Source organism: Burkholderia sp. GW821-FHT14F03 (assembly GCF_058803765.1).
Genome location: NZ_JBXAPG010000007.1, coordinates 1 through 56,244, shown reverse-complemented (window position 1 = coordinate 56,244; position 56,244 = coordinate 1). Strand labels below are relative to the sequence as shown.

Below are 56,244 nucleotides of genomic sequence, written 5' to 3'. Positions count from 1 at the left end.
GAGCTTGAAGGTGCGCAGGCGCAGATCGTTGCCGCCGCTCGTGAGCAGCGACTCGAGATATTCGAGCAGCGGCGGCATCACCATCTCGTAGCCATAGGCCCGGAAGCGGTCGAGCAGCCTGCGGCGCAGCTCCTCGATCTTGCGCGCTTCCGACGGCAGTACGTCGGCGATATTCTCGGGAAGTAACCAGGTCGACATCGTTGCGATCCTACGATGGAAAAGACGGCGCGGCAGCGCGCCTCGGATTGAATCAGGTCTGGACGACAGGCCGCAGCGGCCCGCGAATGCGCAGACGAATGCTCAGGTCGCGAGCAGCAGCAGCACGAGCCCGAGCATGATGGCGATCAGGCCGCCGATCCGGATGTGATGCGGGGGCCGCTCCGCTATTCTACGAAACGTATCGCGCCACGCGACCGGGAAAACGAACGGAAAGATCCCTTCGATAATCAGCATCAGCGCGAGCGCGAGCAATAGTGTGCCGGCGAGATCCATGCGATCGACAGCGCCGCACGATGCGGCGCCCCTTGTACGTCAATGTTTGCGGGGAGCGGGCGCCGGCGTGGGCGCGCCGCCCGTCGGGCTGCGCATGAAGCGGAAGAACTCGCTGTCGGGGTCGACGACGATGATGTCGTTCGGCTTGAAGCTGTTCCGGTACGCCTGCAGGCTCGCGTAGAACTGGTAGAAGTTCGGGTCGCGGCCGAACGCATCGGCGGCGATGGCGGCCGCTTTCGCATCGCCCTCGCCCTTGATCGTCTGCGCCGAGCGGTATGCATTCGCCAGGACCGCCTGTTGCTCGCGTCCCGCGTCCGCCTTGATCTGCTCGGCCTGCGCAGCGCCTTCCGCGCGCACGCGGTCGGCAAGCTGCTGCTGGGCCGCCGCCATCCGCTGATAAGCGGCGTCGGCCTGCGCGGCGGGCAGGTCGACGCGGGTCAGCCGCACGTCGACGACCTCGACGCCATAGCGCGACGCCTCCGTGCGCAATGCCGCCTTCACCTCGTCGGCGATCGCGCGCTGGCCCGCAATCGCATCGTCGAGCCCGCGCTGGGCGAGCGCGCCGCCCAGCGCGCCCTTCAGCGCGGCGGCAAGCCGGTCCGCGGCGTCGCGCGGCGCGCCGCCCGTTTCGCCGTAGTACTTGAGCGCATCGGCGATCCGGTACTTGACGACCGGGCTCACGAGCACTTCCTGCTGGCTTGAGGTCGGGTAGCTCTGCGGATCGCCCGCGTCAAGCGTCTGGATCCGGATGTCGATGGCCGTCGCCATTTGCAGCGGAGGCGGCAGCTTCACGTGCAGGCCGGGGCCGACGAGCGACGGCGCGGCGCCGTCACGCGCCGACAACACGACCGCATGACGCGGATCGACGACGAACACCGTCGACGATGCAATGAACGCCACGACCACGATGGCGACGACGAGCGCAATGATTCGATTCATGAGTAGCGCTCCTGGTTACTGCAGATCGTCTTCGCGCATGCGGCTGCGAAACGCCTCGCGCGAACGCAGCGCATCCGCGCCGCCGGCCTGGCTCGCGGCCGATGTCGCTGCGGCCGGCGCCGCGGCGGCCGAGGCCGGCGCCACGGCCACCGCGCCGCTCGCCGGTGCGACTGCCCCGCCCGTTACCGCGCCCGCGGGCGCCACCGTGTCGCCGGCGCGCTGCCGGCCCTGCTCGACGATCTTGTCGAGCGGCAGGTACAGCATGCTGTTGCCCGACTTGTTGCCGACATAGACCTTGGTCGTGTTCGCGTAGATTTCTTGCATCGTCTCGAGATACATGCGCTCGCGAATCACCGCGGGCGCCTTCGAATATTGCGCGTAGACCTGCTTGAAGCGTTCCGCGTCGCCTTCCGCCTGCGCGACCACGCGATCCGCGTAAGCCTTCGCCTCGTCCGTCATCTTCGCGGCGTCGCCCTGCGCGCGCGGCAGCAGCTCGCCCGCGTAGGCCTGCGCGGCCTGTTTGGCCGCCAGGGCCTCGTCGCGCGCCTTCCCCACCGAGTCGACGGCCGTCTGCACCTGTTCGGGCGGCTGGATGCTCTGCACCGTCACGCCGGTCACGACAAGCCCGGTCTGGTCGCGATCGAGATCGCGCTGGATCGCCTGGCTGAGCTGCTCGCGCAACGCATCGCGGTCCTGGTTCAGCACGTCGTCGGCGCTGCGCGCGCCGACGAACTCGCGGATCGCCGCCTGCGCGGCCTGCGCCACGCTGCGCTCGGGGTCGACGGTACGGAACAGATAGTCGGTCGCCGAACGGATCCGATACTGGACCGCGAAGCGCACGTCGAGAATATCGGCCTCGCGGGTCAGCATCGACGCGTCCTTGACGTTCGCGAGCCGCACCACGTTGTTGCGGCCGACCTCGATCGAACGCGCCTGCGCGGTGTCGACGATCTCGTGCGACTCGAACGGATACGGCATCCGCCAATGCACGCCCTGGTCCACCGTGCCCTTGAGGCGGCCGAACTGCAGCACGACGCCCGTCTGCCCGTCGGGCACGATGAAGGTGCCGCTGCCCGCATAGATCGCGATCAGCACGCCGGCGAGGATGCCGACGCCGCGTCGCGCGGCCTGGCCGTTGTCCGGACGCAGGCCGCCGCCGCCCTTGCCGCCGAACAGGCCGCTCAGGCGGCGGTTGAAGTTCCGCCACATTTCGTCGAGGTCGGGTGGGCCGTCGCCGTCGCGGCCTTCCGGGCGCTTCGGTTGATTGGCGCGAGGCTTGTCGCCGTTGCCGTCGCCACGCCCCCAACGGGGATCGTTGATCGACAACAGGGCGCGCATCCGCAGCCAGGTACTCCGCTCGTTGTAATCGTTCACCTGTGTTTTGTTCACCAGATTGGGCGCCGGTTTACCGGACTGGCCGGTTAGCGCCCGTGTTCGGAAACCGTGTGGTCTTCGTGTGGTTCTGCCGGCAGGCCGTCGAACGGCTCGGCGCCGGAAAGATGTTCCGCGGCAGCGATTTCGGCGATGGCGGCGCGCAGCGCGTCCAGGCCCTGGCCCGTGCGCGCGCTCAAAAAGACGCGCGAAATATTACCATACTCATCCCGCTCGACCGCCTCGCTGCGGGCCGCCAGCTCGGGAACGGCGTCGATCTTGTTGAACACCAGCACCTGCCGGATCGAATCCGCCCCGATTTCACGCAGCACGTCGTTGACCTGCTCGATCTGCTCGAGCCGCACCGCGCTCGACGCATCGACCACATGCAGCAGCAGATCCGCATGAATCGTCTCCTCGAGGGTCGCGCGGAACGCCGCGACCAACTGGTGCGGCAATTCGCGGATGAAGCCGACCGTGTCGGACACGACGATCTGACCGACGTCGTCGCCGAGGTAGACGCGCCGCGAGGTGGTGTCGAGCGTCGCGAACAACTGATCCGCCGCATACGCCTGCGCCTTCGTCAGCGCATTGAACAGCGTCGACTTGCCCGCGTTCGTATAGCCGACGAGCGACACCGACATGATGCGGTTGCGCGCGCGCTGACGACGCTGCGTGCCGTGCTGGCGACGCAGCTTCTCGAGCCGCGACTTGAGCATCTTGATGCGATCGCCGATCAACCGGCGGTCGGTTTCGAGCTGGGTTTCGCCGGGGCCGCGCAAGCCGATCCCGCCTTTTTGACGCTCGAGGTGGGTCCAGGCGCGGATCAGGCGGGTGGACAGATACTGCAGCTGCGCGAGTTCGACCTGCAGCTTGCCTTCATGGCTGCGCGCGCGCTGCGCGAAGATATCGAGGATGAGGCTCGTGCGATCGATCACGCGCCGGTCCAGCAGGCGCTCGAGATTGCGCTGCTGCGCGGGGGCGAGCGCATGATTGAAGATCACGACCTCGACGTCCTGCGCCTCGCAGGCGAGCCGCAATTCGTCGGCCTTGCCGCTGCCGAGGAACAGCGCGGCATCGGGACTCGCTCGGCGACCGGTCAGGGTAACGGTGGGATGGGCGCCCGCGCTGGTGGCGAGCAGGCTGAGTTCTTCGAGACTGGCTTCGAAATCGGTCTTGCCGAAATCGATGCCGACTAACGCTGCGTTGATCAAATTGTCGGATGTCAAGATTGGGCGGCTGGCATGTAACGCCGACGGCGACCGGACGCCAGCCGCGGCATGGGGTTAGGACGAGGCTTCCGCGTCCGGGTGGAAATTCACCGGGCGGGCCGGCACGACCGTCGAGATGGCGTGCTTGTAGACCATTTGGGTCACGGTGTTACGGAGCAACACGACGTACTGGTCGAACGATTCGATGTTCCCTTGAAGCTTGATGCCGTTGACCAGGTAGATCGAAACCGGCACGTGCTCTTTGCGCAGTGCGTTCAGAAACGGGTCTTGTAACAATTGCCCTTTGTTGCTCATGGCGTACTCCATCTTTTTTTGCAGGTTGATCTAGATTGACGACGAAGAAAAAGAGATCCACCGTCAATCGCTACACTATAGCCGATTTTGCCCTTCGCACCCGGCTCCGGCCGTTCGGCCGAGCCCTTGCCGGACGGGCCGTTCAGTCCTTGTCCGCGTACGGGTTGTGCGACGAGCGAAACTCTATTCGCAATGGAGTCCCTGTCAGCGAGAAAGTTTCTCGGAACCGGTTTTCGAGGTAGCGCTTGTAAGTTTCGGTAACGGCATCGAGCGCGTTGCCGTGGATCACGATGAGCGGCGGGTTCTGTCCGCCCTGGTGCGCGTAGCGCAGCTTCGGCCGCACCGGGCCGCGACGGCGCGGCTGCTGGAACTCCACCGCCTCGATCAGCGCGCGCGTGAGCTTCGGCGTCGGCAGCTTGGCCATCGCCGCCGCGTACGCGTCGTCCACCGAACGCAGCAGCGCGCCGATGCCGGTCTTCTCCGCCGCCGAGATGAAATGGAACTTCGCGAACTCGAGGAACTTGAGCTTGCGCGTGAGATCGGCCTTGGTGCGTTCGCGCGTGTGCGCGTCGAGCCCGTCCCACTTGTTCACGCCGACCACCAGCGCACGGCCCTGCTCGACCACGAAGCCCGCGATGTGCGCGTCCTGGTCCGAGATGTCCTGGCGCGCATCGAGCAGCAGAATCACCACGTTCGCGTCGGAGATCGACTGCAGCGTCTTCACCACCGAGAATTTCTCGATCGCCTCGAACACCTTGCCGCGCCGGCGCAGGCCCGCCGTGTCGATCAGCGTGTACGGCTTGCCGTTGCGCTCGAAGTCGACGTAGATCGAATCGCGCGTCGTGCCGGGCATGTCGAACGCGATCACGCGGTCCTCGCCGATCAGCGTATTGACGAGCGTCGACTTGCCGACGTTCGGACGGCCGACGATCGCGATCTTGACGCCGCGCGTCGCGGCCTCGTCCTCGCCTTCCTCGGGCTGGCCCGCGTAGGCCACCTCGAGCGCCTCGTTGATCATGTCGTTCACGCCGTCGCCGTGCGCGGCCGAGATCGCGCGCGGATCGCCGAGCCCCAGCTCATAGAAATCCGACGCGACCGCCGTGTACTTCATCCCCTCGGCCTTGTTGACGACGAGGAAGATCGGCCGGCCGGTCTTGCGCAGATAGTCGGCGATCGACTTGTCCTGCGGCGCGAGCCCGTTGCGGCCGTCGACGATGAACACCACCACGTCGGCCTCCTCGACGGCCTGGCGCGTCTGGCGCGCCATCTCGTGCAGGATGCCGTCCTTCGCGACCGGCTCGAAGCCGCCCGTGTCGACGACCAGGTACGGACGCTCGCCGACCCGCCCCTCGCCGTAGTGGCGATCGCGCGTGAGGCCGGGAAGATCGGCGACCAGCGCATCGCGCGAGCGCGTGAGCCGGTTGAACAGCGTGGATTTCCCCACATTGGGGCGCCCAACGAGGGCAATGACCGGTTTCATCTGATGTCGTCTTCGGTGAAACGCAGCGGAGGGAGGCCTGCTCCGGCAGGCGACTGCGTTTAATGAAAATTAGCACGAAATTCGCGCCGCTCCCGAAGGACGGCGCCGCGGCGCGCAATCCGGCGCCGCCTGTTCTGGCACTACTCTATGGCGATGGGCGGCGGACCGGACGCGTAGCCGGGCGGCCGGCCGCCGTCGTTCGCCTGCGAAAAAACAACGCGCGGCCCGCACCAGGCGGAGCCGCGCGGATACCGCGAGCCGGACTTAACGCGGGCGGAAGCCGTAGATCCCGCCGTCCTGCGTTTGCACGACGAGCGTATTGCCGGCCAACACCGGCGCGGCGGTGATCGCGCTGCCGTCGGTCTTCATCCGGGCGATGAACGACCCGTCGTCGCGCGACAGGAAGTGCACGAAGCCCTGGTAGTCGCCGAGCACCACCGCGCGGCCGAGCAGGTACGGCACGCCGACGTCGCGGCTCTTCAGCTTGTCGTTGCGCCACAGCTGGTTGCCCGTCGCCGCGTCGTACGCGGTCACGACCGACCAGTCGTCGCCGCCCGCCACCACCGTTTCATCCTGCGCGATGCCGCTGCGGCTCGAGAACGCCTTCTCCCACACAGCATGCCCCGAGTTCGCGTCGAAACAGCCCAGCTGGCCCTGGAACGTGACGGCGCAGGTCTCGGCGCCGACCAGCGTCGGCGGGCCGCTGACGTCGTTGATCCGCTCGACCTCGGTCACCCCCTTCGGGAACGACACGGGCGTCTGCCAGAACGGGTCGCCCGTCTTCAGGTCGATCGCCACCAGCCCGCCGCCCGGGAAGCCGGCCAGCACGGCCGCGTCGCCCGCGAAGGTCATGCCGGCCGAGACGCGCAGGTTCAGCGGCACCGCGCGGTTGCGGTAGACCCACTTCTGCTCGCCCGTGTCGGCGGAGAACGCGATCACCTGGCCGTCGATCGTGCGCACGATCACGAGGCCGTTGCCGACGAGCGGCGGCGAGAAGACCTCGCCCTGCACCGTGGTCTTCCACAGCAGCTTGCCGTCGGGCCCGAGCACGAACAGGCCGCCCTTGAGCGCGCCGACCGCGGTCAGCTTGCCGTCGCTGCCGACGCCGGCCGACAGATCCGAGCCGACCTTGGTGCGCCAGACTTCCTGGCCGGTCTTCGCATCGATCTTCTCGACCGCGCCGTTCGCGCCCGCGACGTACACCGCGTCGCCGACAGCCACGGGCGAGAACGCATAGCGGCCGCCCTTGGGCACGCTTGCCTTCCACACCTGCTGAACGTCGAGCACGGGTTTGATCTCGGTGAGCGGCGTCGGCACGCGGCGCGCGTCCTTCGTTGACGAGCAGGCCGCCAGAACCAGGACGGCCGCCGCGCAGGCAGCGGGTGCAGCGTAACGTTTCAGCAAATTCATCGGTGAGCGAAGCAAAGAGTTAGGTTGTGGTACGGAGCGTGGGCATTCAGCCGCCGAGCGCGTCCAGCTTGAATTGCACCAGCTGGCGCGCGGAGCTGTCGTCCTTCGGCAGCGCGTCGAGCGCGAGCTTGTATGCGGCGCGCGCGTCGTCGGTCTTGCCCTGCGCGGCCAGCAGGTCGCCGCGGCGGTCCGCGACGAGCCCCTTGAAACCGTCGGACGACGCCCCGGACAGCAGCGCGAGCCCTGCGTCGTAGGCCTTTTCGTCGAGCAGGAGCGTGGCGAGACGAAGCTTCGCGACCTGCTTGTACTCGTCGTCCTTCGCGTGATCGACCGCCCATTGCAGTTGCGCCTTCGCGCCCGCCAGATCGCCCGCCGCATACAGCGACTTCGCGGCCGCGAGCGCCGTCATCTGCGCGTAAGCCGTGCCGCCGAACTTGTCTTCCATGTCGGACGCGACCCGCGCCACCTTGGTCTTGTCGTTCGCCGCGACGGCTTGCTGCATCTGCTCGTACAGCACCGACGCCTCGGCCGCCTGACGGCGCTGCCAGTAGTTCCAGCCGTTCCAGCCGGCCGCGACGACGAGGGCTGCAATCGCAATCCAGGTCGTCAGGTTGCCCCAGCGGGCCCACCAGGCTTTTACGCTTTCAATCGATTCTTGTTCGTCGTGGTAACTCATCGCTCAGCGATTCCTTCCTGTACACGCTTTTTTATTGACGGACGCGCCGCGATCAATCGTCGCCGTCTTCGGCGGTTGCAACCATCGCATTGATTAGAAATTCGGTCAAGCCTTCGACCGGAACGGTGTGCTGAACGTTCTTCTCGCCCTCGGCTCCCGCGCCGCGCAACGCCTTCACGCCCGCCGTGCCGTTCGCGACCTCATCCTCGCCGAAGATCACGGCGTAGGCCGCGCCGCTCGCGTCCGCGCGCTTCATCTGCGACTTGAAGCTTGCGCCCGCGCCGTCCGCGCTGCAATGGAAGATCACGTCGAGACCCGTGTCGCGCAGCCGCTCGGCGAGAATGAACGCCTGTTCGCGCGCCACCTCGCCCTGGTGCACCACGTACACGTCGACCCCGTCCTGTTCCGGCACGAGCTTGTCTTCCTTCAGCAACTCGAGGATCCGCTCGATGCCCATGGCCCAGCCGCACGCAGCCGTCGGCTTGCCGCCCAGCTGCTCGATCAGCGGATCGTAGCGGCCGCCCGCCGCCACCGTGCCCTGCGCGCCGAGCTTGTCGGTCACCCATTCGAACACGGTCAGGTTGTAGTAGTCGAGGCCGCGCACGAGACGCGGATTGACCGTGAACGGGATGTTGTTCGCCTTGAGCAGGCGCTGCAGCCCGTCGAAATGCGAGCGCGACGCCTCGCCGAGGAAGTCGATCAGCTTCGGCGCGTTCTGCACGACGTCCTGCAGCGCGGGGTTCTTCGTGTCGAGCACGCGCAGCGGGTTCGTATACAGGCGGCGCTTCGCGTCCTCGTCGAGCTGCTCCGCGTGCTGCTCGAGGTACTTGATCAGCTCGACGCGGTGCGCGGCGCGCTCCTCGGCGAGCCCGAGCGAATTGAGTTCGAGGCGGATGCCGGTCAGCCCGAGGTCGTCCCACAGGCGCTGGCACATCATGATGATTTCCGCGTCCGCGTCCGGCCCCGCGAAGCCGAGCGCCTCGACGCCGACCTGGTGGAACTGGCGATAGCGGCCGCGCTGCGGACGCTCGTGACGGAACATCGGACCGACGTACCACAGGCGCTTCGGGCCGTCGTACAGCAGGTTGTGCTCGATCGCCGCGCGCACCACGGCCGCGGTGTTCTCCGGACGCAGCGTGAGATGCTCGCCGTTCAGCGCGTCGGTGAAGCTGTACATCTCCTTCTCGACGATGTCGGTCACCTCGCCGATGCCGCGCGTGAACAACTGCGTATGCTCGACGATCGGCGTGCGGATGTTCTGATAGCCGTACGCGCGCAGCAGCGACTTGACGGTCGATTCGAAGAACTCCCACAGCCCGGCATCCTGCGGCAGGATGTCGTTCATGCCCTTGACGCCGGACAGCTTCTCGATCTTTCGCTTTTGTTCTGTCATCTGTATTCGGTTGACGTTTAATTCGCGGCCGCAGCGCGGCCATAGTTACGCTCGACGTAATCGCTGACGATCTGCTGGAATTCTTCCGCGATGCGTTCGCCGCGCAGCGTCTTCACCTTTTCGCCGTCGATGAACACCGGCGCTGCCGGGTTCTCGCCGGAGCCCGGCAGGCTGATGCCGATGTTCGCGTGCTTCGATTCGCCCGGCCCGTTGACGATGCAGCCCATCACCGCGACGTTCATTTTCTCGACGCCCGGGTAGGTCTTGCGCCAGACCGGCATCTGCTCGCGCAGGTAGGTCTGGATGTCCATCGCCAGTTCCTGGAACAGCGTGCTCGTGGTGCGGCCGCAGCCCGGGCATGCGATCACCATCGGCGCGAACGCGCGCAGGCCCATGGTCTGCAGGATCTCCTGGCCGACCACGACCTCGCCCGTGCGCGGCGCGCCCGGCTCCGGCGTCAGCGAGATGCGGATCGTGTCGCCGATGCCTTCCTGCAGCAGCACGCCCAGCGCCGCCGTCGACGCGACGATGCCCTTCGAGCCCATCCCGGCTTCGGTCAGGCCCAGGTGCAGCGCGAATCCGCAGCGACGCGACAGCTCGCGATACACCGCGATCAGGTCCTGCACGCCGCTGACCTTGCACGACAGCACGATCCGGTCGCGCCCGAGGCCCAGCTCGACCGCCCGCTCGGCGGAGCCGATCGCCGACTGGATCAGCGCCTCGTACATCACGCTCTGGGCTTCCCACGGCACCGCGCGCGCGGCGTTCTCATCCATCATGCGGGCGAGCAGATCCTGGTCGAGGCTGCCCCAGTTCACGCCGATCCGCACCGGCTTGTCGTACTTGGCCGCGAACTCGATCATCTGCGCGAACTGCGTGTCGCGCTTCGCGCCCTGGCCGACGTTGCCCGGATTGATCCGGTACTTCGACAGCGATTCCGCGCAACCGGGGTGGTCGCGCAGCAGCAGATGGCCGTTGTAATGGAAGTCGCCGACGAGCGGCACCATGACGCCCATGCGGTCGAGCTGCTCGCGAATCGCGGGCACGGCGGCGGCGGCGGCCGGCGTGTCCACCGTGATCCGCACCAGTTCGGAGCCGGCGTTCGCGAGTTCCTTGATCTGGATGGCCGTACCGATCGCGTCCGCGGTATCGGTATTCGTCATCGACTGCACGCGCACCGGCGCGGCGCCGCCGATCGTCACGAGCTGCCCGCCCCAACGGACATCCACCGCGTGCGACACGCGCCGCGGCGCGTGGCCGCCGAACACCGGCTCGGTTGAACAAATCTGACTGTTGCGGGGGGATTGAGCTTCGGATTGCATCGATAGATCCATTTACGCCGGATGCGCCGCCTGCCCGGCGACGCGCGAATTGAAAAAGCGCCGTGCCCGGTCAGCCACGGCGCTTACCGTCAGGGCAACGTGAACCGCGCGACGTTGCCCCGAGCCGTCGAATATTTTGCCGGATCGACGGGTTTTCCGTCGACCGTTATCGCGTCGAGCCCGGCCTTGTTGCCGATCGTGACCTTGAGCGGCGCATCGCCCGAGACCTGTTTGCTCTCGCCCGCGCGCACCAGCGCGGAGAAGACTTCCTTGCCGTTCTTGTCGCGCACGCTGAACCAGCAATCCTGCGTGACCTTCAGTTCGACGAGCGACTGGCCCGCGGCGGCGACCACCGCGCTCGCCGCATCGCTCGCGCCCGTCGTGCCGGCGACCACCACCGGCGCCGGCGCGGAAGCGGCGGGCGCGGCGGAAGCCGGCGCCACTGCGACGGGCGGCGCGGCCGGCGCGCTGACCGAAGCGTCGGTCGCGGCGGGCGTCGACCCGGCCGCATCGGAACCGGCAGCCTGCGGCTCGCTCGCGATCGGCCCGCCCGCCACCGGGCTCGCCTCGGGCGCGCTCGCCTCCGGCTGCGCCTGCACCGCGGACGCGCTTTCCGCGCCGCCCGAGGACTTGAAGCGCGCGAGCCAGTTCGACGAATCGCCGCCCGTATGCCACATCGCCGCCGCGACCACCGCGATCACGGCCGCCGCCACGGCCCACAGCCACGAACGATGGCGCGACGAGCCGCCCAGCGGAATCGACACCCGGCCGCGCGGCAGATCCGTGCCCGCCGACGCGGGCATCGACAGATCGACCTCGGGCGCGCCGCGCTCGCGACGCAGCACCTGCGCGAACGGCTCCGGATCGACGCCGAGCATCTTCGCGTAGCTGCGCACCACGCCGACCGCGAACGCCGTGCCCGGCAGATGGCTGATGTCGCCCGACTCGAGTGCGCGGAGCTTCGGAGGCGCGACCTTGAGCCGCGCCGACACGTCGCCGACCGACCAGCCCTTCGCTTCCCGAAGCTGCGCCAGCCGGGCGCCGACCGCCGCCAGCGATTCCATGCCCGCCGGCGCCGGTTGCGGCCCGGCATTCGTCTGTGCGCCCTGTGACGGCTGCGGCTCGCTCATCCTAATCCTCGCGTCGATTCTTCTTCAGTTGCGCGTTCGCGCCGGCGTGGCCGGCCAGAAGGCGCAATATCGTTGTCACACAATGCACGGCGCAATCATGCGCCGCATCCGATCGCTGTTCGCGTATTGACTGCTGAGATCCGGGCATCCCCGTCAAACCGCCCGGACCTCGATGATTTTTCCTGCGCCGGTCCGCTCGGCAAGACGCGTGCGATCCTTGACCGCCCCTGCCAGCTGACCGCATGCGGCGTCGATATCGTCGCCGCGGGTCTTGCGTACCGTCGTCACCACGCCCGCATCGATCAGAATCTGCGCGAAGCGCTTGATCTGTTCGTTCTTCGAGCGCAGGAGGCCCGATTCGGGAAACGGATTGAACGGTATCAGATTGAACTTGCACGGCACGTCGCGCGTGAGCGCGAGCAGCTCGCGGGCATGCGCCTCGGTGTCGTTGACGCCGTCGAGCATGCAGTATTCGAAGGTGATGAAATCGCGCGGCGCGACTTTCAGATAGCGCTGGCACGCGGCCATCAGTTCGCGCAGCGGATGCTTGCGGTTGAGCGGCACGAGTTCGTCGCGCAGCGCATCATTCGGCGCGTGCAGCGACACCGCGAGCGCGACCGGCAGCTCGGCGCCGAGCCGGTCCATCATCGGCACCACGCCCGAGGTCGACAGCGTGACGCGCCGGCGCGACAGGCCGTACGCATTGTCGTCAAGCATCAGCCGCATGGCCGGTACGACCGCCGTGTAATTGAGCAGCGGCTCGCCCATGCCCATCATGACGACATTCGTGATCACCCGTTCGGCCTTGCCGTTCGGGCCCGGCGCGCGCCCGAGCGACGCCCGCAGCGCGAATTCGGCCATCCGCAACTGGCCGATGATCTCGGCCGTCGACAGATTGCGGGAAAAGCCCTGCTTGCCGGTGGAACAGAAACGGCAGTTGACCGCGCACCCCGCCTGCGAGGACACGCACAGCGTGCCGCGCGTTTCCTCGGGGATGTAGACCGTCTCGACCGCATTGCCGTTGCCGACGTCGATCAGCCACTTGCGCGTGCCGTCGGTGGACACGTGGTCGCTGGCGATGTCCGGCATGCGGATCTCGGCGCGGCCCTTGAGCTTTTCGCGCAAGGACTTCGCGAGATCGGTCATGCCGTCGAAATCGGCGGCATTGTATTGATGGATCCAGCGCTGCAGCTGCTTGGCCCGAAACGGCTTCTCGCCGAGGCTGCCGCAGTACGCGACCAGCCCCTCGGCGTCGAAGTCGAGAAGATTGACGGAAGATTCACTCGCCATGATGCCCTGCCTTGCCGCTGCGCCGGATCCAGCCACTCGCTTAACGCGAGTAGACGTTCATTTCCGGGAAGAAGAATGCGATCTCGCCGCGCGCCGTTTCAGCGGCGTCCGAGCCGTGCACTGCGTTCGCGTCGATGCTGTCCGCGAAGTCGGCGCGGATCGTGCCCTTTTCCGCCTTCTTCGGGTCCGTCGCGCCCATCAGGTCGCGGTTCTTCAGAATCGCGCCTTCACCTTCCAGGACCTGGATCATCACCGGGCCGGAGACCATGAAATCGACGAGGTCCTTGAAGAACGGACGCTCTGCGTGCACCGCGTAGAACTTCTCCGCTTCGCCGCGCGACAGATGCGCCATGCGCGCTGCGATGACCTTCAGGCCAGCGCCTTCGAAACGGCTGTAGATCTGACCGATCACGTTCTTTGCCACCGCGTCCGGCTTGATGATCGACAGGGTGCGTTCGATTGCCATAAAAACTCCAAGAAATTAAGAGGTTACGTTTTCAAATGAATCCGCTATTGTAACACGATCCCGTGTATCATTGCGATTGAACCCTTACACAGATGAAAGGTTCCAAAAACATCGGTTTTGACGCCCAAGCCATTGAAACCTAAGGCCTCGAAACCTATCTTAGGAGTAGCAGCATCGCGGATTGCTGCAGCGCACACAGCGCCCGGAAGTCCGCGCTTCAAACGTTTTCACGTTCAATGTTAGGAGAAAGCATGAACGACTATCCGTACAACTTCGGCCGCGGCGGCGCCGTCGGCACGGCCGAAACCCGCAACCGCGTGCTGCGCAACACCTACTGGCTGCTCGCCCTGTCGATGGTGCCGACCGTGCTGGGCGCGTGGGTCGGCGTCGCCACCGGCTTCTCGCTGTTCGCGGCCACGAGCCCGGCCATGAGCCTGCTCGCGTTCTTCGCGATCGCGTTCGGCTTCATGTTCGCGATCGAGCGCACCAAGAACAGCAGCGCCGGCGTATTCGTGCTGCTCGGCTTCACGTTCTTCATGGGCCTGATGCTGTCGCGCCTGCTGAGCTTCATCCTCGGCTTCTCGAACGGCCCGTCGCTGATCATGCTTGCCTTCGGCGGCACCGGCATCATCTTCGCCGCGATGGCGACGATCGCCACCGTCAGCAAGCGCGATTTCTCGGGGCTCGGCAAGTGGCTGTTCATGGGCGTGATCGTGCTGCTGCTCGCCATGGCCGCCAACATGTTCCTGCAACTGCCGGCGTTGATGCTCACGGTCTCGGTGCTCGCGATCGTGATCTTCTCCGCTTACATGCTGTTCGACGTGCAGCGCGTCGTGAACGGCGGCGAGACCAACTACATCACGGCCACGCTCGCGATCTACCTCGATCTGTACAACGTGTTCACGAACCTGCTGGCGCTGCTCGGCATCTTCGGCGGCAACCGCAACTGATTGCGCCGCGCGCGACAGAAAAAACCGGCCCTCGGGCCGGTTTTTTTTCGTCCGCGCGATGCCGCGCGGCGCGTCAGTCCCGCTCGAACACCGCGATCGATTCGACGTGCGAGGTATTCGGGAACATGTTGACCACGCCCGCGCCGCGCATCCGGTAGCCCGCCTCGTGCACGAGCAGGCCCGCGTCGCGCGCGAGCGTCGCCGGATTGCACGACACGTAGACGATCCGCTTCGGCAACGGCCCCACGCCGCTCTGCGCGATTTCCGCGAGCGCCTTGGAGACCGCGAGCGCCCCTTCGCGCGGCGGATCGACCAGGAATTTGTCGAACGCACCGAGCGCGCGCAGATCGTCGGCGCTCACCTCGAACAGGTTGCGACACGCAAACGACGTATGACCGTCGACACCGTTCTCGCGCGCATTCGCGAGCGCGCGCGTGGTGAGCGCCTCGCTGCCCTCGATTCCCACCACCTCGCGCGCGCGCCGCGCGAGCGGCAGCGTGAAGTTGCCGATCCCGCAGAACAGGTCGAGCACGCGATCGTCGCGGCGCGGCGCGAGCAGGCGCAACGCGCGCCCGACCAGCACGCGGTTGATCTGATGATTGACCTGAGTGAAATCGGTCGGCTTGAACGGCATGCGGATATTGAATTCCGGCAACGTGTAGTCGAGCTGCGCGTCGAGCGGATAGAACGGCACGACCGTATCCGGGCCCTTCGGCTGCAGCCAGAACTGAACGCCGTGCGCGTCCGCGAACGCGCGCAGCAGCGCTTCGTCGTCCGCATTGATCGGCTCGAGCACGCGCAGCACCAGCGCCGTGACCGTCGACCCCACCGCCAGCTCGATCTGCGGCATCCGATCGCGGATCGACAGGCCCTCGACGAGCCGGCGCAGCGGCACAAGCAGCGCGGACACGTGCGGCGGCAACACCTCGCAACTCGTCATGTCGGCCACGTAGCTGCTCTTCTTCTCATGAAAGCCGACCAGCACGCCGCCCTTCTTGACCACGTTGCGCACGGTCAACCGCGCGCGGTAGCGATAGCCCCACGACGGCCCGTGGATCGGCGCGAAGATCGTCTCCGCGCGCAGCTTCGCGAGATGCCACAGATTGTCCTCGAGCACCCGCTGCTTGATCGCGACCTGCGCGCGCATTTCGAGGTGCTGCATCGAGCAGCCGCCGCACGTGCCGAAGAACGCGCACTTCGGCGTCGTGCGCATCACGCTCGGGCGCAGAATATCGACGACCTGTGCCTGCTCGTAGCTCGGCTTGCGGCGGTAGCTCGCGTACGTCACGCGCTCGCCGGGCAGCGCGCCCTCGACGAAAATCACCTTGCCCGGCTCGCCGTCCTCGTTGACGACGCGGCCGACGCCGCGGGCATCCATGTCGAGGGAGTCGATCTCGAGAATCGGGGCGCCAACAGGCGAGGCGGACGCGCGCTTCGCGTCGCGCGCAGACGGGGGGACGGCTTCAGTCACCAGCTTTTCCTGACGAACGTTTGTGGGAAGGCGAGATTGTAGACGAATGACCGCACTCGAACGGAGATTCACCGATGCGACGAATCAATTGGAATATCCCATGGAGCCGGCACGCGCACGGCGACGCGGATCGCGCGGCTGCCGATTTCGGCATCCTGTGCGCGCGGAAGCTGACGCGCGGCGTCCAGGCGCTGCCGGGCCGGCCATCGCCGCCTCAGCAGATGGAACGCGCCGCGCTGCTGCCCGGCTATGCGGCGACGACGCGATCGCGGTCGATCGTCCGCCATCTCAGTCAGACGAACAGGACAGCGCCGTTCTTTCGGCAACGCGCTCGTCACCGCGCGTCCGCCACGCCCCGCCCTGGCCCGCCCGCAGCGATACCGCGCAGCGCGCTCGTACCGGCGCCACACGGCGATTGCGCATGCTGTGCGTGGTGGTCATGCATCTGACGTGTACATCACGCCCGACGACTCGCACCGATCAAGACGCTGCGTACACTGCATCGCGAGGCAGCCCCACCCGGCGCTCTCGAAACCGTTTCCAATCCGCTCGCGCCATCCCTGCGCGGCGCGTCAACAGCCCCTGGAACAGCGGCGCCCTCTCCGCAAGCGAGCGCCCGTTCGATGACGCACCCGCAGTCGCTACACGGGCGCACGCCGCCGACGACAGAGAGTTGTCATGACACGGAACAAGGGAGGGATGGCACGATGCGTGCGCGATGACGTGTCCGTCGCCGCGCCGCAGCCGAGCGAATCACGCGCAGCGAGATCGACGACGCGACGCCGTCGCATCCCCCGATCGCACCGGAATCACGCAAGCCCCGAGCCCGTCATGCGCCGAAGGCCGCGAGATATTCCGCCCAATGCGGCGCAGCCTCCAGTTGGAGCGCCCGCTTGACCAGCGCGATCTCGTCGGCATACGCGCCCGCGCTCAGGCCGCCGCGCATCTGCTGGAACCGGCAGTACAGCAGATAGGTATTGACGACGTCGGTTTCGCAATAGTTGCGGATCGCGTCGATCTGGCCTTCCTGGAAGGCATGCCACACCTGCCCGCCGTCCATCCCGAGCTTGCCGGGGAAGCCGCACAGCTTCGCGAGCGCATCGAGCGGCGCGCTCGCGCGCGGCTGGTACAGCGCGAGCACGTCCATCAGGTCGGTATGGCGCGAGTGGTAGCGCGACAGGTAGTTGTTCCACTTGAACTCGCGGTCGTCCTCGCCCATGTCCCAATAGCGCGGCGCGGCGACGCCATGCACGAGCGCGCGGTAATGGAGCACCGGCAGATCGAAGCCGCCGCCGTTCCACGACACGAGTTGCGGCGTGTACTTCTCGATCACGCGATAGAACGACTGGATCAGCGTGATCTCCGGATCGTCGGGCGTGCCGAGCGAACGCACGCGGAACCCGGAATCGTCGCGGAACACGCAGGAGATCGCGGCGATCCGCTGCAGGTGATGCGGCAGGAAATCGCTGCCGGTCTTCTCGCGTCGCGCGGCAAACGCATGCTCGGCGACCTCGGCATCGCTCAAGTCGGCGGGCAAATCCTCGAGACGGCGAATGCCGTCGACATCGGGAATCGTTTCGATGTCAAAAACCAGAATCGGAATCATCAGTGAATTACAGTACGGCGTCCTTGCGTACGCCGTTGGAGGCAAAGAATCGTTTGAGACGCACGAGCGCTTCCTGCTGGATCTGACGGACGCGCTCGCGGGTCAGCCCCATCTCGTCGGCCAGCTCCTCGAGCGTCGCGGGTTCGATGTGGTTGAGACCGAAGCGGCGCTCGATCACGTGGCGGTGCTTGTCGGAGAGACGCGACAACCACGCGCGCGTGAGCGTTTCCAGCTCGCGGTGCTGCACCTCGGCGTCGGGCGACTGACTCTGGTCGTCCGGCAACAGGTCGAGCAGGCTGCTCGCCGGATCGAGATCGAGCGGCGCGTCGAGCGAAGCGGTGTGTTCGTTCAGCGCGAGGATGTCGGTGACTTCCTCGGCCGTCTTGCCGGTGAGATAGGCGATGTCGTCGATGCTGGCTTCGCGGCGCTCGGCCGCCTCGCCCGTCGACATCGAGTTCTTCTCCAGGTGACGCTTCGCGCGCAACACCTGGTTCAGTTCGCGGATCACGTGCACCGGCAGCCGCACCGTGCGCGCCTGATTCATGATCGCGCGCTCGATGCTCTGGCGGATCCACCAGGTCGCATAGGTCGAAAAACGGAAGCCGCGCGTCGGATCGAACTTCTCGATCGCATGCATGAGCCCGAGGTTGCCTTCCTCGATCAGATCGAGGAGCGGCACGCCGCGGTTCAGATAGCCTTTCGCGATGCTGACGACGAGCCGCAGGTTGCGCTCGATCATCACCTGGCGCGCTTCGAACTCGCCCGCCTTCGCGAGCCGCGAATAGCGCTGCTCTTCCTCGACGGTCAAGAGCGGCTTCACGCTGATGCGGTTCAGGTAGTGCTGGATCGTGTCGGCGGTCAGCTCCGCCTGCAGCAGCGCCCGGAAATCGTCGAGCTCGGCCGGCGCCTCGCGCTCCTCTGCGGCGTCTTCCTCGCCGTCGCGGGCCTCACGGGCGTCGTAGTCGCGTTCTGCGTCAGCGGCATCGTCGTCCTCGCCGGTCGAAGCACCCTTCCGTTCCACCGATGCTTGCGTGGCACGACTGAGGTTCTCAGATTCGGCTTGCGGCTCGTGGCGCTTCGATTTCGGCATGGTCGTCTCGTCTATTGAGGCGGCAAATACTTCAGCGGATCGACAGGTTTACCCTGCCGGCGAACCTCGAAATGCAGCATCACACGGTCTGAATCGCTATTGCCCATCTCTGCGATTTTCTGGCCTTTCGTCACCGCGTCCCCCTCTTTTACCATCAAAGCGCGGTTGTGTGCATATGCGGTGAGATAAGTCGCGTCGTGCTTGACGATAATGAGGTTGCCATAGCCCCGCAGGCCATTGCCCGCGTACACCACGCGACCATCCGCGGCCGCCTTCACCGGGTCGCCCGCCGCGCCGCCGATGTTGACGCCTTTGTTCTTCGCATCGTCGAATGTGTTCAGCAACGGACCACGCGCCGGCCACATGAACGACACCGCGCCGCCCGCCGCCGACGCGCCCGCGTCGCCTGCCGGCGCTGCCACGGGCGGCGTCGCCGTCGAACCGGACCCATATACGGGCGCAGCGGCCGGACCGCTCGACAGCGGCGCCGTCTGCACCGCGGCGCCCGCGACCGGTGTCGTCGCGACGCCTGCCGCGCCGGCGCTCGCGCCCGGCGACACGACGCGCAGCAATTGATCGACTTCGATCTGATTCGGATTGGTGAGGTTATTCCACGCCGCGATATCGCGATAATTCTGGCCGTTTTCGAGTGCAATCCGATATAGGGTGTCGCCCGGCTTTACCCGGTAATAACCGGGCGGCGGCGGACCCAGCGGTACGGCCGGCTGGGCCGCGCCCGCGGTGGTGCCGAGCGCGCCGGAGCGGTCGACGACGGGTGCCTGGTCGAGGCGCGTCGCACAAGCGCCAAGCAGCGTGAAAGCAGCCACGCAGATCGCGCGCTGAGCGAGCGAGAGCGGAATCTTCGAACGATTGGTTTGCATCGCGCGCAACATACTCATCGGTGTCAAATCACTCCGGATTTTAAAGGGACAAAGAAAACGCGATCAAGCCGCGACTCGCGCCACTGCGCGGCCGCGACCCGTTCGACGAGCGTCAGCACCTGGGACTGGCCGTCCTGAGCGCCGACCGGAGCCACGAGCCGCCCGCCGATCGCCAATTGTTCAAGCAAGGCCTGCGGCACGTCGAGCCCCGCCGCCGCGATCACGATCGCGTCGAACGGCGCCGCCGATGGCAGACCGACGCGCCCATCGCCGTAATGCAGCCGAATGTTCGGCACGCGCAACGGGCGCAAATTCAGTTTCGCCCGCTCGTAGAGCGGGCGGATGCGTTCGATCGAATACACGTCGACCGCGACCTGGCTCAACACCGCCGCCTGGTAACCGCAGCCGGTGCCGATCTCCAGCACCCGCTCGAGCGGCCGGCCCGCGGATGCCAATTCGATCATGCGCGCCACGACCGACGGCTTCGAGATCGTCTGCTGATGGCCGATCGGCAGCGCCGCGTCCTCATAGGCCTGGGCCGCGAGCCCGGGATCGACGAACATGTGACGCGGCACGACGGCCAGCGCATTCAGCACGCGCGGATCGGTGATGCCATTCGCGCGCAGCCGTTCGACCATCCGTTCGCGCACGCGTTCCGACGTCAGTGCGAGCTTCCCGTTCAAGGCGACATTGGGCGCGGCCGGCCTAGGCGCGGCCGGCTTGGATACGGTCGGCTTGGATACGGCCGGCAGCGAGGCGGCCTGCCTGGGCGAAACCGGCTTGGGCGCGACGTGCCCCGGCTTGGCGGGCTTGGAAGCCGCCGCCCCGGCCGAGGAGGGCTTCGATGCGCGCCCGTCCGACTGCGAGGCGCTGCGCGCCGTGGCCGAACCGAGCCGCTGGCGCGCGGCGTCGCCCGCCGCCTGGCGCTCGCCCGCCAGGCCTTCCGGCTTGCGCGGCTCGCGCTTGAGATCTTCGAGCGCAAGCGGAAACCGCTTTGCGCGCTCGCCGCTCATGAAGCGTCGCTCCTCGCGCTCGCCCAATCGTGCGTCGCGGCCAGCATCTGGGTGTGGGTCAGGTCGAGCCGCAGCGGCGTAATCGACACCTCGCCGCGCGCCGTGGCATGGAAATCGGTGCCTTCGCTCGAATCCAGCGCCTCGCCGGACGCGCCGATCCAGTAGATCGGCTCGCCGCGCGGGTTGGTCTGGCGAATCACCGGCTGCGACGGATGACGCTTGCCGAGGCGGGTGACCGTCCACGCGCCCAGCGCCTCGTACGGCCGGTTGGGAATATTCACGTTCAGCAACGGCTGGCCCGCCAGCGGATGCGCGAGATAGTGCCGCACAACCTCGGCCGCCACGCGCGCGGCGGCGTCGAGATGCGCCCAACCTTTGTCGACGAGCGAGAACGCGATCGCGGGAACGCCGAACATCACCCCTTCGGTGGCCGCCGCGACGGTGCCCGAGTAAAGCGTGTCCTCGCCCATGTTCTGGCCGTTGTTGATGCCGGACACGACGAGATCGGGGCGCGCGTCGAGCAGGCCCGTGAGCCCGAGGTGCACGGAGTCGGTCGGCGTGCCGTTCACGTAGTAGAAGCCGGTGCTCGCCGAACGCTGCAGCGACAACGGCCGCGACAGCGTGAGGGAATTCGACGCGCCGCTGCAATTCTGCTCGGGCGCGATCACCGTGACCTCGCCGAGCGGCAACAGCGCTGCATGGAGCGCCGCGAGGCCCGGCGCAAGGTAGCCGTCGTCGTTACTGAGTAGGATTCGCATCCGGCGATTGTAACCGAGGAAAGATGGCGCGCGAACGACAGTCCGGTCGCGCGCGCGGCGCTCAGATCACCCGTTTGTCGCGCAATGCGCGAATGGCCTCGGGCGTGTAGCCCAGCGAGCCCAGCACCTCGTCGGTATGCGCGCCGAGTTCGGGCCCGAGCCAGCGCGTATCGCCCGGCGTATCGGACAGCTTCGGCGTGACGGCCGGCAGCGGGATCTCCGCGCCGTCCGCCAGCTTGAAGCGCTCGATCATCTGGCGCGCGATGAATTGCGGATCGCTGAACATGTCGGCCACGCTGTAGATGCGCCCGGCCGGCACATCCGCCGCGTTGAGCACGGCGAGCGCCTCGTCGATCGTGCGCGTCGCGAGCCACGCGGCAATCGCGTCGTCGATCTCGCGCGTGCGCGGCACGCGCCCGTCGTTTTGCGCGAGCGCCGGATCGTCGGCGAGATCGGGCCGCTCGATCGCCGCCATCAGGCGCTTGAAGATCGGATCGCTGTTGCCGCCTATCACGATGCTGCCGTCGCGGCACGGATAGGTGTTGGACGGCACGATGCCGGGCAGCGACGCACCCGTGCGCTCGCGCACGAGCCCGTACACGCCGTACTCGGGCACCACGCTCTCCATCATGTTGAACACCGCCTCGTACAGCGCGACGTCGACCATCTGCCCCGCGCCGCCGTTCGTGTTGCGGTGATGCAGCGCCATCAGCGCCCCGATCACGCCGTGCAGCGCCGCGATCGAATCGCCGATCGAGATGCCGATCCGCGGCGGCGGCAGGTCCGGGTAGCCGGTGATGTGCCGCAGGCCGCCCATCGATTCGGCGATCGCGCCGAAGCCGGGACGGTCGCGATACGGTCCGGTCTGCCCGTAGCCGGACAGGCGCACCATGATGAGGCCCGGGTTGTCGGCCGACAGCACGTCATAGCCGAGCCCGAGCTTCTCGAGCAGGCCCGGACGGAAATTCTCGATCACGATGTCGGCCTCGCGCGCGAGCCGCCGCGCGATCTCGCGGCCTTCTTCCGATTTCAGGTTGAGCGTGACCGATTTCTTGTTGCGCGCCTGCACCGACCACCACAGCGAGGTGCCGCCCGCTTCCGGATACAGCTTGCGCCACTTGCGCAGCGGATCGCCGCCGTTCGGATCCTCGATCTTGATGACTTCGGCGCCGAACTCGGCAAACAATCGCGCCGCGAACGGCCCTGCGATGAGCGTGCCGAACTCGAGTACCTTGACGCCCGCGAGCGGGCCCGGGGTTGCGTGCATGTCGCTTCCTCGATGTGATGCGAAGGCTGAACCGCCCTGCGGCGGCGGCTCGCGGAGAGGCCGCGCGGTGGTTCCGCGCGGCGGCTACATCGTGCGGCGATCGAGCATCGCCCGCGCGATCGTGCCCGCGTCGACGTACTCCAGTTCGCCGCCCACCGGCACGCCGCGCGCGAGCCGCGTGACCGCGAGCCCGCGCGCCTTGAGCGTCTGCCCGAGGTAGTGCGCGGTCGCCTCGCCTTCGTTGGTGAAATTGGTCGCCAGGACCACTTCCTTGACGATTCCGTCCGACGCGCGCCGCACCAGCCGGTCGAAATGAATTTCCTTCGGGCCGATGCCGTCGAGCGGGCTCAAGCGGCCCATCAGCACGAAGTACAGGCCGCGGTAGGTCATGGTCTGTTCGAGCATGATCTGGTCGGCTGGGGTTTCCACCACGCAGAGCAGCGTGGGGTCGCGTTCCGCGTCGCTGCAGACCTCGCAGATCTGCGCCTCCGTGAACGTGTTGCACTTCTCGCAGTGCTGCAAATGCTCGGTCGCGAACAGCAGCGAGCGGCCGAGCCGCTCCGCGCCGTCGCGATCGTGCTGCATCAGGTGATACGCGATGCGCTGCGCCGACTTCGGGCCGACGCCGGGCAGCGCGCGCAGCGCCTCGACGAGCGCGGACAGGGCGGAAGGCTGTTTCATACGCGGATGGGCAACGACGCGACGGGGCTCAGAACGGCAGCTTGAAGCCCGGCGGCAGCGGCAGACCTGCCGTCATGCCGCTCATCTTTTCCTGCGAGGTCGCCTCGGCCTTGCGCGCCGCGTCGTTGAACGCCGCCGCGACGAGATCCTCGAGCATGTCCTTGTCGTCCGTGAGCAGGCTCGGGTCGATCGTCACGCGGCGCACTTCGTTCTTGCAGGTCATCGTGACCTTGACGAGACCGGCGCCCGACTGCCCCTCGACTTCGATGAGGGCCAGCTGCTCCTGCATCTTCTTCATGTTTTCCTGCATCTGCTGGGCTTGCTTCATCAGCCCCGCGAGTTGGCCTTTCATCATGGACATGCTCCTTCGTATACGTTTGAAAACCGGCGCGATCTTAGCGCCGGATCCGGGATAAGGGAATGGGGCGCGGCGCGCCCCCTCGCGCGTTCAGTGCAGCGTCGGTGCAGCGCCTTCCGCCGCCGGGCCGCCGTCCGCCGCCAGCGGGCGCACCGAGCCTTCGACGATGCGCGCGCCGAACTCGCGGATCAGCTGCTGGACGAACGGGTCTCCGCCGATCTCCTGCTCCGCCTCGCGCTGACGCTGCGCACGCGCCGCGGCGTCGAGCGCGGCCGCGGTACGACGCGCGGCGCCGACCGTGACCTCGACCTCGACCGGCTTGCCGAGCGTGTCCGCCAGCGCGGCCTTGAGTTTCGCGACCTGCGCGGCGTCCGCGTACTGCGGCACGGGCACCGACAATTTCAGCCCCCCCCCGTCGACGGCGGTCAGTTCGCTGTTGAACGCCAGCTGGTACGCCACCCCCTTGAGCGGCAGCGTCGCAGCCAGCGCCGGCCATTCGCCGTCGTAGCCGATCGCGTCGAGCGCGATCGCGGGCGGCAGCGGCCGGGCGTCGACAGGCGCCGCCGGCGCGGGTTTCGGGGCAAGCCGCACATCGTCCGGACCGCTGTCGAACACCGGCACGAAGCCGTCGTCGAGCGGCGCGCCGAACATCTCGTCCGCCGACAGCGGCACATAGTCGTCCGGCGGAATGTCTTCCCAGGGCGGTGCATCGCTCGATGCGCCGCCGGCCTGCGGCGCCGCGCGCGGCGTGGGCACCGGCACGTTGACCCGGGGGCCGGGCTTCGCGGCCGCCGCCGTGGGAGCGGGGGCGGCCGGCTTCGGCGCGGCGGACGCGCGACCACGATCCGTCGACACGCGCATGCCGGCGTTGCGCAGCACGTCAAGCGCGGCCGCCGCCCCGCCCGCGCGGGCGGATGCGGCCGGCGCAGGCCGTGCGGCAGGCGGGTCGGCCGGCTTCGCCGCCTCCGCGGATTGAACCGGCGCAGGCTCGGCAAGCGGAGCGGCCGGCGCAGGCGGCGTGATCTCGGCGACGAGCGCCGCCTCGACAACCGTTTCACCCTGCGCCGGCGCGCGCGCTTCAGACTGCGCGACTTCAGACTGCGCGACTTCAGGCTGCGCGGCGATGGTTTCCGCGCGCGGAGCGGGTGCAGGGACAACAGGCGCAGGTACAGGTGCAGGCTCGGCCAACACCGCGGCCGCGACCGGCGGCTGGGCCGGAACCGGTCGAACGCCGGCCGGCTGCGCGCTCGCCGCCGAGGCGGCGGGTTGCGCGCTGCGCGCGGCGCTTGCGCGACCACCCGCGACCGGCAGCGCGCCCGGCGCCGAGCCGCCCGCGCCGGCAGCGGCCGGCTCGAACGCCAGCATCCGCAGCAACGTCATCGTGAAACCCGCGTATTCGTCCGGCGCGAGCCCCAGCTCGCTCCGCCCGACCGTGGCGATCTGGTAATAGAGCTGCACCTGCTCCGGGCTCAGCGTCTCGGCGAAGCGGCGCAGATCGCCCGCCTCCGGCCACTCGTCGAGCACCGACGCCGGCGCGAACTGCGCCCATGCGATCCGGTGCAACAGCCCGGCGAGATCCTGCAGCGCGGTCGAGAACGACAGGCTGCGCAACGCCATTTCATCGGCGATCGCGAGAATTCCGGGGCCGTCGGCCGTCGCGAGCGCGTCCAGCAGCCGGACCATGTAGGTCTGATCGAGCGCGCCCAACATGCCCGACACCGCCGTCTCGGTCACCTGGTTCGCCGAATAGGCGATCGCCTGGTCGGTCAGCGACAGCGCATCGCGCATGCTGCCCTGCGCGGCACGCGCGAGCAGCCGCAGCGCCTGCGGTTCGAACGCGATGCGCTCCTCGCCGAGGATCCGCTCGAGATGCGACACGATATGCCCGGCCGGCATCTGCTTCAGGTTGAACTGCAGGCAGCGCGACAGCACCGTGACGGGGATCTTCTGCGGATCGGTGGTCGCGAGGATGAACTTGACGTGCGGCGGCGGCTCCTCGAGCGTCTTCAGCATCGCGTTGAACGCGTGGTTCGTCAGCATGTGCACTTCGTCGATCATGTAGACCTTGAAGCGCGCATCGACGGGCGCGTACACAGCGCGCTCGAGCAGCGCGGCCATTTCGTCGACGCCGCGATTGCTCGCCGCATCCATTTCGACATAGTCGACGAAGCGCCCCTCGTCGATTTCGCGGCATGCGCGACAGACGCCGCACGGCTGCGACGTGACGCCCGTCTCGCAATTGAGCGCCTTGGCGAAGATGCGCGACAGCGTGGTCTTGCCGACCCCGCGCGTGCCGGTGAATAGATAGGCGTGATGCAAACGCCCGCCGTCGAGCGCGTGCGTAAGCGCCCTGACGACGTGCTCCTGGCCGACGAGCGAAGCGAAATCCTTCGGACGCCACTTGCGTGCGAGAACTTGATAGGTCATCGGGAAATTGTATCAGCAACGCCGCGCCGCGCCGACAGGCGGAATACGCCGGACGCGCACGCGCGCACGAACTGCACGACTGCATCGCGGCAAGGGGACGTTCAGGGGGATGGGGTAAAACAGAAAAGGAAAGGTGACGAGCCTGACCCTCGGCACTGGTGGAAAACGGCTGTGGCTGCTTCGTTCCCGACCTGACCAGGTTGACCGCCCCTCCATGCGAGGAGGCCCGTCACGGCGAATTCTATCACCGCCCGCCGCCCAACGCGACCCTTATCTCGCAATCGACTGAAAACCGACCGAATCGCGGCCCTCTTGTATCCCTCTTGTATTTGCGCGCGCCGCCATTATTTACGGTCGTGACGTGGATCAAACCGGCGGCACACCCCTACTCGCGTAAAGGCTACTATCGCCATCCACGGCGCATAGCAATTTAAGCTAATATGACGCCCGAATGACCCGCGAGCCGCGCGACGCAGCGCTCACGCCCTTCTTTCCCGGAGAGCGGAGCTGTCTGCCCGAGCGGCCGGCCGCCCGGCGGCCGGCACGCCGGCAAGGCGCCTGCAGGCAGTCCCCGAACTGAAAGAGGTATTGACCCAATGAGCGAACTGATCAAACACATCAACGACGCATCGTTCGAACAGGACGTCGTCAAATCCGACAAGCCCGTGCTGCTGGATTTCTGGGCCGAATGGTGCGGCCCGTGCAAGATGATTGCCCCGATCCTCGACGAAGTCGCGAAGGATTACGGCGACAAGCTGCAAATCGCGAAGATCAACGTCGACGACAACCAGGCGACGCCCGCGAAGTTCGGCGTGCGCGGCATCCCGACGCTGATCCTCTTCAAGAACGGCGCCGCCGCCGCACAGAAGGTCGGCGCCCTGTCGAAGTCGCAACTGACCGCGTTCCTCGACAGCCATCTCTAAATCAGATGTGCCCGCACGTGTTGTCTGCCGACAACACGTGCGCCGCGAAGCCGCCGATCGGCCACTCAAGCCAGAATCGGCCTATGCTAGAATCAAAACACGTCGATAAGACGCAGTTAAGTCTCTGAGCGTTTCCGCTCGCCCTCCTCCCTATTTCTTTCGTCGCATCTTCTCCTCCCTGGCGGGATCTCCGTATGCATTTATCCGAGCTCAAGTCTCTGCACGTCTCCGAATTGATCGAAATGGCCAATGGCCTGGAGATCGAAAACGCGAACCGCCTGCGCAAGCAGGAGTTGATGTTCGCCATTCTCAAAAAGCGCGCCAAGACGGGAGAAACGATCTTCGGCGACGGTACGCTCGAAGTGCTGCCGGACGGTTTCGGTTTCCTGCGCTCGCCCGAAATGTCGTATCTCGCGAGCACCGACGATATCTATATCAGCCCGTCGCAGATCCGCCGCTTCAACCTGCATACCGGCGACACCATCGAGGGTGAGGTGCGCACGCCGAAGGACGGCGAACGCTATTTCGCGCTCGTCAAGGTCGACAAAGTCAACGGGCAGCCGCCCGAGGCCTCGAAACACAAGATCATGTTCGAGAACCTCACGCCGCTGCACCCGAACAAACCGCTGTCGCTCGAACGCGAGATGCGCGGCGAGGAAAACGTCACCGGCCGCATCATCGACATGATCGCGCCGATCGGCAAGGGCCAGCGCGGCCTGCTCGTCGCGTCGCCGAAGTCGGGCAAGACCGTGATGCTTCAGCACATCGCGCACGCGATCAAGCAGAACCACCCGGACGTGATCCTGTTCGTGCTGCTGATCGACGAGCGCCCCGAGGAAGTGACCGAAATGCAGCGCTCGGTCGCAGGCGAAGTGATCGCCTCGACCTTCGACGAGCCGGCCACGCGTCACGTGCAGGTCGCCGAAATGGTGATCGAGAAGGCCAAGCGCCTCGTCGAAATGAAGCACGACGTCGTGATCCTGCTCGACTCGATCACCCGCCTCGCGCGCGCCTACAATACCGTGATCCCCGCATCGGGCAAGGTGCTGACGGGCGGCGTCGACGCCAATGCGCTGCAGCGTCCGAAGCGCTTCTTCGGCGCCGCGCGCAATATCGAGGAAGGCGGCTCGCTGACGATCATCGGCACCGCGCTGATCGAAACCGGCAGCCGCATGGACGACGTGATCTACGAAGAGTTCAAGGGCACCGGCAACATGGAAGTGCACCTCGAGCGCCGCCTCGCGGAAAAGCGCGTCTATCCGTCGATCAACCTGAACAAGTCGGGCACGCGCCGCGAAGAAATGCTGATCAAGCCCGAGATCCTGCAAAAGATCTGGGTGCTGCGCAAGTTCATTCACGACATGGACGAAGTCGAAGCGATGGAATTCCTGCTCGACAAGATCCGCCAGACGAAGAGCAATTCCGAGTTCTTCGACCTGATGCGCCGCGGCGGCTGATTCCGCCCCGCGCATCGCCCCGCCAAGCCGCCCCGATGGGCGGCTTTTTTCATGCCCGGCAAACGCACAGGTGCACGTTTACGTTAACCTTGAAACCGGCCCAGCGAATCGCCGCCATCGGGCGGCCTGCCCCATGACCCAAGACACCGCCACCCTGCTGCTGACCGTGCGCGACGCCGCCGAGCGGCTCGGCGTGACCCCGCGCACGCTCAAGTATTACGAGGAACGCGGCCTCGTGACGCCGAGCCGCAGCGAGGGCCGCTACCGCTTGTACGACGCGGCGGATCTCGAACGCTTCGCGCGGATCCTGAGGTTGCGCGCGATCGGCTTCTCGCTGCACGGCATCATCGAGATGCTGAAGCGCCCCCTCGACGACGCCGGCGAAGACGGCCGGCAACGCTATTCGGACGCGTCGCTGCGCGACATCCACGAGAATCTCGCGCAACAGATCGCCACCCTCGACGCCCGGATCGAGGCCGCGCAGCGCGAGCTGAAGGAAGTGCGCGCGCTCAAGCAGGAACTGCAGCACGACATCGACTACATCGAACGGCGACTCGCGGGCGAACCGCGCGACGCGCTGATCGCGCAACGCCAGGCCGCCGCCCGCCGCCGGTCATGAGCGCCGCGCCGGGCCGGCCGACCCGCCCGGGCCTCGCGCGCCTGCGCGCGGATCTGTTCCCGTGGACGCTCGCGCTCCTCACCGGCCTCGACTACTTCGACAACGCCACCTTCTCGTTCTTCGCGAGCTACATCGCGGGCGGCATCAATGCCTCGCCCGACGAACTCGTCTGGGCGTCGAGCGCCTACGCGGTCACCGCCGTGCTCGGCATCCTGCAGCAGCAATGGTGGGTCGACCGGCTCGGCCACCGGCGCTACCTCGCCGCGAGCATGCTGATGTTCTCGCTCGGCGCGCTGGCCGCGGCGCTCGCCGACACGTCGCTGCAACTCGCGTTCGCGCGCGGCTTCCAGGGTTACTTCATCGGCCCGATGATGGGCGCGTGCCGGATCCTGATCCAGATCAGCTTCGCGCCGACCGAGCGTCCGCCCGCCACCCGCGCGTTCCTGATCCTGCTGTTGCTCGGCAGCGCGCTCGCGCCGATCGCGGGCGGCCTGCTGGTCGCGCATTTCACCTGGCGCGCGCTGTTCGCGTGCACGGTGCCGGCCGGCATCGCATGCGCCGGCATCGCGCTCCTGGTCGTGCCGGACGGCGGCGAGACGCCTCCCGACGCGCGCGGCAGCGCCCATTTCTGGCCGTACGTGATCTTCGCGTTTGCGCAGGGCGCGCTGCAGATCGTGATGCAGCAGGTGCGCTTCGAGCTGTTCGCCGGCTCGCCGCAACTGATCCTGCTGACCGTGGGCGGCCTCGGTGCGCTCGCCTGGTTCGTGCATCACCAGTGGCGCCACCCCACACCGCTGGTGCGGCTGCATGCGTTCCGCGAAAGCACGTTCCGCGTCGGGTTGCTGCTCTACATGTTCTACTACTACGAGACCACCGGCTACAGCTACCTGATCTCGCGCTTCCTCGAATCCGGGCTCGACTATCCGGTCGAGAATGCGGGCCGGCTGGTCGGCACGATGTCGCTGATCTCCGCGAGCGCGTTGTTCGTCTACCTGCGCTATGCGAAGCGGATCACGCACAAGAAATGGATCATCGTGCCCGGCTTCGCGCTCGGGGCCCTGGCGGCGATGTGGATCGCGCGCCTGCCGCCCGATGCCGGCGAAGCCGCGCTGATCATGCCGCTGCTGCTGCGCGGCCTGCTCCTGCTGTTCATCGTGCTGCCCGTCGCCAACCTGACCTTCCGCGTCTTCGCGATCGACGAGTACACGCACGGCTACCGCCTCAAGAACATCGTGCGCCAGCTCACGATCTCGTTCGCCACCGCCTCGGTGATCATCGTCGAGCAGCATCGGCAGGCGCTGCACCAGACCCGGCTCGTCGAGCAGGCCAACGTCTACAACCCCATCTTCCAGCACAGCGTCGACGTGCTCACGCGCCACTTCGCCGCCGCCGGCCACGCCCTCGGCGAAGCGCACACGCTCGCGCTCGTCTCGATCAGCCAGACGATCGCCCGGCAGGCCGCGTTCCTGACCTCGCTCGACGGCTTCTATTTCCTCGCCGCCGTCGCGATCTGTGGGGGCGTGTTCGCCACTTGGCAAAAAGAGATCGATTGAGGTAGGTTAAGCGCCTGTCTCCACCGCCCCCCGCCCGACCTCCCGATGCTCGCCAAATTCGCCCAGTGGTTCGGCGCCCGCCGCCGCGACCGCGCGCTGCGCGCCCACGCGATTCCCGACCCGCTGTGGCAGTCCACCGTCGAACGCCTGCCGTTCCTCGCCCATCTGTCCGCCGACGACCTGCAACGCCTGCGCGAACTGGCAAGCCTGTTTCTCGCCCGCAAGTCGTTCTCCACCGCGCACGACCTCGAGCTGACCGACGCAATGACGGTCGGCATCGCCGCCCAGGCCTGCCTGCCCGTGCTGAACCTCGATCTCGACCTGTATCGCGGCTGGGTCGGCGTCATCGTGTATCCGGGCGAGTTCGTGATCCGCAAGACCGTCGAGGACGAGGACGGCGTCGTGCACGAAGTCGAGCAGGACGCGAGCGGCGAGGCGTGGGAAGGCGGCCCGGTGATCCTGTCGTGGGAGGACGCGCAGATGACCGACGGCAGCGACGCCTACAACGTCGTGATCCACGAGTTCGCGCACAAGATCGACATGATCAACGGCGCGGCCGATGGGCATCCGCCCCTTTTTCGCCGCTGGCACGCGCCGTTCATCGACGCCGAGCGCTGGTCCGACGTGTTCGATCATGCCTACGACCAGTTCTGCCGCCGCGTGGATTCCGTGTCCGATCGCGCCTGGGCCCGTTTCGAGCGGGATTCGCTGATCGATCCCTATGCGGCCGACCATCCGTCGGAGTTCTTCGCGGTCTGCAGCGAGGCCCTGTTCGTGCAGCCGCACGCATTCGAATCCGAGTTTCCCGAGCTGTACCGCCTGCTCGCCCGCTACTACCGGCAGGATCCGGCCGGATCCGGGGCGCTCGCGGCGCCGGCGTGAGAAAAACTCGTCAAGCGTCTGATTCTCTGGCATAATCGCGAGCTTTCGACCTCAGGCAAGTGGCTCGCGCAGGGCTTTCGGTACCGATCACGCGTCCTCACGGGGCGTGCGATGGCGAAAGCGGCGGGTTGGCTACCGCTCTCACCCAGGAAAAATCATGAAAGAAGGCATTCACCCGAATTACCGCGAAGTCGTTTTCCAAGACATGTCGAACGGCTTCAAGTTCGTGACGCGCTCGACCATCCAGACGCGCGAAACGATCGAACTCGAAGGCAAGACCTACCCGCTCGCCAAGATCGAAGTGTCGTCGGAATCGCACTCGTTCTACACCGGCCAGCAGAAGATCATGGACACGGCCGGCCGCGTCGAGAAGTTCAAGAACAAGTTCGGCTCGCGCGCGAACGGCAAGGCGGCAAAGTAAGTGCCGCACCGCAACCGGCGGCCGTATCGCCGGTTCAGCAAAAAGGGCAGCCCAGGCTGCCCTTTTTTGTCGCCGCGCGCCGCCGCGCGAAATACCGCCAGATCCGCTGACGCGCATCGCCCGCCGCGTCTACAATGCCGGATGCTCCGAATCACGCCCATCCAGCGCGCCTCGCTGCGCGCGTGGCCCCTCTCCTGCCGCACATCTGCATGAAGCCTGTCGTCCGTCTCACCGCCTCCGCCACCCGCGCGCTGCCGCGCTGGCTGCTGCTCACGCTCTGCATCGTCTATGCGGCGTTCGGCCTGTTCGGCCGCGACCCGTGGAAAAACGAGGATGCGGCGGGCTTCGGCGTGATGTGGACGATGGCCGAGGGCAAGCTGCATGACTGGCTGCTGCCCAACCTGCTCGGCAAGTTCATCACCTCGGACGGCCCGCTCGGCTACTGGCTCGGCGGCCTCGCGATCCGCGCGCTCGGCCCCTGGGTCGATCCGAGCAACGCCTCGCGCGTCTATACCGGGATCCTGTTCTGCGTCGCGTGCGCGTTCGTCTGGTACGCCGCGTACCTGCTCGGCCGCCGCCCCGAGGTCCAGCCGTTCAAGTACGCGTTCGGCGGCGAACCCGAGCCGCGCGACTACGGCCGCACCCTCGCCGACGGCGCGCTGCTCGTCCTGGTCGCCTGCTTCGGCCTCGCCGAACGCGGCCACGAGACCACCCCGCAGCTCGCGCAATTCGCCTCGATCGCGATGTTCGTCTACGGGCTCGTGCGCTCCGTCGACAAGCCGCTGCAAGGCGCGCTCTGGTGGGGCGCCGCGCTCGGCCTCGTCGCGCTGTCCGGCAACCCGGTGCTGGTCGGCGCGCTGCTCGTCGGCACCGCGGCGCTCGTCGCGTTCGCGCCCGAATTGCGCAACCGCTGGCTGCCGCTCGTCGGCCTGCCGCTCGCGATCGTCCTGTTCGCCGTCTGGCCGGTCGCGGCGCTCACGCTGTTTCCCGACGACGCGAACTGGTTCCTCAACCAGTGGCTGTATGGCAGCCTGATGCGTTTTTCGGGTCCGCCCACGGCGGTGCTCGGCTACGCGGCGAAAAACCTGCCGCTCTTCACCTGGCCCGCCTGGCCGCTCGCGCTGTGGGCCTGGGTCAGCTGGACCGGATTCCGCCGCCGGCCGCACATCGCCGCGCCGCTGTCGGTGATCGTGCCGCTCGTCGCGCTCGTGATCCTGCAGAGCCAGCAGACCAACCGCATGTACCTGCTGATCCTGCCGCCGCTCGCGGTGCTCGCGACCTTCGCGCTGCCCACCCTCAAGCGCGGCGCGATCAACGCGATCGACTGGTTCGCGGTGCTCAGCTTCACGATCCTCGGCAGCTTCGTCTGGCTCGTCTGGCTCGCCTCGCTCACGGGCTTCCCGTACCCGCTCGCGCGCAACCTCGCGCGGCTCGTGCCCGGCTACGAACCGCACTTCAAGGTGCTGTCGTTCGCGTGCGCGCTCGCCGTGACGGTATGCTGGGTGCTGCTCGTGCGCTGGCGCATCTCGCGGCAGCCGCAGGTGCTGTGGCGCAGCGTCGTGCTGTCGAGCGCGGGCACCACGCTGATGTGGGTGCTGCTGATGACGCTGTGGCTGCCCTTCGTCAACTACAGCCGGACCTACCGCGACGTCGCGCAGCAGATCGCCGCGCACCTGCCGGCCGACTACGAGTGCATCTCGCCCGTCCGGCTCGGCGACGCGCAGATCGCGACCTTCGCCTACTTCGGCGACATGCACTTCTCGTTCACCGACGACTGCGACGTGCTGCTGCGCCAGGACCGCGCCGACTACGGCGAGCCCAGCTCGATCTCGCAATACGTATGGCGCCTCGTCTGGGAAGGCCGCCGCATCGCCGACCGTGACGAGCGCTTCCGCCTCTACGAGCGGATCGAGCGGCCGAAGCCGCCCGTCAAGCGCCGGCCGGCGCGCCCGCGGAACTGACCGATGCTCGCCGACCTGCGCCGGATCGTCGGACTCGCCTGGCCCGTGCTCGTCGGGCAGCTCGCGTTGATCGCGTTCGGCGTGATCGACACCGCGATGGTCGGACGCTTCTCCACGGTCGACCTCGCCGCGCTCGGTCTCGGCGCCTCGATCTACATCTCGGTCTTCATCGGCCTGACCGGAATCCTCTCCGCGTTGCAGCCGATCGCCGGGCAGCTGTACGGCGCGCGCCGCCCCACCGAAATCGGCGAGGAGGTCCGCCAGGCGCTCTGGCTCGCCGCGCTGCTGGCCGTGCCCGGCTTCCTGCTGCTGCATTTTCCCGAACTCCTGCTGCGCCTCGCGCATGCGCCCGACGAACTGCATGCGCGCACCGTCGACTACCTGCGCATCCTGTCGTTCAGCCTGCCGGCCGCGCTGCTGTTCCGGATCTACAACGCGCTGACCAACGCGGTCGGCAAGCCGCGCCTCGCGATGATCCTGCAGGTCGGCGCGCTGCTGCTCAAGTTTCCGCTCAACCTGTGGTTCATCTTCGGCGGCCTCGGCGTGCCCGCGCTGGGCGGGCCGGGCTGCGGGCTCGCGAGCACGCTGATCAACTGGGGGCTCGCGCTGATCGGCTTCGTGCTGCTCGCGCGCCACAAGGTGTTCGCGCCGCTCGCGATCTTCACGCGTTTCAGCTGGCCCGAGTGGCGGCGTCAGAAGGCCCTGCTCGTGCTCGGCGTACCGATGGGCCTGTCCTACCTGATCGAAGTCACGTCGTATGCGTGCATGGCGCTCTTCATCTCCCACTTCGGCACCACCATGCTCGCCGGCCACCAGATCGCCGCGAATCTCGGCGCGGTGCTGTACATGACGCCGCTCGCGATCGGCGTCGCCTCCTCGACCCTCGTGGCCCAGGCGCTCGGCGCGGGGCAACCGGCGGCCGCGCGCGCGCTGTCGCGCCACGCCATCCTGTTCGCCGCGGCAACCGCATGCTGCTACGGACTCCTCGTGTTCATGCTGCGGCCCGTGCTCGTGCTCGGCTATACCTCGAACCCGCAGATCGCCGCAGCGGCCCTGCCGCTGATGGCGATCGTCGCCCTCTATCACGTCTTCGACGCGGTGCAGATCAGCACCGCGTTCGTGCTGCGCGCCTACCGGGTCGCGATCGTGCCGACCGTGATCTATGCCACCGCACTGTGGGGCGTCGGCATCGGCGGCGGCTACCTGCTCGGCTTCGATATCGTCGGCTGGGCGCCCGCGTGGCTGACCGGCGCGCGCGGCTTCTGGTGCGCGAACATGACGAGCCTCGCGGTCGCCGGCAGCGGGCTCGTGCTGTACTGGCGGCATATCAGCCGGCAGCGGCTCACGGCCGACTGATTCGAATCCAGGACCGGGCGTCGCGCGTGCTGAAGCCCAAGGCAGACGCAACGCACGCTTGCGGACCACCGCCCGCGCGCCACGCCCTCCGTGCGCACCACATCCTCCGCGCCAACCCGCCCGGCCATCGACGCAATCGACGCGGTCCTCCGTGCAGTGGCAACGCCCTGACGCGCCGCCGTCGCGCCGTACTCCGTCAAGAATGGTAAAAACCGGCCGCGAATCGACGCCCCACCCTTTACAGCGGACGGCCCATTGCGCAACACTCAGCCGACTGTCTTAAAAAGGGCACGCGTTTGTCCTATGCTTGAACGCAGCACGCCACTGTAGGCGGCCGCTCCAACAGCCATTCATCCGTTACAAGGGAGTCCTTGCCATGCTGAAAAAGCTGCTGATGCTGCTCGTCGCGCTGTCCCTGTCGCTGTCCGCGACGTTTGCCGCGGCGGTCGAGGTCAACACGGCCGACCAGGCCGCGCTCGAATCCGTGAAGGGACTCGGACCGGTTAAGTCCAAGGCGATCATCGACGAACGCACCAAGAACGGCCCCTTCAAGGACGCCGACGATCTCGCGAGCCGGGTCAAGGGCCTCGGCACGAAGTCGGTCACGAACCTGGAAGCCGCCGGTCTGACCATCGGCGGCGCATCGACGCCGCCGACGGGCGCGAAGGCGAAGACCCCTGCGGCGAAACCCGCCGCCGCGCCGGCCACGACGACCGCTGCAACGACGACGCCCGCGCCGTCGACGGCCGCGAGCGATGCGGGCGGCAAGCCGGCCAAGGCGAGCCGTTCGAAGAAGAAGGCCGCCGCCGCGGCAAGCGCCGCGACCGACGCGAGTGCGCCGGCCGACGCCTCGGCCCCCAAGGCGAAGAAGAAAGGCGGGAAGGCCAAGGCGGCGTCGGCAGCAGCTGCGTCCGGCGCCTGAGCATCACACCGCGCTCCGTGCGCGGATTTACCACCCCAGCGACGCCGCACGGGCGGCGTCGTTCAACCTAGCGAGTACATCATGGGTCTCCTCGACATCGTTGGCGGTCTGATCGGCGGCCAATCGGGCGGCAACAACCAGAACGCCCTGCTCTCCACCGCGCTGGAGTTCATCAACAACCAGCCGGGCGGCCTCAACGGCCTCATCGAGAAATTCAACGCCGGCGGCGCGGGCGACATCATCGGTTCGTGGGTCGGCAACGGCACGAATCAGCCGATCTCGCCGGAACTGCTGCAGAACGTGCTCGGCTCGGACACGGTCGGCGCGCTCGCGAGCAAGGTCGGCATCGACCCGGCGCAAGCCCCCGGCGTCCTCGCGCAGGTGCTGCCGCACATCGTCAACGGCGCGACGCCGAACGGCGAAGTGCCGGCGGGCGGTCAGGTCGACACGTCGAACGTGCTCGGCACGCTGACCCAGTTGGCCGGCCTGTTCGGCGGCAACAAGCAGGGCTGACGCGCAGCGGCCCCGCCAAAAACAACACCCCGCCTCGGCGGGGTGTTGTTTTTGGTGCGGCCGGCTAGGTGCGGCCGGCTAGGTGCGGCCGGCGCGGCAACCCGCGCGCCGCACCGCGTCGTTCAGTGCACGACGCGATCGAACACGAACTTGCCGTCCTGCACGTCGACCGGGATCACGTCCTTCGGACCGAAACGGCCAGCCAGGATCAGCTTCGCGACCGGATTCTCGATCTCCTGCTGGATCGCGCGCTTGAGCGGCCGCGCGCCGAACAGCGGGTCGTAGCCCACCTTGCCGATCTGTTCGAGCGCCGTTTCCGACACCTCGAGCGCCATATCGAGCTTGGCGAGCCGGTCGTGCAGGCGCGCGAGCTGGATCTTCGCGATCGACTGGATGTTGCTGCGGTCGAGCGCATGGAACACGACGACGTCGTCGATGCGGTTCAGGAACTCGGGGCGGAAGTGCTGCTTGACCTCCAGCCACACCGCATCCTTGATTTCGTCCTGCGGCGCCCCGGCCATCGCCTGGATCACCTGCGAGCCGAGGTTCGACGTCATCACGATCACCGTGTTCTTGAAATCGACCGTGCGGCCCTGGCCATCCGTCATCCGGCCGTCGTCGAGCACCTGCAGCAGCACGTTGAACACGTCCGGATGGGCCTTCTCGATCTCGTCGAGCAGGATCACGCTGTACGGCTTGCGGCGCACGGCCTCCGTCAGGTAGCCGCCCTCCTCGTAGCCGACGTAGCCCGGCGGCGCGCCGATCAGCCGCGCGACGCTGTGCTTCTCCATGAACTCGCTCATGTCGATGCGGATCAGATGATCTTCCGTATCGAACAGGAACGACGCCAGCGCCTTGCACAGCTCGGTCTTGCCCACGCCCGTCGGCCCGAGGAACAGGAACGAGCCGTACGGCCGGTTCGGGTCCGAGAGGCCCGCGCGCGAGCGGCGGATCGCGTCGGCCACCGCGTCGATCGCCTCGTTCTGGCCGATCACGCGCTCATGCAGCTTCTCCTCGATGTGCAGCAGCTTCTCGCGCTCGCCCTGCATCATCCGCGACACCGGAATGCCGGTCGCGCGCGACACCACCTCGGCGATTTCCTCCGCGCCGACCTGGGTGCGCAAGAGCCGCGGCCGGCTCGGGCTGTGCTGTTCGCGCTCCTCGGCCTGCGTGACCTGCTTGAGTTGCGCCTCGAGCTGCGGCAGCTTGCCGTACTGCAACTCGGCGACCTTCTCCAGCTTGCCTTCGCGTTGCAGGCGGACGATCTCCGCGCGCACCTTCTCGATCTCTTCCTTGAGCTGCGCGCTGCCCTGCACGGCCGCTTTCTCTGCAGTCCAGATCTCTTCGAGATCCGCGTACGCGCGAGCCAGCCGCTCGATCTCTTCCTCGATCAGCTGCAGGCGCTTTTGCGACGCCTCGTCGGTTTCCTTCTTCACGGCCTCGCGTTCGATCTTCAGCTGGATCAGCCGGCGGTCGAGCTTGTCCATCTCCTCCGGTTTCGAGTCGATTTCCATCTTGATCTTCGAGGCGGCCTCGTCGATCAGGTCGATCGCCTTGTCCGGCAGAAAGCGGTCGGTGATGTAGCGGTGCGACAGCTCCGCCGCCGCGACGATCGCCGGGTCCGTGATGTCGACGCCGTGATGCAGCTCATACTTCTCCTGCAGGCCGCGCAGGATCGCGATGGTGGCTTCGACCGACGGCTCGTCGACCAGCACCTTCTGAAAGCGCCGTTCGAGCGCCGCGTCCTTCTCGATGTACTTGCGGTATTCGTCGAGCGTGGTCGCGCCGATGCAATGCAGCTCGCCGCGCGACAACGCCGGCTTGAGCATGTTGCCCGCGTCCATCGCGCCTTCGGCCTTGCCCGCGCCGACCATCGTGTGGATCTCGTCGATGAACACGATGGTGCGGCCTTCGTCCTTCGCGATGTCGCTGAGCACCGCCTTCAGGCGCTCCTCGAATTCGCCGCGATACTTCGCGCCCGCGAGCAGCGCCGCCATGTCGAGCGACAGCACGCGCTTGCCCTTCAGCGTGTCGGGCACTTCGCCGTTGACGATCCGCTGCGCCAACCCTTCAACGATCGCGGTCTTGCCGACGCCGGGCTCGCCGATCAGCACCGGGTTGTTCTTGGTGCGGCGTTGCAGGATCTGGATCGAGCGGCGGATTTCGTCATCGCGGCCGATCACCGGATCGAGCTTGCCGGCGCGCGCGCGCTCGGTCAGGTCGACCGTGTATTTCTTGAGCGCCTCGCGCTGGCTTTCCGCATCCTGGCTGTGCACCTGCGAGCCGCCGCGCACCGCGGCGATCGCGGCCTCCAGCGCCTTGCGCGTGAGGCCGTGCTGGCGCGCGAGCTTGCCCGCGTCGCCCTTGTCGTCGGCCACCGCGAGCAGGAACATCTCGCTCGCGATGAAGCTGTCGTTGAGCTTCTGCGCTTCCTTGTCCGCCTGGTTCAGCAAGCCGGCCAGCTCGCGGCCGACCTGGACCTCGCCGCCCGTGCCCGTGACCTGCGGCAGGCGCGAGATCGCCTCGTTGAGCGCGCCTTGCAGCGCCTGCACATGGACGCCGGCCCGTGACATCAGCGAACGGGCCGAGCCGTCGTGCTGCGCGACCAGCGCCGCCAGCACGTGAACGGGCTCGATGTATTGATTGTCGCGCCCTGCCGCGAGGCTTTGCGCGTCGGCCAGCGCTTCCTGGAACTTGGTGGTGAGTTTGTCGATCCTCATGAAGAGACCTCCAATTTTCGAATACCACCAACTTGAGGATGGTTATGCGCCTTTCAAGCCGAAATCGTCAAAAAAAGCACCGGATCTTCGCGCAACGCGCGAAGTCCGGTTCCGGCGGGCGCCGCAGCGAATTCAGCCGGCTGCGGATGCCGGGATCGGCGCACCGATCGGCGCGTCGGCCGGGATCACCTTGATCGGGATCATGCCGAGCAGCGTGGCGAGCTGGGCGCTCGGTTGTGCCAGCTCGCTGATCGTGTGCCGATCGAGCTCGGCGAAGAAGGCCGAGCGCGCCGCCGTGAATACATCCTTCAGCCGGCATTGGGACTCGATCACGCAGTGGCGATGCGAGTCCGCCTCGCCCGAGCTGGGGAAGCAGCCGACCAGCGCGAAATCGTTCTCGGTCGCGCGCACCACTTCGCCAACCGTCAGCGCCATCGAGTTCGCATTGAGCCGCAGGCCGCCGTTACGGCCGCGCACGGTCTCGATCCATCCGAGTTCGCCCAGCTGCTGCACCACCTTCATCAGGTGGTTCTTGGAGACGCCATAGGCGTCCGAGATCTCCTGAATCGTCGTCAGGCCCTCTCCGCGGACCGCGAGGAACAGCATGACGCGTAGAGAATAATCGGTATAGTCGGTCAGTCTCATGAGCGGATATGTCGTGTCGTAGTGATCGTGCCCCGAATCGACGGACGACATGCGCGTGTTGCGCGAAACACGCTGCCGGCATTGCCGATTCAACGGTCGCACCATAAGATGCGGCCTGACTGCACTTTATTGGGGGTGGCCGATCGCTATTGTGCGACAAAATCGCGCGCCCGTCCTGAGCCGCTACCCGGCCCTTTTTGACATGACTGCAACCCATTTCCCCGCCGACCGCTCCCCCGAACCACCGGCCAAGGCCGCGGCGCCCGATGAGGACAATATCCGCGCGCTCGTCCATACGTTCTACGAACGGGTGCGCGACGACGCGCTGCTCGGCCCCGTGTTCGACGCCAAGCTGGCGGGCCGCTGGGACCCGCATCTGGACAAGATGGTGACGTTCTGGACGAGCCTCGTGCTCGGCACCAAGGCGTATCGCGGCAACGTGCAAGCCGTGCACCAGCCGCTCGACGGCGTGGAGCCTGCGCATTTCAGCCGCTGGCTCGCGCTGTTCCTGAATACCGTCGAGGCGCGCTACGCGCCGGCGGCCGCGGTCCGCTTCATGGCGCCCGCGCTGCGGATCGCGCAAAGCCTGCAATTGAGCCGGTTCGGCTGGGACTACCGGATTCCGGCCGAGCAGCAGGCGCTGCTCGACCTGATCGCGCCGCCGCGCGCGGGCGACGCGCACGACGGCCACGATGCGCCGCGCCGGCCGCGCGGCGAGCCGTTTCCGGCGAAGTTCGTCGGCCGCGGCCCCGACGACGCCGACTGACGCGGCCCGGGCCGCGCTTCAGGCAGCCGGATCCGCGTTGCCGGACGCGACGCCCCAGCGCGCCAGCGCCGCATCGTCGCTGTCGCGCGCGTCGACCCAGCGTTCGCCGGCGGGCGTCATTTCCTTCTTCCAGAACGGCGCCTGCGTCTTCAGGTAATCCATCACGAATTCGCACGACGCGAACGCGTCTCCACGATGCGCCGCGACGGTCGCGACCAGCACGATCTGGTCGAGCGGCCGAAGCTTGCCGACCCGGTGCACGATCGCGACGTCGATCCCGGACCAGCGCGCGATCGCGTCGGCCGCGATCGTCTCGAGCGCCTTCTCCGTCATGCCCGGGTAATGCTCGAGTTCGAGCGTCTCGACGGCCGCGCCGTCGTTCAGGTCGCGCACCGTGCCCACGAAGCACGCGACCGCCCCCACCTTCGGATTGCGCGCGCGCAATGCCGCCAGCTCGGCGCCGACGTCGAAATCAGCGGTCTGGACCCGTACCGTCGCCATCGCGCCTCCTCACCCGCCCGTGACCGGCGGGAAAAACGCCACTTCACAGCCCTCGGTGAGGCGCGTGCCGGCGTCGGTCATCGTGTGGTTGCACGCCATCCGCAACGCGCGGCCGTCCGCGAGCGTCTCCGCCCACACGCCGCCGCGCGCGCGCAACCAGGCCCGCACGTCGCCCACGGTCGCGACGCCGTCCGGCACGTCGACCGACTCGGCCGCCACGCCCAGCGCCTCGCGCACGCTCGCAAAAAATCTCAGTTCGATATTCATCTCGTCACACACTCCGCCCGGCGCTCAGCCGAGCAGTTCAGAAAAAGGCAGGAAGCGCACGGTCTCGCCCGCGCTGATCGCATGGTTCGGCGGGTTGTCGATGAGGCCGTCGCCCCACACGGTCGAGGTCAGCACCGCGGAACTCTGGTTCGGGAACAGATCGAGGCCGCCCGCCGCGTTCACGCGCGCGCGCAGGAACTCGTTGCGGCGGTCGGCCTTGGCCTGCGTGAAATCGGCGCGCAGCGACAGCGCGCGCGGCGCGACCTCGGTCACGCCCGCGACGCGCAACAGGAACGGCCGCACGAACAGCAGGAAGGTCGCGAAGCTCGACACCGGATTGCCCGGCAGCCCGACGAACCACGCTTCGCCGTCGGCCGCGCCCGGGCCGCGCCGCACCGCGCCGAACGCGAGCGGCTTGCCCGGCTTCATCGCGATCTGCCACAGCGCGAGCCGCCCTTCCGCCTCGACGGCCGGCTTCACGTGATCCTCGTCGCCGACCGACACGCCGCCGCTCGTCACGATCAGGTCGTGCGCGCGCGCGGCCTCGCGCAGCGTCGCGCGGGTCGCGTCGAGCGCATCCGGCACGATGCCGTAGTCGGTCACCTCGCAGCCGAGCCGTTCGAGCAGCCCGCGCAGCGTGAAGCGGTTCGAGTTGTAGATCGCGCCGGGCCGCAACGGCTCGCCCGGCATCGTCAGCTCGTCGCCCGTGAAGAACACCGCGACCTTCACGCGCCGCGTCACCGCGAGCTGCGCGCAGCCGACCGACGCCGCGAGGCCGAGCGCCTGCGGCGTGAGGCGCACGCCCGCGGGCAGGATCACCGCGCCGCGCCGGATGTCCGCGCCCTGCGCCGTGATCCATTCGCCCGGCTTCGGTGTGTGCAGGATGTCGACCGCGTCGCCCGCGGGCGCCGTCTGCTCCTGCATCACGACGGCGTCCGCGCCCGGCGGCACGGTGGCGCCCGTGAACACGCGCGCGGCGGTGCCGGGCACGAGCGGCTCGGCCGGATGGCCGGCCGGGATCCGCTGCGACACCGGCAGGCGGCGCTCGCCGTGCATCAGGTCGGCGACCCGCACCGCATAGCCGTCCATCGCGCTCGTGTGCATCGGCGGCACGTCGAGCGGCGACACCACGTCGGCCGCGAGCACGCGGCCCAGCGCGTCGAGCGTCGCGACGGTTTCGGTTTCGGCGAGCGGGCGCGCCGCACCGAGCAGCGTCGCCAGCGCGTCGGCCGTCGACAGCATCGGCGCGCGCGGCGCCTGGGAAGTGGGTTCGGACATCGAGTGGGGAAATAAGGAAACGGATGCGCCATTGTAACGACGCCCCCGGGGTCGCGCGCGATCGGCGCGACCCCGGGGGCGTCGGCCCCGGGCCGCGCGGGCCCGGGCGGACAGGCGCGTCAGGCGCGTCAGGCGCCCGTATGGGCGGCGATGAAGGCCTTGACGGACTCCACCTGCGCGGGCACCACCTCGAAACGCTGCGGCAGCGCCTCGAGGCCGGCGAACGCGGCCGGACGCTCGGGCTCGCGCTGCAGCGCCTCGCGGATCGTTTCGCCGAATTTCACCGGCTGCGCGGTCTCGAGCACGATCATCGGCACGCCGGGCTGCAGGTGCGCGCGCGCGACCTTCAGGCCGTCGGCCGTATGCGTGTCGATCATCGCGCCGTAGCGCTCGAACACGTCGCGGATCGTCGCGAGGCGATCGGCATGGCTGCTGCTGCCCGACACGAAGCCGAACTCGCCGACCCGCGCGAAATCGCCGCTCGCGGCGAGGTCGAAGCCACCCTTTTCCTCGACGTCGCGGAACAGTTGCAGCACCCGCGCCGGATCGCGGCCGAGCAGGTCGAACACGAAGCGCTCGAAGTTCGAGGCCTTCGAAATGTCCATGCTCGGGCTGCTCGTGTGGTACGTGTGCGCCGCGCTGCGCACCCGGTAGGCGCCCGTGCGGAAGAATTCGTCGAGCACGTCGTTCTCATTGGTCGCGACCACGAGCTTCTCGATCGGCAGGCCCATCATGCGGGCGATATGGCCCGCGCAGACATTGCCGAAATTGCCCGACGGCACCGTGAACGACACCCGCTCGCCGTTGTGCGAGGTCGCCGCGAAGTAGCCCTTGAAATAGTAGACGACCTGCGCCACCACCCGCGCCCAGTTGATCGAGTTGACCGTGCCGATCTTGTGGCGCGCCTTGAACGCGTGATCGTTCGACACCGCCTTCACGATGTCCTGGCAGTCGTCGAATACGCCCTCGACCGCGAGGTTGAAGATGTTCGGATCCTGCAGGCTGTACATCTGCGCGGTCTGGAACGCGCTCATCTTGCGATGCGGCGACAGCATGAACACGCGCACCCCGGCCTTGCCCCGCATCGCGTACTCGGCCGCGCTGCCGGTGTCGCCCGAGGTCGCGCCGAGGATGTTGAGCGTCTCGCCCTGCTTCGCGAGCGCGTACTCGAACAGGTTGCCGAGCAGCTGCATCGCCATGTCCTTGAACGCGAGCGTCGGACCGTTCGACAGCTCGAGCAGCGCGACCGGCGCGCCGCCCTCGACGCCGAGCGACTTGAGCGGCGTGATGTCGGCCGCGTTCTCGCCGTGGCGCGTATGGCGGTACACGTCGGCCGTGTAGGTGCGGCGCGTGATCGCGCGCAGGTCGTCGGCCGGGATGTCGTCGCTGAACTTCGAGAGGATCTCGAACGCGAGATCCGCGTACGACAGCGCGCGCCAGCGCGCCAGCTCGTCGGCCGAGACGCGCGGGTAGTCGGCGGGCAAGTACAGGCCGCCGTCCTTCGCGAGGCCGCCGAGCAGGATGTCGGAGAACGTGTGGCGCTCGCCGATGCCGGCGCCGCGAGTGGAGAGGTAATTCATGTCGTCCGCCTCAGTTGAGTGCTTCCATGCGTAGCTTCGTGACCTTCGACACGACCGTCGACAGCGCCTCGATGCCCGCGATCGCCGCATTGACGTTGCGCTCGACCGTCTCGTGCGTGATCAGGATGATGTCGGTCTCGCCCTTCGCGGCGTCGACCTGCTCCGATTCCTTCTGCAGCAGCGCGTCGATCGAGATCCCCGACGCGGCGAGCAGGCGCGTGATGTCGGCGAGCACGCCCGTCTGGTCCGCGACGCGCAGGCGCAGGTAGTAGCCGCTCGTCACGTCCTCGATCGGCAGGATCGGCGTGTTCGACAGGCTTTCCGGCTGGAACGCGAGATGCGGCACGCGATGCTCCGGATCGGCCGTGTGCAGGCGCGTGACGTCGACCAGATCGGCCACCACGGCCGAGGCGGTGGGCTCGGCGCCCGCGCCCTTGCCATAGTAAAGCGTCGTGCCGACCGCGTCGCCGTGCACGACGACCGCGTTCATCGCGCCCTCGACGTTCGCGAGCAGGCGCTTCTCCGGAATCAGCGTCGGATGCACGCGCAGCTCGATGCCGCGCTCGGTGCGGCGCGTGATGCCGAGCAGCTTGATCCGGTAGCCGAGTTCCTCCGCGTAGCGGATGTCCGTCGCCGCGAGCTGGCTGATGCCCTCGACGTACGCGCGGTCGAACTGCACCGGCACGCCGAACGCGATCGCGCTCATGATGGTCGCCTTGTGCGCGGCGTCGACGCCCTCGATGTCGAAGGTCGGATCCGCCTCCGCATAGCCGAGCGCCTGCGCGGCCTTCAGCGCGGTCGCGAAATCGAGGCCGCGGTCGCGCATCTCGGACAGGATGTAGTTGGTCGTGCCGTTGATGATGCCCGCGATGTACTGGATGCGGTTCGCGGTGAGCCCTTCGCGCAGCGCCTTGATGATGGGGATGCCGCCCGCGACGGCCGCCTCGAACGCGACCATCACGCCGCGCGCGCTCGCCGCCGCGAAAATCTCGTTGCCGTGCACCGCGAGCAGCGCCTTGTTCGCGGTCACGACGTGCTTGCCGTTCGCGATCGCGCGCAGCACCAGCTCGCGCGCGAGCCCCGTGCCGCCGATCATCTCGGCGACGATCGCGATCGACGGATCGTCGACCACCGCGTTGAAGTCGTCGGTCAGCTGCGCCGCGCCGACGCTGCCGCCCGCGGCGGCGAGCGCCTTGGCCGGATTGCGGACAGCGATGCGCGTGACCTCGATGCCCCGTCCCGCGCGACGCTTGATTTCTTCCTGGTTGCGGCCCAGTACCGTGAAGGTGCCGCTGCCCACCGTGCCGAAGCCCAACAGGCCAACTTTGATCGGTTCCATGCTGCGTGTGATCTGTGATGAAAAAGGGAAAAACGCGTGCCGCTCAGGCCGCGTGACGTTTGCGATAGCCGTCGAGGAAGCGCGCGATCCGGTTGATCGAATCCGCCAGGTCCTCGAGGTTCGGCAGGAACACCACCCGGAAATGGTCCGGGGTCGGCCAGTTGAAGCCCGTGCCCTGCACGAGGAGCACGCGCTCCTTGAGCAGCAGGTCGAGAATGAATTGCTGGTCGTTCTCGATCGGATACAGCTTCGGGTCGAGACGCGGGAACATGTAGAGCGCGGCCTCCGGCTTCACGCACGACACGCCCGGAATCGCCGTGAGCATCTCGTAGGCCAGCTCGCGCTGCTTGTACAGGCGCCCGGACGGCACGATCAGCTCGTTGATGCTCTGGTAGCCGCCGAGCGCGGTCTGGACCGCGAACTGGCCGGGCACGTTCGCGCACAGCCGCATCGACGACAGGATCCCGAGCCCCTCCAGGTAGTCCTTCGCGCGCGCGCGGTTCGCGCCCGCGAGGCCCGACACGAACATCCAGCCGGCCCGGTAGCCGCACGAGCGATAGCTCTTCGACAGGCTGTTGAAGGTGACGATCACCACGTCCTCGGCGAGCGACGCGAGCGCCGTGTGCGACTTGCCGTCGTAGACGATCTTGTCGTACACCTCGTCCGCGAAGATCACGAGGCCGTGCTGGCGCGCGATCGCGACCAGCTCGCGCAGCAGCTCGTCGGAATAAAGCGCGCCCGTCGGATTGTTCGGATTGATCACGACGAGCGCCTTCGTGTTCGGCGTGATCTTGCGGCGGATGTCGTCGAGGTCCGGCATCCAGCGGTTCGACTCGTCGCACACGTAATGCACGGGCGTGCCGCCCGACAGGCTCACCGCCGCGGTCCACAGCGGATAGTCGGGCGCCGGCAGCAGCACTTCGTCGCCGTCGTTCAGCAGGCCCTGGGTCGCCATCACGATCAGCTCGGACGCGCCGTTGCCGATGTAGATGTCGTCCAGCTCCACGCCCTTCACGCCCTTTTGCTGCGTGTAGTGCATGACCGCCTTGCGCGCCGCGAACACGCCCTTCGAGTCGGAATAGCCGGACGCGCCCGGCAGGTTGCGGATCATGTCCTGGATGATTTCGTCGGGCGCTTCGAAGCCGAACGGGGCCAGATTGCCGATGTTCAGCTTGATGATGCGGTGCCCCTCGTCTTCGAGGCGCTTCGCGTGCTCGAGCACCGGGCCACGAATGTCGTAGCACACGTTGAGCAGCTTGTTCGATTTCTGAATCGGTTTCACGGCGGACATGTTCCTGGATAACGCCTGCGGGCCTGGGGGGACGGGGATCGAGACTGGAAAGCGGCCGGTCGTGCACGCTGCCTAGGACAGATCTGAAGCGGTGTTCGCGCGCGACTTGTGGCGGCGCACGAGACAATCGCCGCCCGGGGGCGGCTAAAAAGCTATAATTTAGCGGATTTTGGCTGACTTTCGCAATGCACCATTCCGGGTCAGGCTCTCGCGCCGGCCCGACCGGCCGGGGGCCGGCGCGTTGCGGAAGCCGCCCGGGCCCGTTACCGGGCCTCTTGTCAGTCCCTTTCGGAATCGCGGAACACCAATTTGAAACTGCACCAGGATACGAGCGCCGCGCTCAATACCGTCACCGGCTATGGCCCCGATTACGTCGAGATCAACCTCGCACGCCACGACGGCAGCGTGATCGTGCTGCCCAGCGGGCCCGTGATCGCGTGGCCGGTCGCGTCCTTCGACGCGCTGTCGGCCGAACATTTCGAACTGCTGGTGGCCCCCGCGCCCGAAGTGGTCATCTTCGGTAGCGGCGCGACGCTGCGCTTCCCGCACCCGCGCCTCACCGCCCAGCTGACCGCACGGCGGATCGGCGTCGAAACCATGGACTTCCAGGCCGCCTGCCGGACCTACAACATCCTGATGGCGGAAGGCCGCAAGGTGGCGGCCGCGTTGCTGATTGAACGCTGACCCGGCCCTTCCGGTCACACGCTCCGGCCCGCTCGCGGGCCCGCGGGTCGCGCGCTGCGCCGCCCGCGACTTCCCTACTCCGATCTACAGGCTATTTTCATGAACGATACGCCGTCGAGGCTACCGCTCAACCGCGCCGCGCTGCTGCTCCTGCTCGCCGCGCTCGCCGTCATCTGGTTCGCGCCGCTCGGCCTGCGCCACCTGATTCCCAGCGACGAAGGCCGCTACGCCGAAATGGCGCGCGAAATGTTCGCGACGGGCGACTGGATCACGCCGCGCTACAACGGCTACAAGTACTTCGAAAAGCCGCCGCTGCAGACCTGGCTGAACGCGCTGACCTTCGCCTGGTTCGGCCTCGGTGAATGGCAGGCGCGCCTGTACACGGCGCTCGCGAGCTTCGCGGGCGTGCTGGTGGTCGGCTACACCGGCGCGCGAGTGTTCAATCCGCTCGCCGGCTTCTGCGCCGCGATGGTGCTCGCGACCGCGCCGTACTGGAACCTGATGGGCCACTTCAACGCGCTCGACATGGGCCTGTCGTTCTGGATGGCGCTCTCGCTGTGCGCGCTGCTGCTCGCGCAGCGGCCCGCCCTGCCGGCGCGCGCCGCGCGCGGCTGGATGTGGCTCTGCTGGGCGGCGATGGCCTTCGCCGTGCTGTCGAAGGGGCTCGTCGGGCTGATCCTGCCCGGCGCGGTGCTGGTGCTGTACACGCTCGTCACGCGCGACTGGGCGCTGTGGAAACGCCTGTACCTCGTGAGCGGCCTCGTGATCTTCTTCGCGATCGTGACGCCGTGGTTCGTGCTGGTCCAGCAGCGCAACCCCGAGTTCTTCAATTTCTTCTTCATCGTCCAGCAGTTCCGCCGCTACCTGACGCCCGAACAGAACCGCCCCGGCCCGTTCTACTACTTCGTGCCCGTGCTTCTCGTCGGCTTCCTGCCGTGGCTGTCGATCAGCTTTCAGAGCCTGCGCCATGCGCTGCGGATGCCGCGCCAGCCGAACGGCTTCGCGCCGATGACCCTGCTGCTGATCTGGAGCGCCTTCATCTTCCTGTTCTTCAGCGCATCGCACTCGAAGCTGATCTCGTACGTGCTGCCCGTCGCGCCCGCGCTCGCGCTCGTGATCGGCGCGTACCTGCCGCTCGTGACCCGCGAACAGTTCCGCCGCCACCTGCTCGGCTACCTGCTGTTCCTCGTCGCGGCCGCCGTCGGCACGCTCTCGCTCGGCCACCTCGGCGACCCGCGCACGCCGAACTTCCAGTACGTCGCGTTCCAGAAATGGGTGTATGCGGCGCTCGTCGTCGCGTTCGCGCTGACGCTGGTCGCAGTCCGCCTGAACCGCCTCGGCCGCGCCGGCGTCGTCGCCGCGGCCACCGCGTTCGGCGCGGGCTGGCTGCTGCTCGGCACGATCGGCGGCACCGGCCACGACCAGTTCGGCCGCTACAGCTCGGGCGCCCTCATCGCGCCCGCGATCCGCGCGGAACTGGCGAAGCTGCCGCCCGACACGCCGTTCTATTCGGTCGAGGCGCTCGATCACACGCTGCCGTTCTACGTGCGTCACACGACCATCATGGTCGCGCGCGAGGACGAGCTGTCGTTCGGCATCTCGGTCGAGCCGAGCAAGTGGATCCCCACCGTCGACCAGTGGATCGAACGCTGGAAGGCCGACCGCTACGCGCTCGCGCTGATGTCGCCCGAACGCTACCGGCAGCTCGCCGGACAAGGCCTGCCAATGCAGGTGATCGCCCAGGACAACCGGCGCGTCGTCGTCGCGAAGCCGCAACAACCGTAAGCGAGGCCCGATCACCATGAACCCGGTTTCCCTCATCTGCATCGTCACCGGCGTGATGCTCAACGCGTGCGCGCAACTGCTGCTGAAGGCAGGCGTGAACGCGGTTGGACACTTCGAATTCACCCGTGCGAACATTATCCCCGTCGGCTTCAAGATCGCGACCCAGCTGCCGATCATCGGCGGCCTCGCCTGCTACGTGCTGAGCGTCGTGGTCTGGATCGTCGGCTTGTCCCGCGTGGACGTATCGATCGCCTACCCGATGCTGTCGCTCGGTTATGTCGTCAACGCCTTCGCCGCCTGGTATCTGTTCGGCGAGGTGCTGTCGGTGCAGCGCCTGGTCGGCATCGGCATCATCCTGATCGGCGTGCTGGTGCTCGCGCGCAGCTGACGCCGCGGGCCGCGCCGGCCGCCCGCCAACCGACAAAAAGAGACGTAGCATTTGCGTCAACCGGTGTTAAATGCGCGTTTCGGGCGCCCGTCCGATCCGTCCCTTTAACGCCATCACGATCACGAGCCAGGACTCCATGAGCCAGACCACCGTTCCGTTTTTGCCGTTCGTCAAACCCGAGATCGACGAAGAGACCATCCAGGGCGTCGCCGAAGTGCTGCGTTCGGGCTGGATCACCACCGGCCCGCAGTGCGCCGCCTTCGAGGCCGCGCTGTCCGACTACGTCGGCGGCCGTCCGGTGCGGGTCTTCAACTCGGGCACCGCGACGCTCGAGATCGGCCTGCGGATCGCGGGCGTCGGCCCGGGCGACGAGGTGATCACGACCCCGGCGTCGTGGGTCGCCACCGCCAACGTGATCCTCGAGACCGGCGCGACGCCCGTCTTCGTCGACATCGACCCGGTCACGCGCAATCTCGACCTCGACCTGCTCGAACGGGCGATCACGCCGCGCACCAAGGCCGTGATCCCGGTCTATCTCGCGGGCCTGCCGGTCGACATGGACCGCCTGTACGCGATCGCGCGCGCGCACCAGCTGCGCGTGATCGAGGATGCCGCGCAGGCGCTCGGCGCGACCTGGAAGGGCCGCCGCATCGGCGCGTTGGGCGACATCGTGTCGTTCAGCTTCCATCCGAACAAGAACCTGACCTCGATCGAAGGCGGCGCGCTCGTGCTGAACGACGCGGACGAGGCCCGCCTCGCGGAGAAGTACCGGCTGCAGGGCATCACCCGCACCGGTCCCGACGGCATGGACTGCGACGTGCTCGGCGGCAAGTACAATCTCACCGACGTCGCCGCCCGGGTCGGGCTCGGCCAGCTGCCGCACCTCGAACGCTTCAACGCGCAGCGCCGCGTGCTCGCGCGCGCGTATTTCGACGCGTTCGCCGGCGGCAGCGCGCTCGGGCTCGGCGTCGGCCTGCCGGTCGAGGATTTCGAGCACGGCAACTGGCACATGTTCCAGATCACGCTGCCGCTCGAACGCCTGTCGATCACGCGCGGCGAATTCATGGCGCAGCTGAAGCAACGCGGGATCGGCTCGGGCATGCACTACCCGGCGATCCACCTGTTTACGCTGTACCGCGCGCTCGGTTTCAAGGAAGGCATGTTCCCGCACGCCGAGCGCTTCGGCGCGAGCACCGTCACGCTGCCGCTGTTCACTCAGATGAACGGCGACGATGTGCGGCGCGTGGTCGAGGCCGTCAACCAGATTTGCGATCAATACGGAAAATAAGCGGAAATATGAGTCAGCTTGAAGCACGCGCCGGACAACCGGGCGCGGCGAACCCCGAAGTCTCGGTCGTCATCCCCGTGTACAACGAGGAAGACGGCCTCGCCGCGCTCTTCGCGCGCCTGTACCCGGCGCTCGACGCGCTCGGCACCGCCTACGAAGTGATCCTCGTCAACGACGGCAGCCGCGACCGCTCGGCCGCCATGTTGGCGGACCAGTTCCGGGTGCGTCCCGACACCACGCGCGTCGTGTTGCTGAACGGCAATTACGGCCAGCACATGGCGATCCTCGCCGGCTTCGAGCAGTCGCGCGGCGATATCGTCGTGACGCTCGACGCCGACCTGCAGAATCCGCCCGAGGAAATCCGCAAGCTGGTCGAACAGATCCGCGCCGGCCACGACTACGTCGGCTCGATCCGCATGCAGCGCCAGGACAGCCTGTTCCGCCGCAAGGCGTCGGCCGCGATGAACCGGCTGCGCGAACGCATCACGCGGATCAAGATGACCGACCAGGGCTGCATGCTGCGCGCGTACAGCCGCCACGTGATCGACACGATCAACCGCTGCGGCGAGGTGAACACCTTCATCCCGGCGCTCGCGTACACGTTCGCGCAGAACCCGACGGAAATCGAGGTCGCGCACGAGGAACGCTTCGCGGGCGAATCGAAGTACTCGATGTACAGCCTGATCCGCCTCAACTTCGACCTCGTGACCGGCTTCTCGGTCGTGCCGCTGCAATGGCTGTCGTTCATCGGCGTGATCTTGTCGCTCGGCTCCGCCGCGCTGTTCGTGCTGCTGCTCGTGCGCCGCTTCATCGTCGGGGCGGAAGTCCAGGGCGTCTTCACGCTGTTCGCGATCACGTTCTTCCTGCTCGGCGTGATCATCTTCGCGCTCGGCCTGCTCGGCGAATACATCGGCCGCATCTACCAGCAGGTGCGCGCGCGGCCGCGCTACCTGATCCAGACCGTGCTGGAAACACGCGACGGCCAGCCCGGCGTCACGCTGCCCGGCCGCCGGGATCTCGCGCAATGAAACCGCGCGCCGTCGTCTTCGCGTACCACAACGTCGGGGTCCGCTGCCTGCAGGTGCTGCTCGCGCGCGGCGTCGAGGTCTCGCTCGTCGTCACCCACGAGGACAGCCCGACCGAGAACATCTGGTTCGGCAGCGTCGCGTCGCTCGCGGCCGAGCACGGGATCCCCGTGATCACGCCCGCCGATCCGCGCGACCCCGCGCTGCGCGACGCGGTCGCGGCCGCGCGGCCGGACTTCATCTTCTCGTTCTACTACCGGCACATGCTGCCGCTCGCGCTGCTCGCGCTCGCGCCGCGCGGCGCCTACAACATGCACGGCTCGCTGCTGCCGAAGTATCGCGGCCGCGTGCCGACCAACTGGGCGGTGCTGAACGGCGAGACCGAAACCGGCGCGACCCTGCACGAGATGGCCGAGAAGCCGGACGCGGGCGCGCTGCTCGGCCAGACGGCCGTGCCGATCCTGCCCGACGACACCGCCGCGCAGGTCTTCGACAAGGTCACCGTCGCGGCCGAACAGACGCTCTGGCGCGTGCTGCCCGCGCTGCTCGCCAGCGAGGCGCCACACCTGCCGAACGACCTGTCGCAGGGCAGCTACTACGGCGGGCGCAAGCCCGAGGACGGGCGGATCGACTGGTCGCAGCCGGCCGCGCGCGTCTACAACCTGATCCGGGCGGTCGCGCCCCCTTATCCGGGCGCGTTTACCGACCTGCACGGCAGCCGTTTCGTGATCGCCCGGGCCCGGCTCGCGGCGCCCGGCTCACCCGCCGCGCGGGCCGCGGCCGATTTGCCGGCGGGCCTGCACGTAAGCGATAATGCGCTATTCGGCGTTTGCGGCGACAGCCGCGCCGTCTCCATTCTGGAACTGCGGCACGCGCGCGACGACGGCGAGGCCGTCGTATCCCCCGCGGCGTTCGCGCAGTTCATTCACTCTTCCCGTCATTCATGAAAGCGAAAAAAGTCCTGATCCTGGGTGTGAACGGCTTCATCGGCCACCACCTGTCGAAGCGCATCCTCGAGACCACCGATTGGGAAGTCTTCGGCATGGACATGCAGACCGACCGGCTCGGCGACCTCGTCAAGCACGAACGCATGCATTTCTTCGAGGGTGACATCACGATCAACAAGGAGTGGGTCGAGTATCACGTGAAGAAGTGCGACGTGATCCTGCCGCTGGTCGCGATCGCGACGCCCGCGACCTACGTGCAGCAGCCGCTGCGCGTGTTCGAGCTCGACTTCGAGGCGAACCTGCCGATCGTGCGTTCGGCCGTCAAGTACGGCAAGCACCTGGTGTTCCCGTCGACCTCCGAGGTCTACGGCATGTGCGCGGACGAGCAGTTCGACCCGGATGCCTCCGCCCTCACCTACGGCCCGATCAACAAGCCGCGCTGGATCTACGCGTGCTCGAAGCAGTTGATGGACCGCGTGATCTGGGGCTACGGCATGGAAGGCCTGAACTTCACGCTGTTCCGCCCGTTCAACTGGATCGGCCCGGGCCTCGACTCGATCTACACGCCGAAGGAAGGCAGCTCGCGCGTGGTGACGCAGTTCCTCGGCCACATCGTGCGCGGCGAGAACATCAGCCTCGTCGACGGCGGCTCGCAAAAGCGCGCGTTCACCGATATCGACGACGGCATCAGCGCGCTGATGAAGATCATCGACAACGCGAACGGCGTCGCGTCGGGCAAGATCTACAACATCGGCAACCCGGGCAACAACTACTCGGTGCGCGAACTCGCGCACAAGATGCTCGAACTGGCCGCCGAATATCCCGAGTACGCCGACTCCGCGAAGCACGTGAAGCTCGTCGAGACCACCTCGGGCGCCTACTACGGCAACGGCTACCAGGACGTGCAGAACCGCGTGCCGAAGATCGAGAACACGATGCAGGAACTCGGCTGGGCGCCGCAGTCGTCGTTCGACGACGCGCTGCGCAAGATCTTCGAAGCGTACCGCGGCCACGTCGGCGAAGCACGCGCGCTCGTCGAGCAGCAAGGCTGAGGACCGCCCCGCTTGGCCCGCATCGTTCTCAAGATCGACGTCGACACGCTGCGCGGCACCCGCGAAGGCGTGCCGAACCTCGCCCGCATCTTCGACCGCTACGCCGCCCGCGCGACCTTCCTGTTCAGCCTCGGCCCGGATCACACCGGCTGGGCGATGCGGCGGGTGCTGCGGCCGGGCTTCCTGAAGAAAGTCTCACGCACCTCGGTGGTCGAGCACTACGGCATCAAGCAGCTGATGTACGGCGTGCTGCTGCCGGGTCCTGACATCGGCCGGCGCGCGCGCGCGGACATGCGCGCGATCCACGAGGCCGGCTTCGAGTGCGGCATCCACACCTGGGACCACGTGTACTGGCAGGACAACGTCCGGCACCGTCCGCCCGAGTGGACCGCGCGCGAGATGCAGAAAAGCCACGCGCGCTTCGTCGACATCTTCGGCGCGCCGCCCGTCACCCACGGCGCGGCCGGCTGGCAGATGAACGACGCGGCGTTCGAGCAGATCGACGCGTGGGGCATGCGCTACGCCTCCGACGGGCGCGGCCACTCGCCGTACCTGCCGGTGGTCGGCGGCCGCACGCTCGGTCACGTGCAGATGCCGACCACGCTGCCGACGCTCGACGAAGTGCTCGGCATCGACGGCATCGACACCGGCAACGTCGCCGCCCACCTGTTGAAGCACACCGAGCGCAATCCGCACGACCAGGTCTTCACGCTGCACGCGGAGCTGGAAGGGCAGAAGCTCGCGCCGGTGTTCGAGCAGCTGCTCGCCGGCTGGCGCGCGCAAGGCCACACGTTCGCCACGATGGGCGACTACCATGCGACGCTGGACCGCGCCACGCTGCCATCGTACCCTGTCGTATGGGGCGAGATCCCCGGCCGCTCCGGCGAGCTGATCGTCCAGCCCGACTAGGTCGGGCCGCGGGCCGGCCGCCTCGGCCGGCCCTCGCCTGGCGCGTCCGCGCCGTTTCCATAACAACAGGAGAATCACGTGTCCGTCGAAGTCGACCGTCAAGTTCCCGATTTCACCGCGCCGGCCACGGGCGGCGATTTTTCGCTGTCCGGACTGAACGGCAAGAAGCTCGTGCTGTATTTCTATCCGAAGGACAACACGCCCGGCTGCACGACCGAAGGCCTGCAGTTCCGCGATCTCTATCCGAAGTTCAAGAAGGCCGGCGCCGAAGTGGTCGGCGTGTCGCGCGACAGCCTGCGCTCGCACGAGAACTTCAAGGCCAAGCTCGAACTGCCGTTCCCGCTGATTTCCGATCCCGACGAGACGCTGTGCGCGCTCTTCGATGTCATGAAATTGAAGAAAATGTATGGCAAGGAAGTGCGCGGCATCGAGCGCTCGACCTTCCTGATCGACGCCGACGGAGTCCTGCGCCAGGCATGGCGTGGCGTGAAAGTACCAGGTCATGTCGACGACGTGCTGAGTGCTGTACAAGCGCTTTGAGCCGCGCTATATTGGGCTTCAATGAATGCCAGTCCGCACCATTTTTCTCGTAGCTGCGCCGGTGGTCGAAGCAACGCAGGTTCGCATCTGACGCGCAGCACGACGGTTGAAGCCGAGCCGCTCGCCCCGTTCGGGGCAGCGGCTTTTTTCATGGTTTTCGCGCCGGGCGCCCTTGCCTGGCGGTCCATCCCGTCAAGGAGCTGACCGAAATCTAGGCGAACCGGCGTTTCGAAACCCCAGGTGCGCCACTGCGCGCAAACTGCCCCCGCGGGCAGGATGCGATCGGCGGCGCACTCCATGCGACACGATTCCTCCCGAGGGACACCATGCCTTTGCCTACTCCCCCCAGCAAGCTCGGCAGTCTGCTGCCACCCGACGACTACAAGGCGAAAGCGCGGCCCGCGAAAGCCGCCAAATCGGCCGCCGCAGGGGATCCCGCGCAGGCGTCCGAATTCGGCGCGGCAAGCGTCGCCGACCCGATGGCGCCCGCCGCCAACACCGCCGCGCCGCTGCGCTCGGTCGCCGCGCCCGAGGCCGCCGAGCCCGCGCCGCGCGCCCGCAAGTCCCGCCAGACCGCGGCGCTGCTGCTGTCTCTTTTCCCCATCTCCCAGCCCACGCGACATACATATTCATCT

Annotated in this window: 53 protein-coding genes, 1 other RNA gene and 2 pseudogenes (1 of these 56 only partly in view); 22 read left to right on the top strand and 34 right to left on the bottom strand. The window is 67.4% G+C overall.

The window, feature by feature from the left end:
- From AC1RQF_RS07295 to ndk, 14 genes are all read right to left on the bottom strand, one after another.
- Positions 1-198, bottom strand: partial view of an ATP phosphoribosyltransferase regulatory subunit gene (locus AC1RQF_RS07295; protein WP_274002925.1) — the 5' portion only. 951 nt of this gene lie to the left of the window's left edge; only the first 198 of its 1,149 coding nucleotides appear in the window; its start codon is at positions 196-198; the stop codon falls past the left edge of the window.
- A gap of 102 nt (positions 199-300) precedes the next feature.
- Entirely contained in the window at positions 301-492 is a 192-nt protein-coding gene (locus AC1RQF_RS07290) for a DUF2065 domain-containing protein (protein WP_252982925.1), read from the bottom strand.
- A gap of 39 nt (positions 493-531) precedes the next feature.
- A complete protein-coding gene (gene hflC, locus AC1RQF_RS07285) occupies positions 532-1,431 on the bottom strand; it encodes a protease modulator HflC (RefSeq protein WP_274002924.1) in 900 nt (299 codons plus the stop codon).
- A gap of 15 nt (positions 1,432-1,446) precedes the next feature.
- Positions 1,447-2,805: an FtsH protease activity modulator HflK gene (gene hflK / locus AC1RQF_RS07280; protein ID WP_492871712.1), complete on the bottom strand. Its 1,359-nt coding sequence runs from the start codon at positions 2,803-2,805 to the stop codon at positions 1,447-1,449.
- Positions 2,806-2,852: 47 nt separating this feature from the next.
- The gene (gene hflX / locus AC1RQF_RS07275; RefSeq protein WP_492871711.1) at positions 2,853-4,016 is read right to left on the bottom strand and encodes a GTPase HflX; all 1,164 of its coding nucleotides are present in this window, start codon (positions 4,014-4,016) and stop codon (positions 2,853-2,855) included.
- Positions 4,017-4,088: 72 nt separating this feature from the next.
- Entirely contained in the window at positions 4,089-4,328 is a 240-nt protein-coding gene (gene hfq / locus AC1RQF_RS07270) for an RNA chaperone Hfq (protein WP_006399927.1), read from the bottom strand.
- Between the two features lie 142 nt (positions 4,329-4,470).
- Complete coding sequence (der, locus tag AC1RQF_RS07265) at positions 4,471-5,808, bottom strand: ribosome biogenesis GTPase Der (protein WP_274002866.1); 1,338 nt, start codon at positions 5,806-5,808, stop codon at positions 4,471-4,473.
- Positions 5,809-6,072: 264 nt separating this feature from the next.
- Positions 6,073-7,218 carry an outer membrane protein assembly factor BamB gene (gene bamB / locus AC1RQF_RS07260; RefSeq protein ID WP_274002864.1) on the bottom strand — a complete coding sequence of 382 codons (1,146 nt, stop codon included), beginning with the start codon at positions 7,216-7,218 and terminating at the stop codon, positions 6,073-6,075.
- A 46-nt stretch (positions 7,219-7,264) separates the two neighbouring features.
- The gene (locus AC1RQF_RS07255) at positions 7,265-7,894 is read right to left on the bottom strand and encodes a tetratricopeptide repeat protein (protein WP_274002863.1); all 630 of its coding nucleotides are present in this window, start codon (positions 7,892-7,894) and stop codon (positions 7,265-7,267) included.
- 52 nt (positions 7,895-7,946) lie between these two features.
- Positions 7,947-9,287 carry a histidine--tRNA ligase gene (gene hisS, locus AC1RQF_RS07250; protein WP_274002861.1) on the bottom strand — a complete coding sequence of 447 codons (1,341 nt, stop codon included), beginning with the start codon at positions 9,285-9,287 and terminating at the stop codon, positions 7,947-7,949.
- Positions 9,288-9,304: 17 nt separating this feature from the next.
- Positions 9,305-10,609: a flavodoxin-dependent (E)-4-hydroxy-3-methylbut-2-enyl-diphosphate synthase gene (gene ispG, locus AC1RQF_RS07245; RefSeq protein WP_274002859.1), complete on the bottom strand. Its 1,305-nt coding sequence runs from the start codon at positions 10,607-10,609 to the stop codon at positions 9,305-9,307.
- An 89-nt stretch (positions 10,610-10,698) separates the two neighbouring features.
- The gene (locus tag AC1RQF_RS07240) at positions 10,699-11,739 is read right to left on the bottom strand and encodes a helix-turn-helix domain-containing protein (protein WP_274002857.1); all 1,041 of its coding nucleotides are present in this window, start codon (positions 11,737-11,739) and stop codon (positions 10,699-10,701) included.
- Positions 11,740-11,892: 153 nt separating this feature from the next.
- Entirely contained in the window at positions 11,893-13,029 is a 1,137-nt protein-coding gene (gene rlmN / locus AC1RQF_RS07235; RefSeq protein WP_274002856.1) for a dual-specificity RNA methyltransferase RlmN, read from the bottom strand.
- A 40-nt stretch (positions 13,030-13,069) separates the two neighbouring features.
- Positions 13,070-13,495: a nucleoside-diphosphate kinase gene (gene ndk / locus AC1RQF_RS07230; RefSeq protein ID WP_274002855.1), complete on the bottom strand. Its 426-nt coding sequence runs from the start codon at positions 13,493-13,495 to the stop codon at positions 13,070-13,072.
- A 251-nt stretch (positions 13,496-13,746) separates the two neighbouring features.
- Here ndk and AC1RQF_RS07225 point away from each other — a divergent pair, with 251 nt between their 5' ends.
- The gene (locus AC1RQF_RS07225) at positions 13,747-14,445 is read left to right on the top strand and encodes a Bax inhibitor-1/YccA family protein (RefSeq protein WP_274002853.1); all 699 of its coding nucleotides are present in this window, start codon (positions 13,747-13,749) and stop codon (positions 14,443-14,445) included.
- Between the two features lie 73 nt (positions 14,446-14,518).
- Here AC1RQF_RS07225 and rlmD read toward each other — a convergent pair whose 3' ends face one another.
- The 11 genes from rlmD to ffs form a co-directional block, all read right to left on the bottom strand.
- Positions 14,519-15,916: a 23S rRNA (uracil(1939)-C(5))-methyltransferase RlmD gene (gene rlmD / locus AC1RQF_RS07220; protein WP_492871640.1), complete on the bottom strand. Its 1,398-nt coding sequence runs from the start codon at positions 15,914-15,916 to the stop codon at positions 14,519-14,521.
- Between the two features lie 829 nt (positions 15,917-16,745).
- Positions 16,746-17,522, bottom strand: a complete 777-nt coding sequence (locus tag AC1RQF_RS07215; RefSeq protein WP_492871639.1) for a 3'-5' exonuclease — start codon at positions 17,520-17,522, stop codon at positions 16,746-16,748.
- A gap of 7 nt (positions 17,523-17,529) precedes the next feature.
- On the bottom strand, positions 17,530-18,612 hold the full coding sequence (gene rpoS, locus AC1RQF_RS07210) for an RNA polymerase sigma factor RpoS (protein ID WP_274002847.1): 1,083 nt from the start codon (positions 18,610-18,612) through the stop codon (positions 17,530-17,532).
- An 11-nt stretch (positions 18,613-18,623) separates the two neighbouring features.
- On the bottom strand, positions 18,624-19,511 hold the full coding sequence (locus tag AC1RQF_RS07205) for a peptidoglycan DD-metalloendopeptidase family protein (RefSeq protein WP_492871638.1): 888 nt from the start codon (positions 19,509-19,511) through the stop codon (positions 18,624-18,626).
- 5 nt (positions 19,512-19,516) lie between these two features.
- Complete coding sequence (locus AC1RQF_RS07200; protein WP_492871637.1) at positions 19,517-20,506, bottom strand: protein-L-isoaspartate(D-aspartate) O-methyltransferase; 990 nt, start codon at positions 20,504-20,506, stop codon at positions 19,517-19,519.
- Complete coding sequence (gene surE / locus AC1RQF_RS07195) at positions 20,503-21,264, bottom strand: 5'/3'-nucleotidase SurE (RefSeq protein ID WP_492871636.1); 762 nt, start codon at positions 21,262-21,264, stop codon at positions 20,503-20,505. Before surE ends, AC1RQF_RS07200 begins: the two co-directional genes overlap by 4 nt.
- A gap of 61 nt (positions 21,265-21,325) precedes the next feature.
- Positions 21,326-22,531 (bottom strand): CaiB/BaiF CoA transferase family protein, encoded by a 1,206-nt coding sequence (locus AC1RQF_RS07190; RefSeq protein WP_274002842.1) that lies wholly within the window; start codon positions 22,529-22,531, stop codon positions 21,326-21,328.
- 84 nt (positions 22,532-22,615) lie between these two features.
- On the bottom strand, positions 22,616-23,212 hold the full coding sequence (gene recR / locus AC1RQF_RS07185; protein ID WP_274002840.1) for a recombination mediator RecR: 597 nt from the start codon (positions 23,210-23,212) through the stop codon (positions 22,616-22,618).
- A gap of 28 nt (positions 23,213-23,240) precedes the next feature.
- Positions 23,241-23,567, bottom strand: a complete 327-nt coding sequence (locus tag AC1RQF_RS07180; RefSeq protein ID WP_274002838.1) for a YbaB/EbfC family nucleoid-associated protein — start codon at positions 23,565-23,567, stop codon at positions 23,241-23,243.
- A 93-nt stretch (positions 23,568-23,660) separates the two neighbouring features.
- Positions 23,661-25,997 carry a DNA polymerase III subunit gamma/tau gene (gene dnaX, locus AC1RQF_RS07175; protein ID WP_492871635.1) on the bottom strand — a complete coding sequence of 779 codons (2,337 nt, stop codon included), beginning with the start codon at positions 25,995-25,997 and terminating at the stop codon, positions 23,661-23,663.
- Between the two features lie 132 nt (positions 25,998-26,129).
- An RNA gene (gene ffs / locus AC1RQF_RS07170) (signal recognition particle sRNA small type) lies at positions 26,130-26,228 on the bottom strand.
- Between the two features lie 365 nt (positions 26,229-26,593).
- Between ffs and trxA the strand changes: the two genes are divergently transcribed.
- The 10 genes from trxA (at position 26,594) to AC1RQF_RS07120 (ending at position 36,604) form a co-directional block, all read left to right on the top strand.
- Entirely contained in the window at positions 26,594-26,920 is a 327-nt protein-coding gene (gene trxA / locus AC1RQF_RS07165) for a thioredoxin TrxA (RefSeq protein ID WP_252982903.1), read from the top strand.
- Between the two features lie 194 nt (positions 26,921-27,114).
- Positions 27,115-28,377, top strand: a complete 1,263-nt coding sequence (gene rho / locus AC1RQF_RS07160; protein ID WP_006478662.1) for a transcription termination factor Rho — start codon at positions 27,115-27,117, stop codon at positions 28,375-28,377.
- Positions 28,378-28,510: 133 nt separating this feature from the next.
- A complete protein-coding gene (locus tag AC1RQF_RS07155; RefSeq protein WP_274002755.1) occupies positions 28,511-28,996 on the top strand; it encodes a MerR family transcriptional regulator in 486 nt (161 codons plus the stop codon).
- Positions 28,993-30,549: an MFS transporter gene (locus AC1RQF_RS07150; RefSeq protein WP_492871634.1), complete on the top strand. Its 1,557-nt coding sequence runs from the start codon at positions 28,993-28,995 to the stop codon at positions 30,547-30,549. The genes AC1RQF_RS07155 and AC1RQF_RS07150 overlap by 4 nt, the downstream gene beginning before the upstream one ends.
- Positions 30,550-30,594: 45 nt before the next feature.
- Complete coding sequence (locus AC1RQF_RS07145) at positions 30,595-31,431, top strand: M90 family metallopeptidase (protein ID WP_274002753.1); 837 nt, start codon at positions 30,595-30,597, stop codon at positions 31,429-31,431.
- 157 nt (positions 31,432-31,588) lie between these two features.
- Positions 31,589-31,852, top strand: a complete 264-nt coding sequence (locus tag AC1RQF_RS07140; RefSeq protein WP_274002752.1) for a type B 50S ribosomal protein L31 — start codon at positions 31,589-31,591, stop codon at positions 31,850-31,852.
- Between the two features lie 209 nt (positions 31,853-32,061).
- Positions 32,062-33,813, top strand: coding sequence for an ArnT family glycosyltransferase (locus tag AC1RQF_RS07135; RefSeq protein WP_274002751.1), 1,752 nt, complete (start codon positions 32,062-32,064; stop codon positions 33,811-33,813).
- Positions 33,814-33,816: 3 nt separating this feature from the next.
- Complete coding sequence (locus AC1RQF_RS07130; protein WP_274002750.1) at positions 33,817-35,169, top strand: MATE family efflux transporter; 1,353 nt, start codon at positions 33,817-33,819, stop codon at positions 35,167-35,169.
- A 376-nt stretch (positions 35,170-35,545) separates the two neighbouring features.
- On the top strand, positions 35,546-36,091 hold the full coding sequence (locus AC1RQF_RS07125) for a ComEA family DNA-binding protein (RefSeq protein WP_274002749.1): 546 nt from the start codon (positions 35,546-35,548) through the stop codon (positions 36,089-36,091).
- 81 nt (positions 36,092-36,172) lie between these two features.
- Entirely contained in the window at positions 36,173-36,604 is a 432-nt protein-coding gene (locus tag AC1RQF_RS07120) for a YidB family protein (protein WP_274002748.1), read from the top strand.
- Positions 36,605-36,726: 122 nt separating this feature from the next.
- On the opposite strand, the gene clpB is transcribed toward AC1RQF_RS07120, so the two are convergent.
- On the bottom strand, positions 36,727-39,324 hold the full coding sequence (gene clpB / locus AC1RQF_RS07115; protein ID WP_274002746.1) for an ATP-dependent chaperone ClpB: 2,598 nt from the start codon (positions 39,322-39,324) through the stop codon (positions 36,727-36,729).
- A 132-nt stretch (positions 39,325-39,456) separates the two neighbouring features.
- Positions 39,457-39,969 (bottom strand): Rrf2 family transcriptional regulator, encoded by a 513-nt coding sequence (locus tag AC1RQF_RS07110; RefSeq protein WP_252988002.1) that lies wholly within the window; start codon positions 39,967-39,969, stop codon positions 39,457-39,459.
- A 202-nt stretch (positions 39,970-40,171) separates the two neighbouring features.
- Between AC1RQF_RS07110 and AC1RQF_RS07105 the strand changes: the two genes are divergently transcribed.
- On the top strand, positions 40,172-40,735 hold the full coding sequence (locus AC1RQF_RS07105) for a group III truncated hemoglobin (RefSeq protein WP_274002745.1): 564 nt from the start codon (positions 40,172-40,174) through the stop codon (positions 40,733-40,735).
- 18 nt (positions 40,736-40,753) lie between these two features.
- Here AC1RQF_RS07105 and moaE read toward each other — a convergent pair whose 3' ends face one another.
- The 6 genes from moaE to AC1RQF_RS07075 all read right to left on the bottom strand — a co-directional run bounded on the left by moaE (position 40,754) and on the right by AC1RQF_RS07075 (position 46,982).
- Positions 40,754-41,236: a molybdopterin synthase catalytic subunit MoaE gene (moaE, locus tag AC1RQF_RS07100; RefSeq protein WP_274002744.1), complete on the bottom strand. Its 483-nt coding sequence runs from the start codon at positions 41,234-41,236 to the stop codon at positions 40,754-40,756.
- 9 nt (positions 41,237-41,245) lie between these two features.
- Complete coding sequence (gene moaD, locus AC1RQF_RS07095) at positions 41,246-41,503, bottom strand: molybdopterin converting factor subunit 1 (RefSeq protein ID WP_274002743.1); 258 nt, start codon at positions 41,501-41,503, stop codon at positions 41,246-41,248.
- A 24-nt stretch (positions 41,504-41,527) separates the two neighbouring features.
- Positions 41,528-42,781 (bottom strand): molybdopterin molybdotransferase MoeA, encoded by a 1,254-nt coding sequence (locus tag AC1RQF_RS07090; RefSeq protein ID WP_274002742.1) that lies wholly within the window; start codon positions 42,779-42,781, stop codon positions 41,528-41,530.
- A gap of 128 nt (positions 42,782-42,909) precedes the next feature.
- Positions 42,910-44,361, bottom strand: coding sequence for a threonine synthase (thrC, locus tag AC1RQF_RS07085; RefSeq protein WP_274002741.1), 1,452 nt, complete (start codon positions 44,359-44,361; stop codon positions 42,910-42,912).
- A 10-nt stretch (positions 44,362-44,371) separates the two neighbouring features.
- Complete coding sequence (locus AC1RQF_RS07080; protein ID WP_274002740.1) at positions 44,372-45,700, bottom strand: homoserine dehydrogenase; 1,329 nt, start codon at positions 45,698-45,700, stop codon at positions 44,372-44,374.
- Between the two features lie 43 nt (positions 45,701-45,743).
- Positions 45,744-46,982 carry a pyridoxal phosphate-dependent aminotransferase gene (locus AC1RQF_RS07075; RefSeq protein ID WP_492871633.1) on the bottom strand — a complete coding sequence of 413 codons (1,239 nt, stop codon included), beginning with the start codon at positions 46,980-46,982 and terminating at the stop codon, positions 45,744-45,746.
- 318 nt (positions 46,983-47,300) lie between these two features.
- Here AC1RQF_RS07075 and AC1RQF_RS07070 point away from each other — a divergent pair, with 318 nt between their 5' ends.
- The 9 genes from AC1RQF_RS07070 (at position 47,301) to AC1RQF_RS07030 (ending at position 55,609) form a co-directional block, all read left to right on the top strand.
- A complete protein-coding gene (locus tag AC1RQF_RS07070) occupies positions 47,301-47,675 on the top strand; it encodes an Mth938-like domain-containing protein (protein WP_252986264.1) in 375 nt (124 codons plus the stop codon).
- Positions 47,676-47,774: 99 nt separating this feature from the next.
- On the top strand, positions 47,775-49,460 hold the full coding sequence (locus AC1RQF_RS07065) for a glycosyltransferase family 39 protein (protein WP_492871632.1): 1,686 nt from the start codon (positions 47,775-47,777) through the stop codon (positions 49,458-49,460).
- A gap of 16 nt (positions 49,461-49,476) precedes the next feature.
- Positions 49,477-49,848, top strand: a complete 372-nt coding sequence (locus AC1RQF_RS07060; protein ID WP_274002733.1) for an SMR family transporter — start codon at positions 49,477-49,479, stop codon at positions 49,846-49,848.
- Between the two features lie 136 nt (positions 49,849-49,984).
- On the top strand, positions 49,985-51,136 hold the full coding sequence (locus tag AC1RQF_RS07055; RefSeq protein WP_492871631.1) for a DegT/DnrJ/EryC1/StrS family aminotransferase: 1,152 nt from the start codon (positions 49,985-49,987) through the stop codon (positions 51,134-51,136).
- An 8-nt stretch (positions 51,137-51,144) separates the two neighbouring features.
- Entirely contained in the window at positions 51,145-52,164 is a 1,020-nt protein-coding gene (locus AC1RQF_RS07050; RefSeq protein WP_274002730.1) for a glycosyltransferase, read from the top strand.
- The gene (locus tag AC1RQF_RS07045; protein WP_492871630.1) at positions 52,161-53,108 is read left to right on the top strand and encodes a formyltransferase; all 948 of its coding nucleotides are present in this window, start codon (positions 52,161-52,163) and stop codon (positions 53,106-53,108) included. Before AC1RQF_RS07050 ends, AC1RQF_RS07045 begins: the two co-directional genes overlap by 4 nt.
- The gene (locus AC1RQF_RS07040) at positions 53,105-54,160 is read left to right on the top strand and encodes a bifunctional UDP-4-keto-pentose/UDP-xylose synthase (protein WP_274002727.1); all 1,056 of its coding nucleotides are present in this window, start codon (positions 53,105-53,107) and stop codon (positions 54,158-54,160) included. Before AC1RQF_RS07045 ends, AC1RQF_RS07040 begins: the two co-directional genes overlap by 4 nt.
- A gap of 12 nt (positions 54,161-54,172) precedes the next feature.
- Positions 54,173-55,069: a polysaccharide deacetylase family protein gene (locus AC1RQF_RS07035; protein ID WP_274002725.1), complete on the top strand. Its 897-nt coding sequence runs from the start codon at positions 54,173-54,175 to the stop codon at positions 55,067-55,069.
- 78 nt (positions 55,070-55,147) lie between these two features.
- Positions 55,148-55,609 carry a peroxiredoxin gene (locus tag AC1RQF_RS07030; protein ID WP_492871629.1) on the top strand — a complete coding sequence of 154 codons (462 nt, stop codon included), beginning with the start codon at positions 55,148-55,150 and terminating at the stop codon, positions 55,607-55,609.
- Positions 55,610-55,801: 192 nt separating this feature from the next.
- Here the strand turns inward: AC1RQF_RS07030 and AC1RQF_RS07025 are convergent.
- Positions 55,802-56,052: pseudogene (locus AC1RQF_RS07025) on the bottom strand (hypothetical protein).
- On the opposite strand from AC1RQF_RS07025, the pseudogene AC1RQF_RS07020 reads away from it, so the two are divergent.
- A pseudogene (locus AC1RQF_RS07020) lies at positions 55,936-56,244 on the top strand (PhoH family protein); the annotation flags it as partial. The pseudogenes AC1RQF_RS07025 and AC1RQF_RS07020 sit on opposite strands and share 117 nt — an antisense overlap.

What these genes read in the sequence shown, in the direction of transcription:
- AC1RQF_RS07290 (WP_252982925.1), bottom strand. Translation starts at nt 492, where the DNA reads ATGGATCTCGCCGGCACACTATTGCTCGCGCTCGCGCTGATGCTGATT.
- hflC (WP_274002924.1), bottom strand. Translation starts at nt 1,431, where the DNA reads ATGAATCGAATCATTGCGCTCGTCGTCGCCATCGTGGTCGTGGCGTTC.
- hfq (WP_006399927.1), bottom strand. Translation starts at nt 4,328, where the DNA reads ATGAGCAACAAAGGGCAATTGTTACAAGACCCGTTTCTGAACGCACTG.
- der (WP_274002866.1), bottom strand. Translation starts at nt 5,808, where the DNA reads ATGAAACCGGTCATTGCCCTCGTTGGGCGCCCCAATGTGGGGAAATCC.
- bamB (WP_274002864.1), bottom strand. Translation starts at nt 7,218, where the DNA reads ATGAATTTGCTGAAACGTTACGCTGCACCCGCTGCCTGCGCGGCGGCC.
- AC1RQF_RS07255 (WP_274002863.1), bottom strand. Translation starts at nt 7,894, where the DNA reads ATGAGTTACCACGACGAACAAGAATCGATTGAAAGCGTAAAAGCCTGG.
- hisS (WP_274002861.1), bottom strand. Translation starts at nt 9,287, where the DNA reads ATGACAGAACAAAAGCGAAAGATCGAGAAGCTGTCCGGCGTCAAGGGC.
- ispG (WP_274002859.1), bottom strand. Translation starts at nt 10,609, where the DNA reads ATGCAATCCGAAGCTCAATCCCCCCGCAACAGTCAGATTTGTTCAACC.
- AC1RQF_RS07240 (WP_274002857.1), bottom strand. Translation starts at nt 11,739, where the DNA reads ATGAGCGAGCCGCAGCCGTCACAGGGCGCACAGACGAATGCCGGGCCG.
- rlmN (WP_274002856.1), bottom strand. Translation starts at nt 13,029, where the DNA reads ATGGCGAGTGAATCTTCCGTCAATCTTCTCGACTTCGACGCCGAGGGG.
- ndk (WP_274002855.1), bottom strand. Translation starts at nt 13,495, where the DNA reads ATGGCAATCGAACGCACCCTGTCGATCATCAAGCCGGACGCGGTGGCA.
- AC1RQF_RS07225 (WP_274002853.1), top strand. Translation starts at nt 13,747, where the DNA reads ATGAACGACTATCCGTACAACTTCGGCCGCGGCGGCGCCGTCGGCACG.
- AC1RQF_RS07215 (WP_492871639.1), bottom strand. Translation starts at nt 17,522, where the DNA reads ATGATTCCGATTCTGGTTTTTGACATCGAAACGATTCCCGATGTCGAC.
- rpoS (WP_274002847.1), bottom strand. Translation starts at nt 18,612, where the DNA reads ATGCCGAAATCGAAGCGCCACGAGCCGCAAGCCGAATCTGAGAACCTC.
- AC1RQF_RS07205 (WP_492871638.1), bottom strand. Translation starts at nt 19,511, where the DNA reads ATGAGTATGTTGCGCGCGATGCAAACCAATCGTTCGAAGATTCCGCTC.
- AC1RQF_RS07200 (WP_492871637.1), bottom strand. Translation starts at nt 20,506, where the DNA reads ATGAGCGGCGAGCGCGCAAAGCGGTTTCCGCTTGCGCTCGAAGATCTC.
- surE (WP_492871636.1), bottom strand. Translation starts at nt 21,264, where the DNA reads ATGCGAATCCTACTCAGTAACGACGACGGCTACCTTGCGCCGGGCCTC.
- AC1RQF_RS07190 (WP_274002842.1), bottom strand. Translation starts at nt 22,531, where the DNA reads ATGCACGCAACCCCGGGCCCGCTCGCGGGCGTCAAGGTACTCGAGTTC.
- recR (WP_274002840.1), bottom strand. Translation starts at nt 23,212, where the DNA reads ATGAAACAGCCTTCCGCCCTGTCCGCGCTCGTCGAGGCGCTGCGCGCG.
- AC1RQF_RS07180 (WP_274002838.1), bottom strand. Translation starts at nt 23,567, where the DNA reads ATGATGAAAGGCCAACTCGCGGGGCTGATGAAGCAAGCCCAGCAGATG.
- dnaX (WP_492871635.1), bottom strand. Translation starts at nt 25,997, where the DNA reads ATGACCTATCAAGTTCTCGCACGCAAGTGGCGTCCGAAGGATTTCGCT.
- trxA (WP_252982903.1), top strand. Translation starts at nt 26,594, where the DNA reads ATGAGCGAACTGATCAAACACATCAACGACGCATCGTTCGAACAGGAC.
- rho (WP_006478662.1), top strand. Translation starts at nt 27,115, where the DNA reads ATGCATTTATCCGAGCTCAAGTCTCTGCACGTCTCCGAATTGATCGAA.
- AC1RQF_RS07155 (WP_274002755.1), top strand. Translation starts at nt 28,511, where the DNA reads ATGACCCAAGACACCGCCACCCTGCTGCTGACCGTGCGCGACGCCGCC.
- AC1RQF_RS07150 (WP_492871634.1), top strand. Translation starts at nt 28,993, where the DNA reads ATGAGCGCCGCGCCGGGCCGGCCGACCCGCCCGGGCCTCGCGCGCCTG.
- AC1RQF_RS07145 (WP_274002753.1), top strand. Translation starts at nt 30,595, where the DNA reads ATGCTCGCCAAATTCGCCCAGTGGTTCGGCGCCCGCCGCCGCGACCGC.
- AC1RQF_RS07140 (WP_274002752.1), top strand. Translation starts at nt 31,589, where the DNA reads ATGAAAGAAGGCATTCACCCGAATTACCGCGAAGTCGTTTTCCAAGAC.
- AC1RQF_RS07135 (WP_274002751.1), top strand. Translation starts at nt 32,062, where the DNA reads ATGAAGCCTGTCGTCCGTCTCACCGCCTCCGCCACCCGCGCGCTGCCG.
- AC1RQF_RS07130 (WP_274002750.1), top strand. Translation starts at nt 33,817, where the DNA reads ATGCTCGCCGACCTGCGCCGGATCGTCGGACTCGCCTGGCCCGTGCTC.
- AC1RQF_RS07125 (WP_274002749.1), top strand. Translation starts at nt 35,546, where the DNA reads ATGCTGAAAAAGCTGCTGATGCTGCTCGTCGCGCTGTCCCTGTCGCTG.
- AC1RQF_RS07120 (WP_274002748.1), top strand. Translation starts at nt 36,173, where the DNA reads ATGGGTCTCCTCGACATCGTTGGCGGTCTGATCGGCGGCCAATCGGGC.
- clpB (WP_274002746.1), bottom strand. Translation starts at nt 39,324, where the DNA reads ATGAGGATCGACAAACTCACCACCAAGTTCCAGGAAGCGCTGGCCGAC.
- AC1RQF_RS07110 (WP_252988002.1), bottom strand. Translation starts at nt 39,969, where the DNA reads ATGAGACTGACCGACTATACCGATTATTCTCTACGCGTCATGCTGTTC.
- AC1RQF_RS07105 (WP_274002745.1), top strand. Translation starts at nt 40,172, where the DNA reads ATGACTGCAACCCATTTCCCCGCCGACCGCTCCCCCGAACCACCGGCC.
- moaE (WP_274002744.1), bottom strand. Translation starts at nt 41,236, where the DNA reads ATGGCGACGGTACGGGTCCAGACCGCTGATTTCGACGTCGGCGCCGAG.
- moaD (WP_274002743.1), bottom strand. Translation starts at nt 41,503, where the DNA reads ATGAATATCGAACTGAGATTTTTTGCGAGCGTGCGCGAGGCGCTGGGC.
- AC1RQF_RS07090 (WP_274002742.1), bottom strand. Translation starts at nt 42,781, where the DNA reads ATGTCCGAACCCACTTCCCAGGCGCCGCGCGCGCCGATGCTGTCGACG.
- thrC (WP_274002741.1), bottom strand. Translation starts at nt 44,361, where the DNA reads ATGAATTACCTCTCCACTCGCGGCGCCGGCATCGGCGAGCGCCACACG.
- AC1RQF_RS07080 (WP_274002740.1), bottom strand. Translation starts at nt 45,700, where the DNA reads ATGGAACCGATCAAAGTTGGCCTGTTGGGCTTCGGCACGGTGGGCAGC.
- AC1RQF_RS07065 (WP_492871632.1), top strand. Translation starts at nt 47,775, where the DNA reads ATGAACGATACGCCGTCGAGGCTACCGCTCAACCGCGCCGCGCTGCTG.
- AC1RQF_RS07060 (WP_274002733.1), top strand. Translation starts at nt 49,477, where the DNA reads ATGAACCCGGTTTCCCTCATCTGCATCGTCACCGGCGTGATGCTCAAC.
- AC1RQF_RS07055 (WP_492871631.1), top strand. Translation starts at nt 49,985, where the DNA reads ATGAGCCAGACCACCGTTCCGTTTTTGCCGTTCGTCAAACCCGAGATC.
- AC1RQF_RS07050 (WP_274002730.1), top strand. Translation starts at nt 51,145, where the DNA reads ATGAGTCAGCTTGAAGCACGCGCCGGACAACCGGGCGCGGCGAACCCC.
- AC1RQF_RS07045 (WP_492871630.1), top strand. Translation starts at nt 52,161, where the DNA reads ATGAAACCGCGCGCCGTCGTCTTCGCGTACCACAACGTCGGGGTCCGC.
- AC1RQF_RS07040 (WP_274002727.1), top strand. Translation starts at nt 53,105, where the DNA reads ATGAAAGCGAAAAAAGTCCTGATCCTGGGTGTGAACGGCTTCATCGGC.